Source organism: Enterobacter cloacae complex sp. IR5418 (assembly GCF_049238105.1).
GTDB lineage: Bacteria > Pseudomonadota > Gammaproteobacteria > Enterobacterales > Enterobacteriaceae > Enterobacter > Enterobacter hormaechei.
Genome location: NZ_JBMKHS010000003.1, coordinates 171,895 through 229,565, shown reverse-complemented (window position 1 = coordinate 229,565; position 57,671 = coordinate 171,895). Strand labels below are relative to the sequence as shown.

The 57,671-nt window shown below is 54.6% G+C and carries 51 protein-coding genes and 1 pseudogene; 32 read left to right on the top strand and 20 right to left on the bottom strand.

What is annotated here, in order from left to right; all coding sequences use genetic code 11:
• Positions 1 to 144 precede the first annotated feature (144 nt).
• From dksA to ACOTX7_RS04295, 14 genes and pseudogenes are all read left to right on the top strand, one after another.
• The gene (dksA, locus tag ACOTX7_RS04360) at positions 145 to 600 is read left to right on the top strand and encodes an RNA polymerase-binding protein DksA (protein ID WP_001155232.1); all 456 of its coding nucleotides are present in this window, start codon (positions 145 to 147) and stop codon (positions 598 to 600) included.
• A gap of 59 nt (positions 601 to 659) precedes the next feature.
• Positions 660 to 1,550, top strand: a complete 891-nt coding sequence (gluQRS, locus tag ACOTX7_RS04355) for a tRNA glutamyl-Q(34) synthetase GluQRS (protein WP_221256936.1) — start codon at positions 660 to 662, stop codon at positions 1,548 to 1,550.
• 42 nt (positions 1,551 to 1,592) lie between these two features.
• The gene (gene pcnB, locus ACOTX7_RS04350; protein ID WP_071850070.1) at positions 1,593 to 2,990 is read left to right on the top strand and encodes a polynucleotide adenylyltransferase PcnB; all 1,398 of its coding nucleotides are present in this window, start codon (positions 1,593 to 1,595) and stop codon (positions 2,988 to 2,990) included.
• Entirely contained in the window at positions 2,987 to 3,466 is a 480-nt protein-coding gene (gene folK / locus ACOTX7_RS04345; protein ID WP_221256935.1) for a 2-amino-4-hydroxy-6-hydroxymethyldihydropteridine diphosphokinase, read from the top strand. Before pcnB ends, folK begins: the two co-directional genes overlap by 4 nt.
• A gap of 123 nt (positions 3,467 to 3,589) precedes the next feature.
• Complete coding sequence (gene panB / locus ACOTX7_RS04340; RefSeq protein ID WP_221256934.1) at positions 3,590 to 4,381, top strand: 3-methyl-2-oxobutanoate hydroxymethyltransferase; 792 nt, start codon at positions 3,590 to 3,592, stop codon at positions 4,379 to 4,381.
• Positions 4,382 to 4,392: 11 nt separating this feature from the next.
• Complete coding sequence (panC, locus tag ACOTX7_RS04335; RefSeq protein ID WP_205922243.1) at positions 4,393 to 5,244, top strand: pantoate--beta-alanine ligase; 852 nt, start codon at positions 4,393 to 4,395, stop codon at positions 5,242 to 5,244.
• Between the two features lie 32 nt (positions 5,245 to 5,276).
• On the top strand, positions 5,277 to 5,657 hold the full coding sequence (gene panD, locus ACOTX7_RS04330) for an aspartate 1-decarboxylase (RefSeq protein ID WP_006810068.1): 381 nt from the start codon (positions 5,277 to 5,279) through the stop codon (positions 5,655 to 5,657).
• 481 nt (positions 5,658 to 6,138) lie between these two features.
• On the top strand, positions 6,139 to 6,723 hold the full coding sequence (locus tag ACOTX7_RS04325; protein WP_205924840.1) for a fimbrial protein: 585 nt from the start codon (positions 6,139 to 6,141) through the stop codon (positions 6,721 to 6,723).
• Between the two features lie 61 nt (positions 6,724 to 6,784).
• A complete protein-coding gene (locus ACOTX7_RS04320; RefSeq protein ID WP_221812942.1) occupies positions 6,785 to 7,507 on the top strand; it encodes a fimbrial chaperone in 723 nt (240 codons plus the stop codon).
• 58 nt (positions 7,508 to 7,565) lie between these two features.
• Positions 7,566 to 10,175 (top strand): annotated as a pseudogene (locus ACOTX7_RS04315) (outer membrane usher protein).
• 24 nt (positions 10,176 to 10,199) lie between these two features.
• A complete protein-coding gene (locus ACOTX7_RS04310; RefSeq protein WP_006810072.1) occupies positions 10,200 to 10,769 on the top strand; it encodes a fimbrial protein in 570 nt (189 codons plus the stop codon).
• A gap of 24 nt (positions 10,770 to 10,793) precedes the next feature.
• Positions 10,794 to 11,339: a fimbrial protein gene (locus ACOTX7_RS04305; RefSeq protein ID WP_407045043.1), complete on the top strand. Its 546-nt coding sequence runs from the start codon at positions 10,794 to 10,796 to the stop codon at positions 11,337 to 11,339.
• A gap of 23 nt (positions 11,340 to 11,362) precedes the next feature.
• Complete coding sequence (locus ACOTX7_RS04300; RefSeq protein WP_221812944.1) at positions 11,363 to 11,965, top strand: fimbrial-like protein; 603 nt, start codon at positions 11,363 to 11,365, stop codon at positions 11,963 to 11,965.
• A 21-nt stretch (positions 11,966 to 11,986) separates the two neighbouring features.
• Complete coding sequence (locus tag ACOTX7_RS04295) at positions 11,987 to 13,093, top strand: fimbrial protein (RefSeq protein WP_221812945.1); 1,107 nt, start codon at positions 11,987 to 11,989, stop codon at positions 13,091 to 13,093.
• Between the two features lies 1 nt (position 13,094).
• Here ACOTX7_RS04295 and ACOTX7_RS04290 read toward each other — a convergent pair whose 3' ends face one another.
• From ACOTX7_RS04290 to ACOTX7_RS04275, 4 genes are all read right to left on the bottom strand, one after another.
• Positions 13,095 to 14,342, bottom strand: a complete 1,248-nt coding sequence (locus ACOTX7_RS04290; RefSeq protein WP_221812946.1) for a polysaccharide deacetylase family protein — start codon at positions 14,340 to 14,342, stop codon at positions 13,095 to 13,097.
• A 63-nt stretch (positions 14,343 to 14,405) separates the two neighbouring features.
• A complete protein-coding gene (locus ACOTX7_RS04285) occupies positions 14,406 to 14,846 on the bottom strand; it encodes a PTS sugar transporter subunit IIA (RefSeq protein ID WP_221256932.1) in 441 nt (146 codons plus the stop codon).
• A 105-nt stretch (positions 14,847 to 14,951) separates the two neighbouring features.
• Positions 14,952 to 15,722: an ABC transporter permease gene (locus tag ACOTX7_RS04280; RefSeq protein ID WP_006810078.1), complete on the bottom strand. Its 771-nt coding sequence runs from the start codon at positions 15,720 to 15,722 to the stop codon at positions 14,952 to 14,954.
• Entirely contained in the window at positions 15,719 to 16,645 is a 927-nt protein-coding gene (locus ACOTX7_RS04275; RefSeq protein ID WP_003856300.1) for an ABC transporter ATP-binding protein, read from the bottom strand. The genes ACOTX7_RS04280 and ACOTX7_RS04275 overlap by 4 nt, the downstream gene beginning before the upstream one ends.
• A gap of 107 nt (positions 16,646 to 16,752) precedes the next feature.
• On the opposite strand from ACOTX7_RS04275, the gene can reads away from it, so the two are divergent.
• Positions 16,753 to 17,415 (top strand): carbonate dehydratase, encoded by a 663-nt coding sequence (gene can, locus ACOTX7_RS04270; RefSeq protein WP_221256931.1) that lies wholly within the window; start codon positions 16,753 to 16,755, stop codon positions 17,413 to 17,415.
• A 64-nt stretch (positions 17,416 to 17,479) separates the two neighbouring features.
• Here can and hpt read toward each other — a convergent pair whose 3' ends face one another.
• Entirely contained in the window at positions 17,480 to 18,016 is a 537-nt protein-coding gene (hpt, locus tag ACOTX7_RS04265; RefSeq protein WP_003856303.1) for a hypoxanthine phosphoribosyltransferase, read from the bottom strand.
• Positions 18,017 to 18,221: 205 nt separating this feature from the next.
• Here hpt and ACOTX7_RS04260 point away from each other — a divergent pair, with 205 nt between their 5' ends.
• A complete protein-coding gene (locus ACOTX7_RS04260; RefSeq protein WP_006810080.1) occupies positions 18,222 to 20,612 on the top strand; it encodes a glucose/quinate/shikimate family membrane-bound PQQ-dependent dehydrogenase in 2,391 nt (796 codons plus the stop codon).
• Between the two features lie 85 nt (positions 20,613 to 20,697).
• On the opposite strand, the gene cueO is transcribed toward ACOTX7_RS04260, so the two are convergent.
• A complete protein-coding gene (gene cueO / locus ACOTX7_RS04255; protein WP_221256930.1) occupies positions 20,698 to 22,257 on the bottom strand; it encodes a multicopper oxidase CueO in 1,560 nt (519 codons plus the stop codon).
• Between the two features lie 145 nt (positions 22,258 to 22,402).
• On the opposite strand from cueO, the gene ACOTX7_RS04250 reads away from it, so the two are divergent.
• The 3 genes from ACOTX7_RS04250 (at position 22,403) to speD (ending at position 24,516) form a co-directional block, all read left to right on the top strand.
• Positions 22,403 to 22,750: a YacC family pilotin-like protein gene (locus ACOTX7_RS04250; RefSeq protein WP_003856306.1), complete on the top strand. Its 348-nt coding sequence runs from the start codon at positions 22,403 to 22,405 to the stop codon at positions 22,748 to 22,750.
• Between the two features lie 101 nt (positions 22,751 to 22,851).
• The gene (speE, locus tag ACOTX7_RS04245) at positions 22,852 to 23,721 is read left to right on the top strand and encodes a polyamine aminopropyltransferase (RefSeq protein ID WP_221256929.1); all 870 of its coding nucleotides are present in this window, start codon (positions 22,852 to 22,854) and stop codon (positions 23,719 to 23,721) included.
• Positions 23,722 to 24,516, top strand: coding sequence for an adenosylmethionine decarboxylase (gene speD / locus ACOTX7_RS04240; protein ID WP_006810084.1), 795 nt, complete (start codon positions 23,722 to 23,724; stop codon positions 24,514 to 24,516).
• 30 nt (positions 24,517 to 24,546) lie between these two features.
• On the opposite strand, the gene yacL is transcribed toward speD, so the two are convergent.
• Both yacL and acnB read right to left on the bottom strand, forming a co-directional pair.
• Entirely contained in the window at positions 24,547 to 24,909 is a 363-nt protein-coding gene (gene yacL, locus ACOTX7_RS04235; protein ID WP_003856309.1) for a protein YacL, read from the bottom strand.
• A 185-nt stretch (positions 24,910 to 25,094) separates the two neighbouring features.
• Positions 25,095 to 27,692 carry a bifunctional aconitate hydratase 2/2-methylisocitrate dehydratase gene (gene acnB, locus ACOTX7_RS04230; RefSeq protein ID WP_048339481.1) on the bottom strand — a complete coding sequence of 866 codons (2,598 nt, stop codon included), beginning with the start codon at positions 27,690 to 27,692 and terminating at the stop codon, positions 25,095 to 25,097.
• Positions 27,693 to 28,261: 569 nt separating this feature from the next.
• Between acnB and ACOTX7_RS04225 the strand changes: the two genes are divergently transcribed.
• From ACOTX7_RS04225 to ACOTX7_RS04215, 3 genes are all read left to right on the top strand, one after another.
• A complete protein-coding gene (locus ACOTX7_RS04225; RefSeq protein ID WP_213826302.1) occupies positions 28,262 to 28,441 on the top strand; it encodes a hypothetical protein in 180 nt (59 codons plus the stop codon).
• Positions 28,442 to 28,583: 142 nt separating this feature from the next.
• Complete coding sequence (locus ACOTX7_RS04220; RefSeq protein WP_421626050.1) at positions 28,584 to 30,101, top strand: DUF3300 domain-containing protein; 1,518 nt, start codon at positions 28,584 to 28,586, stop codon at positions 30,099 to 30,101.
• A 10-nt stretch (positions 30,102 to 30,111) separates the two neighbouring features.
• Positions 30,112 to 30,903: a DUF2950 family protein gene (locus ACOTX7_RS04215; RefSeq protein ID WP_221812948.1), complete on the top strand. Its 792-nt coding sequence runs from the start codon at positions 30,112 to 30,114 to the stop codon at positions 30,901 to 30,903.
• A gap of 116 nt (positions 30,904 to 31,019) precedes the next feature.
• Here the strand turns inward: ACOTX7_RS04215 and ACOTX7_RS04210 are convergent, their stop codons facing one another.
• From ACOTX7_RS04210 to pdhR, 5 genes are all read right to left on the bottom strand, one after another.
• Complete coding sequence (locus tag ACOTX7_RS04210; RefSeq protein WP_260630755.1) at positions 31,020 to 32,420, bottom strand: RCC1 domain-containing protein; 1,401 nt, start codon at positions 32,418 to 32,420, stop codon at positions 31,020 to 31,022.
• A gap of 276 nt (positions 32,421 to 32,696) precedes the next feature.
• Positions 32,697 to 34,121 (bottom strand): dihydrolipoyl dehydrogenase, encoded by a 1,425-nt coding sequence (gene lpdA / locus ACOTX7_RS04205; protein WP_032673649.1) that lies wholly within the window; start codon positions 34,119 to 34,121, stop codon positions 32,697 to 32,699.
• A gap of 175 nt (positions 34,122 to 34,296) precedes the next feature.
• Entirely contained in the window at positions 34,297 to 36,198 is a 1,902-nt protein-coding gene (gene aceF / locus ACOTX7_RS04200) for a pyruvate dehydrogenase complex dihydrolipoyllysine-residue acetyltransferase (RefSeq protein WP_006810092.1), read from the bottom strand.
• Between the two features lie 14 nt (positions 36,199 to 36,212).
• Entirely contained in the window at positions 36,213 to 38,876 is a 2,664-nt protein-coding gene (gene aceE / locus ACOTX7_RS04195; protein ID WP_039273112.1) for a pyruvate dehydrogenase (acetyl-transferring), homodimeric type, read from the bottom strand.
• Positions 38,877 to 38,999: 123 nt separating this feature from the next.
• Complete coding sequence (gene pdhR / locus ACOTX7_RS04190) at positions 39,000 to 39,764, bottom strand: pyruvate dehydrogenase complex transcriptional repressor PdhR (protein WP_006173806.1); 765 nt, start codon at positions 39,762 to 39,764, stop codon at positions 39,000 to 39,002.
• A 537-nt stretch (positions 39,765 to 40,301) separates the two neighbouring features.
• Here pdhR and aroP point away from each other — a divergent pair.
• The 3 genes from aroP (at position 40,302) to ACOTX7_RS04175 (ending at position 44,195) form a co-directional block, all read left to right on the top strand.
• Positions 40,302 to 41,672, top strand: a complete 1,371-nt coding sequence (gene aroP, locus ACOTX7_RS04185; RefSeq protein WP_221256926.1) for an aromatic amino acid transporter AroP — start codon at positions 40,302 to 40,304, stop codon at positions 41,670 to 41,672.
• Between the two features lie 164 nt (positions 41,673 to 41,836).
• The gene (locus ACOTX7_RS04180; protein WP_006810095.1) at positions 41,837 to 43,234 is read left to right on the top strand and encodes a glycoside-pentoside-hexuronide (GPH):cation symporter; all 1,398 of its coding nucleotides are present in this window, start codon (positions 41,837 to 41,839) and stop codon (positions 43,232 to 43,234) included.
• Between the two features lie 10 nt (positions 43,235 to 43,244).
• The gene (locus tag ACOTX7_RS04175; protein ID WP_221256925.1) at positions 43,245 to 44,195 is read left to right on the top strand and encodes a family 43 glycosylhydrolase; all 951 of its coding nucleotides are present in this window, start codon (positions 43,245 to 43,247) and stop codon (positions 44,193 to 44,195) included.
• A gap of 18 nt (positions 44,196 to 44,213) precedes the next feature.
• Here ACOTX7_RS04175 and ampE read toward each other — a convergent pair whose 3' ends face one another.
• Positions 44,214 to 45,068, bottom strand: coding sequence for a beta-lactamase regulator AmpE (ampE, locus tag ACOTX7_RS04170; protein ID WP_221256924.1), 855 nt, complete (start codon positions 45,066 to 45,068; stop codon positions 44,214 to 44,216).
• The gene (ampD, locus tag ACOTX7_RS04165; protein ID WP_006810098.1) at positions 45,065 to 45,628 is read right to left on the bottom strand and encodes a 1,6-anhydro-N-acetylmuramyl-L-alanine amidase AmpD; all 564 of its coding nucleotides are present in this window, start codon (positions 45,626 to 45,628) and stop codon (positions 45,065 to 45,067) included. Before ampD ends, ampE begins: the two co-directional genes overlap by 4 nt.
• 87 nt (positions 45,629 to 45,715) lie before the next feature.
• Between ampD and nadC the strand changes: the two genes are divergently transcribed.
• From nadC to hofC, 4 genes are all read left to right on the top strand, one after another.
• Positions 45,716 to 46,609, top strand: coding sequence for a carboxylating nicotinate-nucleotide diphosphorylase (gene nadC, locus ACOTX7_RS04160; protein ID WP_125358115.1), 894 nt, complete (start codon positions 45,716 to 45,718; stop codon positions 46,607 to 46,609).
• A gap of 174 nt (positions 46,610 to 46,783) precedes the next feature.
• Positions 46,784 to 47,221 carry a prepilin peptidase-dependent pilin gene (gene ppdD, locus ACOTX7_RS04155; RefSeq protein ID WP_221256923.1) on the top strand — a complete coding sequence of 146 codons (438 nt, stop codon included), beginning with the start codon at positions 46,784 to 46,786 and terminating at the stop codon, positions 47,219 to 47,221.
• Between the two features lie 12 nt (positions 47,222 to 47,233).
• A complete protein-coding gene (gspE, locus tag ACOTX7_RS04150) occupies positions 47,234 to 48,613 on the top strand; it encodes a type II secretion system protein GspE (RefSeq protein ID WP_221256922.1) in 1,380 nt (459 codons plus the stop codon).
• A complete protein-coding gene (gene hofC, locus ACOTX7_RS04145) occupies positions 48,603 to 49,787 on the top strand; it encodes a protein transport protein HofC (protein ID WP_221256921.1) in 1,185 nt (394 codons plus the stop codon). Before gspE ends, hofC begins: the two co-directional genes overlap by 11 nt.
• A gap of 33 nt (positions 49,788 to 49,820) precedes the next feature.
• Here the strand turns inward: hofC and ACOTX7_RS04140 are convergent, their stop codons facing one another.
• On the bottom strand, positions 49,821 to 50,864 hold the full coding sequence (locus tag ACOTX7_RS04140; RefSeq protein WP_006810103.1) for a GMP reductase: 1,044 nt from the start codon (positions 50,862 to 50,864) through the stop codon (positions 49,821 to 49,823).
• A gap of 228 nt (positions 50,865 to 51,092) precedes the next feature.
• Here ACOTX7_RS04140 and coaE point away from each other — a divergent pair, with 228 nt between their 5' ends.
• From coaE to yacG, 3 genes are read left to right on the top strand one after another with little or no spacing between them, the layout of a single operon-like run.
• Entirely contained in the window at positions 51,093 to 51,713 is a 621-nt protein-coding gene (coaE, locus tag ACOTX7_RS04135) for a dephospho-CoA kinase (protein WP_006810104.1), read from the top strand.
• Positions 51,713 to 52,456, top strand: a complete 744-nt coding sequence (gene zapD, locus ACOTX7_RS04130; protein ID WP_047353505.1) for a cell division protein ZapD — start codon at positions 51,713 to 51,715, stop codon at positions 52,454 to 52,456. Before coaE ends, zapD begins: the two co-directional genes overlap by 1 nt.
• Positions 52,457 to 52,465: 9 nt before the next feature.
• Positions 52,466 to 52,660, top strand: a complete 195-nt coding sequence (gene yacG / locus ACOTX7_RS04125) for a DNA gyrase inhibitor YacG (RefSeq protein WP_221256920.1) — start codon at positions 52,466 to 52,468, stop codon at positions 52,658 to 52,660.
• Between the two features lie 34 nt (positions 52,661 to 52,694).
• Here the strand turns inward: yacG and mutT are convergent, their stop codons facing one another.
• The 4 genes from mutT to lpxC form a co-directional block, all read right to left on the bottom strand.
• Entirely contained in the window at positions 52,695 to 53,087 is a 393-nt protein-coding gene (gene mutT, locus ACOTX7_RS04120) for an 8-oxo-dGTP diphosphatase MutT (RefSeq protein ID WP_006810107.1), read from the bottom strand.
• Positions 53,088 to 53,144: 57 nt separating this feature from the next.
• On the bottom strand, positions 53,145 to 55,850 hold the full coding sequence (gene secA, locus ACOTX7_RS04115) for a preprotein translocase subunit SecA (RefSeq protein ID WP_006810108.1): 2,706 nt from the start codon (positions 55,848 to 55,850) through the stop codon (positions 53,145 to 53,147).
• 58 nt (positions 55,851 to 55,908) lie between these two features.
• Complete coding sequence (gene secM / locus ACOTX7_RS04110) at positions 55,909 to 56,412, bottom strand: secA translation cis-regulator SecM (protein WP_006810109.1); 504 nt, start codon at positions 56,410 to 56,412, stop codon at positions 55,909 to 55,911.
• 279 nt (positions 56,413 to 56,691) lie between these two features.
• The gene (gene lpxC, locus ACOTX7_RS04105) at positions 56,692 to 57,609 is read right to left on the bottom strand and encodes a UDP-3-O-acyl-N-acetylglucosamine deacetylase (protein WP_006810110.1); all 918 of its coding nucleotides are present in this window, start codon (positions 57,607 to 57,609) and stop codon (positions 56,692 to 56,694) included.
• Positions 57,610 to 57,671: the final 62 nt, after the last annotated feature.

The following is a 57,671-nucleotide window of genomic DNA, read 5'->3' as shown; positions in this document are numbered from 1 at the left end:
CCGCGTGCGCAAATACGCTTTTCCTCACAGGGTTGTCAAGTGTTACGTTTAGATAATTGCCATACGGAAAAGCATCTGCTATTTATAGCGACCTGATTTTTCCCCCAACACGGGGATCGATAGTGCGTGTTAAGGAGAAGCAACATGCAAGAAGGGCAAAACCGTAAAACATCGTCCCTGAGTATTCTCGCCATCGCTGGGGTGGAGCCGTATCAAGAGAAGCCGGGCGAAGAGTATATGAACGAAGCCCAGCTGTCGCACTTCAAGCGTATTCTTGAAGCATGGCGTAATCAACTCAGGGATGAAGTCGATCGCACCGTTACACATATGCAGGATGAAGCTGCTAACTTCCCGGACCCGGTCGACCGTGCCGCTCAGGAAGAAGAGTTCAGCCTCGAACTGCGTAACCGTGACCGCGAGCGCAAACTGATCAAAAAGATCGAAAAAACGCTGAAGAAGGTCGAGGACGAAGATTTTGGCTACTGCGAATCCTGCGGTGTTGAAATCGGCATTCGTCGCCTGGAAGCGCGTCCAACAGCCGATCTGTGCATCGACTGTAAAACGCTGGCAGAAATCCGCGAAAAACAGATGGCTGGCTAACGCCTGCCCTCTCACTACTCTGCTAAGGCGGGAGTCTCTCCCGCCTTGTTACCGTTGATATGTCTGAATCTCACTATATTGGGCGCTTTGCGCCATCCCCCTCCGGTGAATTACACTTCGGCTCATTAATTGCCGCGCTCGGCAGCTACCTACAGGCTCGCGCCCGTCAGGGTAAATGGCTGGTCCGCATTGAAGATATCGATCCTCCGCGTGAAGTTCCCGGTGCAGCAGAAACTATTCTGCGTCAGCTGGAACATTACGGTCTTCACTGGGACGGCGAGGTACTCTGGCAGTCTCAGCGCCATGATGCCTACCGTGAACGTCTGGCGTGGCTTGCTGAACAGGGCCTTTCCTATAACTGTACCTGCACGCGCGCGCGTATTCAGAGCGTAGGTGGCGTTTATGACGGCCACTGCCGTACGCGGCACAACGGCCCTGAAAATGCCGCCGTACGGCTGATACAGCGTTCTCCGGTAATGCAGTTTACCGACGCACTCTCAGGCACCATTCAGGCGGATGAGCGCCTGGCGCGTGAAGATTTTATTATTCACCGTCGTGATGGTTTGTTTGCCTATAACCTGGCGGTGGTGGTTGATGACCATTTCCAGGGCGTCACGGAAATCGTGCGTGGGGCAGATCTGGTTGAGCCTACCGTGCGGCAAATATCGCTTTATCAGCAGTTTGGCTGGACGGTGCCGGGTTACATCCATCTGCCACTGGCGGTCAATGAACAGGGAAATAAGCTGTCAAAACAGAATCATGCCCCGGCGCTGCCTGACGGCGATCCGCGCCCGGTTTTGATCGACGCGCTGCGATTTCTCAACCAGAATGTAACGCAGGAATGGCAGGATCTGAGTCTGGAGGAATTGCTGAAAAGGGCGATTGCTGACTGGTCGCTTATGACCGTGCCAAAAATCCAGCATTCTCAAATGCGTTGCGCTGAGCTATGATTAGCCGCTTTTTTGATAACAAAACACACTACGAGGTGTACTATTTTTACCCGAGTCGCTAATTTTTGCCGTAAAGTGCTGAGCCGCGAAGAGAGCATGGCGAACGACGCTATTGCACAGCCACACATGTCGGTCATTCCGCGTGAGCAGCACAATATTTCCCGCAAAGATATCAGTGAAAATGCCCTCAAGGTGCTCTATCGTCTGAATAAAGCAGGCTACGAGGCCTATCTCGTCGGCGGCGGGGTTCGCGATTTACTGCTGGGCAAAAAACCAAAAGATTTCGACGTGACGACCAGCGCCACGCCTGAACAGGTGCGTAAATTATTCCGCAACTGCCGTCTGGTTGGCCGCCGTTTCCGTCTGGCGCACGTGATGTTTGGGCCGGAAATTATTGAAGTGGCGACCTTCCGCGGTCATCACGAAGCGGGCGTCAACGATCGCACGACTTCCCAGCGCGGCCAAAACGGCATGCTACTGCGCGACAACATCTTCGGCTCTATTGAAGAAGATGCCCAGCGTCGCGATTTCACCATCAACAGCCTTTACTACAGCGTGGCGGACTTTACCGTACGCGATTACGTTGGCGGCATGCAGGATCTGAAAGACGGCCTGATTCGCCTGATCGGCACGCCGGAAACGCGTTATCGCGAAGATCCGGTCCGGATGCTGCGCGCCGTGCGTTTCGCCGCCAAGCTGAACATGCGCATCAGCCCGGAAACCGCAGAGCCGATCCCGCGCCTGGCGACGCTGATTAACGACGTGCCCCCTGCCCGTCTGTTTGAGGAGTCGTTAAAGCTGCTCCAGGCAGGCTACGGGTTTGAAACCTACAATCTGCTGCGTGAATACAACCTGTTCCAGCCGCTGTTCCCGACCATTACCCGCTACTTCACCGAAAACGGTGACAGCGCAATGGAGCGGATAATTGCGCAGGTGCTGAAGAACACGGATACCCGTATTCATAACGATATGCGCGTGAATCCGGCGTTCCTGTTCGCGGCCATGTTCTGGTATCCGCTGCTGGAAACGGCGCAGCGCATCACCCAGGAGAGCGGTCTCGCCTATTATGATGCGTTCGCGCTGGCGGCAAACGACGTGCTGGACGAAGGCTGTCGCACGCTGGCGATCCCGAAACGGATCACCACGCTGGTGCGTGATATCTGGCAGCTTCAGCTGCGTATGTCCCGCCGTCAGGGTAAACGCGCCTGGAAGCTGATGGAGCATCCGAAGTTCCGCGCCGCGTTCGATCTCCTCTCTCTGCGTGCTGAAGTTGAAAGGAATCAGGAGCTACAGCGTCTGGCGCAGTGGTGGGGCGAGTTTCAGGTTTCTGCGCCACCGGAGCAGAAAGATATGCTTACGGATCTGGATGATGAGCCAGCACCGCGCCGTCGTCACCGTCGCCCGCGCAAGCGCGCACCGCGTCGTGAAGGCACGGCATGACCCTTGCTTATATCGCCATCGGCAGCAATCTGGCCTCTCCGCTGGAGCAGGTTAACGCTGCCGTGCAGGCCCTGGGGGAGATCCCCCACAGCCGCATTGTTGCGCTCTCCTCATTTTACCGTACGCCACCGCTCGGCCCGCAAGATCAGCCTGATTATCTGAACGCCGCCGTGGTGCTGAAAACGACCCTTGACGCAGAAACGCTGCTGGATAATACCCAGCGTATTGAGCTACAGCAGGGTCGCGTTCGCAAAGCCGAACGCTGGGGACCGCGCACGCTCGATCTCGATATTATGCTTTTCGGTCACGAGGTGATTAACACCGAACGCCTCACCGTTCCGCACTACGACATGAAAAATCGGGGGTTTATGCTCTGGCCGCTGTTTGAAGTCGCGCCCGATCTCACCTTCCCTGACGGCACCTCGCTGCAAGCCGTTCTGCAACATCTCAACGCGGATAAACCGGCCCGCTGGTAATCCCGTCTCCGCATCGATTAGCCATTCATTATTTGTGGTTAATCGATTGCCTAAAATCATTGTTCCCTCGAATGTTACTGTTAGAATGCGCAAAGATTCGCTTTTGGGTCATCAGGAAACAGTATGAAACCAACCACCATCTCCTTATTGCAGAAATGCAAACAGGAAAAAAAACGCTTCGCCACTATCACCGCGTATGACTACAGCTTCGCAAAACTGTTTGCCGAAGAAGGGATCAACGTCATGCTGGTCGGAGATTCGTTAGGGATGACGGTACAAGGACATGATTCCACTCTGCCGGTCACGGTCGAGGATATTGCTTACCACACCCGCGCCGTGCGCCGGGGTGCCCCCGCCTGCCTGCTGCTTTCCGATCTGCCGTTTATGGCCTACGCCACCCCGGAACAGGCCTTCGAAAATGCGGCGACAGTGATGCGCGCCGGTGCCAATATGGTCAAAATCGAAGGCGGCGCCTGGCTGGTCGATACGGTGAAAATGCTCACCGAGCGCGCCGTGCCGGTTTGTGGCCATTTGGGCCTGACGCCGCAGTCTGTCAACATCTTTGGCGGCTACAAGGTTCAGGGACGCGGCGATGCGGCGCAGGCCCTGTTTGATGATGCCGTGGCGCTGGAAGCCGCAGGCGCGCAGCTGCTGGTGCTGGAGTGCGTGCCGGTTGAACTGGCCAGGCGTATCACGGAGGCGCTGTCGATTCCGGTGATCGGCATCGGCGCAGGCAACGTCACCGATGGCCAGATCCTGGTCATGCACGACGCCTTCGGGATCACCGGCGGGCACATTCCAAAATTCGCCAAAAATTTCCTGACAGAAGCAGGCGACATGCGTGCTGCTGTGCGGCAGTATATTGCCGAGGTTGAGTCCGGCGTCTATCCGGGCGAAGAACACAGTTTCCATTAAGGAGTCTCGTTGTGCTAATCATTGAAACCCTGCCGCTGCTCCGCCAGCATATTCGTCGCGCGCGTCAGGAAGGTAAACGTATCGCCCTGGTCCCAACCATGGGCAATCTGCATGACGGCCATATGAAGCTGGTCGATGAGGCGCGTGCGCGGGCAGATATCGTGGTGGTGAGTATCTTCGTTAACCCAATGCAGTTTGACCGCGCCGACGATCTGGCACGCTATCCGCGCACCCTCCAGGAAGATTGCGAGAAGCTCAAAAAACGTCATGCGGATATCGTCTTCGCACCTGCCCCGGCGGATATCTACCCGCAGGGCACCGACGAAGCCACCTTCGTTGACGTTCCGGGCATTTCCACCATGCTGGAAGGAGCAAGTCGTCCAGGCCATTTCCGCGGCGTTTCCACCATCGTCAGCAAGTTGTTTAACCTGGTGCAACCGGACATCGCCTGCTTTGGCGAGAAAGATTTCCAGCAGCTGGCGCTGATCCGCAAAATGGTTGCCGACATGGGCTACGACATTGAGATCGTCGGCGTGCCGATTGTACGTGCGAAAGACGGTCTGGCGCTTAGCTCCCGAAACGGCTATCTCACCGCCGAGCAGCGTAAGATCGCGCCGGGCTTAAGCAAGGTGATGAACGCCATGGCCGAACAGCTTCTGGCGAAAGCGTTAAGCGCCGAAGAGATCGTCGCTCTGGCGGAACAGTCGCTGAACGACAACGGCTTGCGCGCTGATGATATTCAAATTCGTGATGCGGATACGCTGCTTGAACTCACGGAGTCCAGCAAACGCGCGGTGATTCTGGTGGCGGCATGGCTCGGTCAGGCACGCCTTATTGATAATAAAGTCGTTGAGCTGGTGTAGTTCTTCACTCTTGAAAATTGAAGGTAAACGTAATGATTCGCAAAATGCTGCAAGGTAAGCTTCACCGTGTGAAAGTCACCCAGGCCGACCTGCACTATGAAGGCTCCTGCGCGATAGATCAGGATTTTCTCGACGCGGCGGGTATTCTTGAAAACGAAGCCATTGATATCTGGAATGTAAACAACGGCAAACGCTTCTCAACGTATGCGATCGCCGCCGAGCGCGGATCGAAAATCATCTCTGTCAATGGCGCTGCGGCGCACTGCGCAGATGTAGGTGATATCGTGATTATTGCCAGCTTTGTCATGATGTCTGATGAGGAAGCGCGCCGCTGGCAGCCGAAAGTCGCCTACTTCGAAGGTGATAACGACATGAAACGCACCGCGAAAGCCATTCCGGTTCAGGTAGCCTGATCCTCACCTTTCAGGGCTGTAAACCTTACAGCCCTTTCCCCTTCTCTCTCATATTCCATACATATAAATTATATCTCACAGAAATATTTCATTATCAATTTTACACCATTGAAATAATTTCGCTTGCAATAAAGGGACATTGCCCTGACAATTTTCACCCCTTAATTTCACCCCCCAAAGAGAAACCTTTATCACGCCCATAATATATTCACCGCAAAACTGAAATATAATTATACATTCTCAAGCATTATTAAACGCAAATCTTATTCAGTGTCTTAACCATCTGATTTCACTTACATAAAATATAATATTATTCAAAAGATATAGTTTTGCTTAATGACAACCTAATAAAAACTAAATATTAAACGCCGATAAAATAATATTATCATTAGTCTGTTCTATGAATTCACAGAACAAATATTTAGCGGCAAATCAAATATTTTTTTATAAATGGATGTTTAACATGTTTAACATGTTTAACATGTTTAACAAAACGATTTTAGCTACTGCTGTGGCGGTTATGGCAATGGGTTCTGTTTCGGCCATGGCTGCTGACGTTGGCGTGATTACTTTTGATGGTGCGGTCACCGATACCACCTGCGTAATCACCACCAACAACGGCGTTGATGCCAACAACGTCACCGTAACCCTGCCAGTTGTTAAAAAAGCTGACGTGGAAAAAACCACCGTTGACGCAGGCGTGGGTTCTAAGGAGTTTGAACTGCACCTGAGCAAATGCCCGGATACCGTGAAAAAGGCCTCCGCCGTATTTACCTCCCAGCAGTTCGCAGACCTGTCAAACGGTACGCTGAAAACTGACCCAACCGTGGCTGGCGCGGCTAACAACGTCAGCCTGGCGCTGTTCAACAACACCGCAGCCCTGACCGACCGTATCAAAGTGGGCCAGCCGGGCACAGCAACACAGACTGTGGACATTACCGCAGGCGAAGGCACCCTGGCTTACCGCGTTGCGTACGTACCGAGCGCAGACTGGAAGTCAGGCACCAATGACATCACTTCCGGTAAAGTCAGCAGCAACGCAACCTTCACCATGGTCTACCCGTAATCGTTTGATTAATACATGCGCTCACGGATGAGGTGGGCGCATTTTTTGTTTAAGGATAAATATGATGCGCCCCATTAAAACGTGTTTCACCGCGCTTATGTTAAGTGCGGCTTTTTGCGTTTCCCATTCAGCCTTTGCCGATATTGTTATCTCCGGCACCCGCGTTATTTACCCGCAGTCGGCAAAAGACGTGACGGTAAAAATGGAAAACCGCGGTAATAAACCCTTATTAGTTCAGACATGGCTGGATGATGGCCGTGACACCGCTAACCCGCAGGAAATAAAGCTGCCGTTTATCGTCACGCCGCCGGTTTCCCGCGTTGACGCGGCAAAAGGCCAGACGGTACGTATTACCTATCTTGGTCAGCCTTTGCCCGCCGACAGAGAAACAATGTACTGGTTTAACGTGCTGGAAGTACCACCAAAAAGCAAAGACGTTGATGCGCAGAATATGCTGCAACTGGCATTCCGCACGCGTATCAAAATGTTTCATCGCCCTGACGGCCTGAAAGGCGAACCGGCAGTCGCGGCTGGCCAGCTGAAATGGTCCCAGCAAGGCAGCACCCTGACGGCGCGTAACGACTCTCCGTTCTATGTCTCGATAGCGAGAATGGACGCCACGATCGGCGGCAAGAAAGTTGAGATTGAGCCGCACTACGTTTCGCCGTTTGCCACCCAGAGCTACAGCGTAAAAGAAGCTGCATCAGCGCGAATTTCCAAAGTCACCTACATCTCAATCAATGATTATGGTGGCTCTGAAAACCACGACGCAAACGTGAATTGATCGCCATACCAACAAAAATTGACGTTCAACTTTTAGCCGCTAACGGATTAGTGATTGTATGTTATTTCGCCGCTCATTACTTTGTCTTGCCATCTGCACGGCCCTACAGACTACAGCTTATGCCGCTGAAGCCCCGGCTGCGCCATCTTCAGAGAGCGAAGAGGTCGAATTCAACGATCAGTTTTTGTTCAATACCGGAACAAGCATTGATGTTAGCCGCTTTTCCCGGGGCAACCCGGTGGTGCCCGGCACGTTTAAAACGCAGGTCACCCTTAACGGACAGAAAAAGCTGCTGACCGATTTCACCTTTAAAGATAACGGTACGCCGCGCGCTACCCCGTGTTTTACGGCGAAACTGTTGCTACAGGCAGGCGTAAAAGAAGCGCGTCTGAAAGAGGTGACAAGCGAGGAGAGTTTCGACGATCGCGCACAGGAGAGCTGCCTTACGCTCGACAAGGCTCTGCCGGGGTCGTCCTAGGACTACGATCCGGGCACCCAGGAGCTTAGCCTCAGCGTGCCGCAAATTTATATCGATCGCCGCCCCGGCGGTTATGTCGATCCTTCCCTTTGGGATGATGGCATAACCGCGGGCATGCTCTCTTACGATCTTAACGCCTGGCACAGCGTAGGTTCCAGCGGCTCAGAAGACACCGTCTACGCGGGGCTGAAGTATGGTCTGAATCTGGGCCCCTGGCGTTTGCGCTCGCGCGGAATGCTCGACTGGGATCAGGACGACGGTACCGACTATTCCAGCCAGGAAGTTTACCTACAGCGAGACATCACGGCGCTTCGCGCACAGATGCTGGTTGGCGACTCTTACACCCGCGGTGAGACCTTTAACTCGTTCAGCCTGCGTGGTCTGCGCATGTATAACGACGACCGTATGCTGCCGGGCGGGATTTCTACCTACGCGCCAACCATACGCGGCGTGGCAAACAGCAACGCCAAGGTCACCGTCACCCAGGGCGGAAACAAAATCTATGAAAGCACGGTACCACCGGGCGCGTTTGAGATCGACGATCTCAGCACCACCGGCTACGGCAGCGATCTGATCGTTACCATTGAAGAGTCTGATGGTAGCAAGCGCACCTTCTCGGTGCCCTACTCGTCCGTCAGCCAGATGCTGCGCCCGGGCTATAGCCGCTGGGATATCGGTGTGGGCGAACTGCACGATACCGGCATGCGGGATAAACCGCGCGTCGGCTACCTGACGGGCTACTACGGCCTGAGCAGCCTGTTTACCGGCTATGCGGGTATGCAATATATGGACACCGGCTACTGGTCTGGCTTGCTCGGTCTGGCGATGAATACCCGTATCGGTGCCTTTGCGCTGGATGTCACCCACTCCGATGCGGATGTGGATGGCATTGGCAAGCTGAAAGGCCAGAGCTACCGTCTCTCCTGGAGTAAGTTGCTGGAAGATACCAACACCTCGTTTAACGTCGCGGCCTACCGCTTCTCAACGGAAGACTTCCTGACGCTGAACGACGCCGCATCGCTGGCGGAAGATGTGAAGTATCGCGATACCGAACGTAACCCGGGCGACACCGGCGAAGATGTGTATAACCACTTCCAGCGTATGAAGAACCAGGTCCAGCTCAACGTCAGCCAGCCGGTTCGCGTTGGAGAGGAGGATTACGGCTCGCTGTACGCCACCGGAAGCTGGCAGGACTACTGGACAGAGTCCAGCTCCTCTTCACAGTTCTCCGTCGGCTACAACAACAGCTTCTGGCTGGGCAGCTACAGCGTTTCCCTTCAGCGAACCTACGATGAGTACGGTGAAAAGAATGACAGCATCTATCTCAGCCTGACGATCCCGCTGGAAAATCTGCTGGGCCATAACAAACGTCCGGGTGGATTCTCGACGGTGTCGGCCAACATGAACTCGGACTTCAAAGACAGTACTTCTTTTAACACCAGCGCGAATGGTAACACCGACGATTACCGCTTCAGCTACAGCGTCAACACCAGCACCAGCCGGGCAAACAGCGGCGATCTTAACCAGATCGGCGGTTACGGTAACTATAACAGCCCGTATGGCCCGCTCAGCCTGTCGGCCTCCGCCTCTGACGACAACAGCCGTCAGTACTCCCTGAGCTACAGCGGCGGCATGCTGGTGCATTCCGGCGGTATTACGCTGGCACCGGGAAGCATTGGCGATACCGACACGCTGGCGCTGGTCAGCGCACCGGGCGCCAAAGGCGCTCACCTGACCGTGGGTGACGGCGTCATTGGTAGCTCCGGCTACGCCATCATGCCGTATCTCTCCGCCTACCGTGAAAACACGGTCGGGATTGATATCTCTCAGCTTGAGTCCGACGTCGAGGTGAAAAGCACCAGTACAGTGGCGGTGCCGCGCAGCGGCGCGGTTCTGCGCGTGGATTTCGAAACCTATCAGGGGCGTTCGTTGCTGCTCGATCTGCATCGTTCCGACAACAGTTTTATTCCGCTCGGAGCGGACGTGCTTAATGAACAGGGTCAGTCGGTGGGTTCCGTCGGACAGGCGGGCCAGGCCTACGTGCGCGGCGTTGAAGACAGCGGCACGTTACGCGTGGTGTGGGGCAACGAGGTGAACAACGCCTGCACCGTCACCTACCGGATTACGGCATCGGCACAGAAAGTGGGGCTGACAACCATGCTCACCAACCAGACATGTCAGATGCAATGATTTTTTAACAGGGAGTTAATTTGAATGAAGAAAATGATGTTACTGACGCCGCTCAGCACCCTGCTGGTGCTGGCGCTGAGCTCACAGGCGATGGCCGCAAGCCTTGACGTCACGTTCACGGCAACGCTGCGTGAAACCACCTGCGACATGAAAATCGAGGGCGGCACCGGTGATGGAAACAATAATACCATTCCCATTGGTACTGGCGGTAAAACCAGTCTGGCAGATATCGTCAGCGGCTCGGATGCGGCAAGTACCACGTTCAAGCTGAAGATTGTTAATTGCCCGGCCAGCCTGGCGAAGCTGAAAACCACGGTAACAGGCTCAGCATCCGGGTATGTTAAAGCAGGCATTGTCAATGCGGCCACCACTTCCCCTGCGGATTACATGGCAGTGACCGTTGCGCGTGTTTCCGCGCCAGATGCGCCGTTTGAAGTTAACTCTACCGATGACAGCAAACGTCTGGTCTGGACGACGGCAGAAATCAGCAGCAAAGAAGTACCGCTGGTGGCGCGTCTGGTTGAGACCCAGGCTGGGAAAGCCACGACCGGTAACTTTAGCGCCATCGCTACTTTTAACTTTACTTACGAATAAGCGGAAGGATACGCAATGATGAAAATGAAACCGTCCACCCTGATTGCGCTGGCCGTTTCCGCGGGGTTGTTCTCTGGTGTTGCCAGCGCCATTACCGGTACCAGCAGCGTGAAGGCGACATTTACCTCTACCATTGAGGCCGGTACCTGTACCGCGCAAATTCAGGACGCAAGCAGTAAGGCCATTTCCACGCTGCCCTTTGGTGATGTCTTCAAATCAGACCTGGTTGCACAAAGCCGCAGCGAGCCCTTCAAGATCGCGTTTTCCGGTTGCGCAGGCGTGAAAACGGCCACCGTGACGGTACAAAAAAAATCCTGTTCCGGTGCGAATGCTGACGGTGACTCCTTCGCAGCGGGTAATGCCACGGCATTCGAAGTATGGAAAGGGACAGCGGGCAGCGGCACCCTTTTAAGCTGTAACACGCCGACGAACCAAAAGGTGACCATCAGCAGCGGAGCGGCGAAGCTCGATTTAGCGGCGCGCATTGTGTTAGCCAAAGGTCAAACGATTGATAAAGTCACGACGGGTAACGTCAGCGTGCCGGTCACTTTCGTTGTGACCTACCAGTAACACAATACAGGGGCAGAACAGCCATGTTGCACAACCATCAAAAGGTGCTAAGAAGATTCACCGTCCTGGCCGCACTGCTAACCTGGTATTGGTCTGCCCCATGCCTGTCCGCTGAGACAGGCATGGATATTACACTCAATGCCAACATTGTCGAAAACACCTGCCAGGTGTCGATCCCTGACGACGGTCAGGTGCATTTACCGACGGTGAGTAAATCCTGGTTTTATAACCCGGACGGCAGCAACCGCCTGATGCCGACAGACGCCGCCTCCGGCACGCTTTTTAAGGTCCGGGTGGAAAGCTGCGGGGATGACGGCGCGAGCGTGCAAAAACTGAATTTCAGCTTCCAGCCGCAAAGCAAACAGTGGCCGACCACAAGCCGCCAGGTGTTTATCAATGAAACGCCCGTCGCCGAAGGGGGCGCGGAGAATACCGGCGTGGTGATTTTTTCGAAAGCTTTAAATACCAACGTCCTCAATGCCGACGGCACCTCCAGCGTGGTGCTGGATGCCGGAACGGACAGCTGGGCGAAAGACTATCAGTTCTACGCGCGCTTGCAGAACACCGGCACGGTTAAGGCCGGGAAAGTCACCAGCCGCGTCGTTGTCGATGCGACGTACAACTAGAGTAAAAGGGAAAAGATACTCATGAAACAAAAAGGACAAATAGATGTAATTGCCCTGACAAAGCTCCTCGTTGGGGCGTTGTGCCTGGTGCAAAGCTATGCCTATGCCAATGAATGCCATTTTGGCGCAGAAGGTGAAGGCGGCACCTCCACCATTATCAACGGCACCTCAAGCACGCCGGTCTATTTCATAGAGCAGCTACAGTTTGACCACCCCAATGTTATAGAAATTGGCGGGCCTTACGAGGCAAAGCTGACTCCTCCTCTCTGGTCTGAGTGTGACCCAGGTGGTGATGGCAAAGGGATGGAGAATATTACCTATGACTCTTTCGGTGAGGATGTGGCGAAATGGCCCACCAACATACCAGGGATTTATTATGCCGTTCGCGTCTATAGCAATAATAACCCCGGAGCCTGGTTTAAGACGACCAACGGTAAATGGGCATCGCTGGGCGTTCAGGCGCCAAACGAAAGTAAAGACTGGAAGATCCAGATCAAGCTTTATCAGACCCAGGAATTTAGCGGTAACCTGAACTACAGCACAAAAATCACCCCGCAGGCATCGAAGCGGATCGGCGGTATGTCGATTGGCAATCACACTGACAGCGACAACCTGCCCTGGTGGTTTGAGGTCACGACGGCCAGCTTCAGCATTCCCGTTTCGGCATCAACCTGCCAAACGGCAATGGTGAATAACGGCTCTAATACCGTCGATTTTGGCGAAGTGATGGCCTCCGATATCAGGGATACGTCCTTTTTCCCACGAAAGTATTTCAGCCTTCAACTCAGGGGCTGTAATAACGTGACGGCTATTCAGTATAAGGTGACGTCCAAAACGGCTGACGGGACCGGCGCGTACATCCCCAATTCGCTGACATCGTCAGATGCGGCGACAGGCGTCGTCGCCGGGTTTTCGAAGATATTCATTACTAACCCTCCGAATGGTGGAGACATCAATGACCCGGCGTTTGTGTACGTGCCCTTATACGGCGAAGGTGGCAGTTACGTTTCAGGGACCAACTCAAGCATCGATCTGCCGTTCGAGGCATGGATGGGCAGGGACTGGGCTACTCCCGTTAAGCCAGGCAATTACCGGGGCATCGCCACCTTCACCATAAACTATTTATGATTCACCCCTGCGGCTGATTGCTGATCAGCCGCGACATGGTCTCCAGCGAATCCGTTCTTAAGATATACAGACGTTTCAGTAAGAACGGATTATCCCCCGGCTTCACCTTCCCTTTCACCGTTGTCACCGCCAGATGAAAACCGGCATCATTGGCCGCCTTTATCGCTTTATTGTCATACCCGCCGAACGGGTACGAAACATAGAGCACGCGCGGATTAAACTGCGCCAGCGCCCGGCGTGAGCGTTCAAAATCGAACAGGATCACGTGATAGCTGCGGCTCAATAAGATAGGGTGTTTATACCCATCCACACGATGCAGGAAGTGGGTGTGAGACTGAATGTCGAACACATCCTGAATGGCCTTGATTTCCTGAACGCTCATAAACTGTAGCGATTTCGGGTCCCACTTCTGAGGGTGGCCTTTGATTCGTGACGAAATGATAAACGCCGTCGCATTGAAGCCATACTCTTTCAGCACCGGATACGCGTAGCGGCTCACCGACTTCAGGCCGTCGTCAAAGGTAATCACCACCGCCTTCGCGGGCAGGTTCATTTTATTACGCACGTAGCCTTCCAGCTGGTACATCGTCAGCGTGGTGTAACCCTGATCGCGAAGCCAGGTCATCTGGTTGCTGAACGCGCGCACGCTGGTGGTCGTGGAGGTATGACGAAAACGGGTGTTCTCTTCATCACGCAGGATATGGTGGTAGGTCAGCACCGGGATGCCGTTATCTTCCTGGGCATCCAGGCTGCTGATCCACGCCAGGCGGTTACCGATGCGGATCTGATACCAGGTCTGGTTCAGGCGGTCTTTCAGCTTATTCAGAATCGGATAACGCAGGTTGGCGCTCAGGGTGCCAAACGGCGCACTTCCGCTGCTGGGGGCGTTATACACCGGGGTATCTTTCCAGGTGATGAGGTTTTGATTACTGAGCGGCTTGTTCAGATCGCCCAGGCTATCCTCTACGCGCTGCTTACCCTGCACTTTCTCAAGGTGGTCTTTATCAATAAAACCGGTCCCGAACCCGAAGCGAAATTCATAGTAATCCGCCGCGGCCGGAAAGACGGCAAGGATCTGCCCGGCGCGGACATTGCCCACGTTCACGACGGCATTTCCCACCTGCGCCCAGATGGCCGCATCTTCAGTGGTTTGCATATATTGGGCAGGAAGGCCTTGCTCACTGGTCAGGCTGGCAGACGCTCCACCGGAAACCAGTAGCAGAAGGATAAAGATAAGGCGCATGAGCATGGGATATAAATCGACACGGAAAATCAGTCGCCATTGTAGCAAAAGCGACATCAATACCAATGTTTAATGCTTATACAGATCGTGAAGCAGGACGAAAGGCGGGTTCTTCTGCTGCTGGTGCCACAGGCTGCTCACGCCCGGCGCACCCTGCGCCACAATGGCGTGACGAAACTCAGCGCTGCTTAACGTTGTCCGCAGCGGATACATCGCTTCAAGTAATGGCAGGCTGATACCGGAGATCACTTCGCAGTTATCGTGCTTATGGCTCATTAACGCCGCTGAACGGTAAGGCGCCGCGCCCGATCTGTCGGTAAGAAAAATCACGCCGTCGCCGGTGTCGATTTCATGCAGCGCGTCGCACATCATCCGGCTGAGCATATTGGTACTCAGTCCTCGCCAGTAATTTACCGCACGACATTGCGCCAGAGGGCCAAACTTGGCCTCCAGCTTCAGGAACATTTCCTGTGCCTCTTCATCGTGGCAGGTGATAACCCATCCCAGCATAACGTCTCTCCTTAGCAGGCGAGTAGTTTACCCGGGTGAAGGTTAGTTTACGGTGATAACTGTCAAAGAAAGTGCCCGGCAGACAGAACGTCGCCGGGCTGAAGTTTAGCTACGCAGCCCACGTCCACGCTGGATCAGATACCAGCACAGCAGATAGAACGCCACGATAAATACCGCCAGCACCACAACGGTGGTGAACAGCGGGACATCGGTAATGCCGAGGAAACCAAAGCGGAAACCGCTGATCATATAGACAATGGGGTTCAGGTGCGACAGCGCCTGCCAGAACGGCGGCAGCAGCGTCAGGGAGTAAAACACCCCGCCCAGATAGGTCAGCGGCGTCAGCACGAAGGTCGGGATCAGGCTGATGTCATCGAACGTTTTGGCGAACACCGCATTCAGCAGACCGGCCAGTGAGAACAGGATCGCCGTCAGCAATAATGTAAGCGCCACGAACAGCCACGAATGCACCTGGAACGGGACGAAGAACAGCGAAATCGCCGTCACCAGGATCCCCACGCAGAGACCGCGCGCCACGCCGCCGCCCACGTAACCGGCGATGATGACGTGCGTCGGCACTGGCGCCACCAGCAGCTCTTCAATGTTGCGCTGGAACTTGGCGCTGAAGAACGACGAGGCCACGTTAGCATAGGCATTGGTGATCACCGCCATCATGATCAGGCCCGGCACGATAAACTGCATATAGGTGAAACCGTGCATCTCACCGATGCGGGAACCAATCAGATTACCGAAAATGATGAAATAGAGCGTCATGGTGATCACCGGCGGCACCAGGGTTTGCACCCAGATGCGCATAAAGCGGTTAATCTCTTTCGCCCAGATGCTTTTCAGCGCGACCCAGTAAAGATGCGTCATGCCTTGTCTCCTTGTTTATCGTGCACCAGAGAGACAAACAGCTCTTCCAGTCGGTTCGCTTTGTTACGCATACTTAATACCTGAATGCCCTGCGCGCTCAGCTGAGAAAACACGCTGTTGATCCCCTGCTCGCGCAGCACTTCCACTTCCAGCGTCGAGGTATCGACCAGGCGATAGTTATACCCCTCCAGCTTCGGCAGGGCGCTTTTCGCCGCCAGATCGAGGATAAAGGTCTCTGATTTCAGCTTCGAGAGCAGATTTTTCATCGAGGTGTTTTCCACCAGCTCACCATGCTGAATGATGCCGATATTGCGGCACAGCATTTCCGCCTCTTCCAGGTAGTGCGTGGTCAGAATGATTGTCGTCCCTTTATCATTCAGATCCTTCAGGAAGCCCCACATGGAACGACGCAGTTCAATATCCACGCCCGCGGTCGGTTCATCGAGGATGAGCAGCTTTGGCTCATGCATCAGCGCACGGGCAATCATCAGGCGGCGTTTCATCCCCCCGGATAACATCCGCGCACGCTCGTTACGTTTTTCCCACAGGTCGAGCTGTTTCAGGTACTTTTCGCTGCGCTCAAGCGCCTCTTTGCGCTCAACGCCATAGTAACCCGCCTGGTTAACAACAATCTGCTGCACCGTCTCGAACGGGTTGAAGTTGAACTCCTGCGGCACCAGCCCCAGCTGGCGCTTGGCGTTCACCACATCTTTTTGCAGATCGTAGCCAAACACGCTGACGCGGCCCGAGGTTTTGTTGACCAGCGAGCTAATGATCCCGATGGTGGTGGATTTCCCCGCCCCGTTCGGCCCCAGAAGCGCGTAGAAATCTCCCGCTTCGACTTTAAGATCTATCCCGCGCAGCGCCTGAACGCCCCCCGGGTAGGTTTTTTTGAGCTGTTCAAGCTCCAGTGCAATCGCCATGAATTCAACTTACCTTAAGTTCTGACACACGTTGTGTAGTTTCATTAAAAGTCGGGTTACCCTATAGTAGCGCAACGCAATCACTTGGTTACAGGTCGCTAACCTCCATGAACGACATAGATACACTCATCAGCAACAATGCACTATGGTCAAAAATGCTGGTGGAGGAAGACCCCGGATTTTTTGGAAAACTCGCACAGGCGCAGAATCCGCGCTTTCTCTGGATTGGATGTTCCGACAGCCGCGTCCCCGCCGAACGTCTGACCGGTCTTGAACCGGGCGAACTGTTTGTTCACCGCAATGTGGCTAACCTGGTTATTCATACCGATCTCAACTGCCTTTCGGTTGTTCAGTATGCCGTTGACGTTCTGGAGGTTGAGCACATCATTATTTGTGGCCACTACGGCTGCGGCGGCGTACAGGCGGCGGTCGAAAATACAGAGCTGGGGTTAATCGATAACTGGCTGCTGCACATCCGTGATATCTGGTTCAAACATAGCTCACTGCTGGGCGAAATGCCGCAGGAGCGCCGTCTCGACACGCTGTGTGAGCTGAATGTGATGGAGCAGGTGTATAACCTGGGCCACTCTACCATTATGCAGTCGGCATGGAAACGCGGGCAAAAGGTCTCTATCCACGGCTGGGCGTACGGTATTCACGACGGCCTGCTGCGCAATCTGGAAGTGACTGCCACCAACCGCGAAACGCTGGAACAGCGTTACCGCTCGGGAATTGCCAACCTCAAGCTTAAACACGTTAACCATAGATAACAAAGCCGGGGGTTTTCACCCTCTCCCAGTGGGAGAGGGCTGGGGTGAGGGCATCAGCCCGCAATTATTCGTCCAGAATCACTACTTTCCCAACATACGGCAAATGACGATAACGTTGCGCGTAATCAATGCCGTAACCCACCACGAATTCGTCCGGGATGGAGAAACCCACGAACTCCACCGGCACCTGCACTTCACGGCGCTCAGGCTTATCCAGCAGGGTACAAATCGCCAGTGATTTTGGTTCACGCAGGCTCAGGATCTCACGCACTTTTGAGAGAGTGTTGCCGGAGTCGATGATGTCCTCAACGATCAACACATCTTTGCCACGAATATCTTCATCCAGATCTTTCAGGATTTTCACATCACGGGTTGTGGACATGCCGCTGCCGTAGCTGGAGGCGGTCATAAAATCGACCTCGTGTGGCACCTGCACCTCACGGCACAGGTCTGCCATGAACATGAAAGAGCCACGCAACAGACCGACCAGCACCATCTCGCTGCCGCTGTCCTTGTAATGTTCGGTGATTTGACGACCCAGTTCGGCGATACGCGCTTTGATCTCGGCTTCCGGGATCATCACTTCAACAGTATGTTTCATATTACTAACCAAATGATTTTAGTGAAAATCTCTCAATGCGGATGACTCTCGCTCCGGCATCGATACGCAAGCCAGCCATTATACCAGCAAATGGATAACCCTGGCGTATGAGTTATAAAAGCAATATTTGTGATTCCGATCACAGTTGTTAATACCTATAATTAATTGCTAGCAAATAATTAACAAAACTGACGAGTACTTTTCTATGGCTGAAACAAAAACTAAACAGCCGCGTCTACTGGTGACATTAACAGCCGCGTTTGCCGCATTCTGCGCGCTGTATTTGTTAATCGGTGGCGTATGGCTGGTCGCTATTGGCGGCTCCTGGTACTACCCGATTGCGGGTCTGGTTATGGTTGGCGTAACCATCCTGCTCTTACGCAGAAAACAATCTGCTTTGTGGCTGTACGCAGCGTTACTGCTCGCAACCATGATCTGGGGCGTCTGGGAAGTCGGGTTCGACTTCTGGGCATTGACGCCGCGCAGCGACATTCTGGTCTTCTTCGGTATCTGGCTGATCCTGCCGTTTGTCTGGCGTCGTCTGATCGTCCCTTCCAGCGGTGCCGTGGCCGGTCTGCTCGTTGCCCTGCTGATTAGCGGCGGCATCCTGACCTGGGCCGGATTCAACGATCCACAGGAGATCCACGGTACGCTGAACACAGAAGCCACGCCAGCTGCGGCTATCTCGCAGGTGGCTGACGGCGACTGGCCAGCCTATGGTCGTAATCAGGAAGGTCAACGTTACTCGCCGCTGAAGCAGATCAACGCGGACAACGTGAAAAACCTGAAAGAAGCCTGGGTATTCCGTACCGGCGACCTGAAGATGCCAAACGATCCGGGTGAGCTGACCAACGAAGTGACCCCGATTAAAGTGGGCAACATGCTCTACCTGTGTACGGCGCACCAGCGTCTGTTCGCGCTCGACGCGGCCACCGGTAAAGAGAAATGGCACTTTGATCCACAGCTGAACTCTAACCCATCGTTCCAGCACATCACCTGCCGTGGCGTCTCTTACCACGAAGCGCGTGCCGATAATGCCAGCCCGGACGTCATTGCCGACTGCCCTCGCCGCATTATGCTGCCAGTGAACGATGGTCGCCTGTTTGCCATCAACGCGGAGACCGGCAAGCTGTGCGAAACCTTCGCCAACAAAGGCATCCTGAATCTTCAGACCAACATGCCGGACACCACGCCGGGTCTGTATGAGCCGACCTCCCCGCCAATCATCACCGATAAAACCATCGTGATTGCCGGTTCGGTAACGGATAACTTCTCTACCCGTGAAACCTCCGGCGTTATCCGTGGTTTCGACGTGAACACCGGTAAACTGCTGTGGGCCTTCGACCCGGGCGCGAAAGATCCCAACGCGATCCCATCGGATGAACACACCTTTACCTTCAACTCGCCGAACTCCTGGGCACCTGCCGCGTATGACGCGAAGCTGGACCTGGTTTACCTGCCGATGGGCGTGACCACGCCGGATATCTGGGGCGGTAACCGTACGCCAGAGCAGGAACGTTACGCCAGCGCCATCGTGGCGCTGAACGCAACGACCGGTAAACTGGCATGGAGCTACCAGACCGTTCACCACGATCTGTGGGATATGGATATGCCGTCCCAGCCGACGCTGGCGGACATTACCGTCAACGGCAAAACCGTTCCGGTGATTTACGCCCCGGCGAAAACCGGCAACATCTTCGTTCTTGATCGCAGCAACGGTAAGCTGGTTGTTCCAGCGCCGGAAAAACCGGTTCCGCAGGGCGCGGCCAAAGGCGACTACGTCAGCAAAACGCAGCCGTTCTCTGACCTGAGCTTCCGTCCGAAGAAAGATCTCAGCGGCGCAGACATGTGGGGTGCCACCATGTTTGACCAGCTGGTGTGCCGCGTGATGTTCCACCAGCTGCGCTACGAAGGGATTTTCACTCCGCCATCAGAGCAGGGTACGCTGGTCTTCCCGGGTAACCTGGGGATGTTCGAATGGGGTGGGATCTCCGTTGACCCTAACCGTCAGGTCGCCATCGCTAACCCAATGGCGCTGCCGTTCGTGTCCCGTCTGATCCCACGCGGTCCGGGTAACCCAATGGAGCAGCCGAAAGACGCGAAAGGCAGCGGTACCGAAGCCGGTATCCAGCCGCAGTATGGCGTGCCTTACGGCGTGACCCTGAATCCGTTCCTCTCTCCGTTCGGCCTGCCGTGTAAACAGCCTGCCTGGGGTTATATCTCCGGTCTGGATCTGAAGACCAACAAGATCGTCTGGAAGAAACGTATTGGTACGCCACAGGACAGCATGCCGTTCCCGATGCCGGTTCCGGTGCCGTTCAATATGGGTATGCCAATGCTGGGTGGCCCAATCTCCACCGCCGGTAACGTGCTGTTCATCGCGGCAACCGCAGATAACTACCTGCGCGCGTACAACATGACCAACGGTGAGAAGCTGTGGCAAGGCCGTCTGCCTGCCGGTGGACAGGCAACGCCGATGACCTATGAAGTGAATGGCAAGCAGTACGTTGTCATCTCTGCGGGTGGTCACGGTTCGTTTGGCACGAAGATGGGCGACTATATTGTCGCGTATGCGTTACCTGACGAAAACAAGTAACTGAAAAGCCCGGTGGCGCTAACGCTTACCGGGCCTACAGGTGCCCTATGCAGGCCGGGTAAGGCGAAGCCGCCACCCGGCTTTTTTATACGGTAAAGCCCAGCATCATCCCCGTATCTTCGTGCTCCAGCAGATGACAGTGGGCCATATAGGCAAACTCTTTCGGCGCCTCGTGGTCGAACTTCACCAGCACCTCGCTGACGCCGCCTTCCACCCTCACCGTATCTTTCCAGCCTACGCGATGCGCGTCCGGCGCTTTACCGTTTTCAGAAAGAATGCGGAACTGCGTGCCGTGGATATGGAACGGGTGCAGCATCATGTCGCCTTCGCCTGAAATCACCCAGCGCTCGAACTGCCCCTTCGTGGCGGCAAACATCGGGGTAGTCATATCAAACGCTTTACCGTTGATGCGGTTGGCATTGTGGAAATCAAACCCATGACCGCCGTGATCCATGCCGCCCATTTTGCCGTGGTCCATATTCATATGGCCCATCATCTGTCCGTGGTGCATTCCCGCCATGGCCTGATTGCCGTACTTCTTCATCAGTGCCTGCATGCCCATCATGTCGAGCATAGGATCCATGGAGAGCTGAAGTTTACGCTGCGTAAGCCCATCCAGCGACGGGCGTGCTGGCAGCGTGGTGAGGGTGTCCGGCAGCGTACAAGAGGCGGTGATCTGTAGCGGCTGAATGCGCAACACCGGATGCGGTTTATCAAACGGCGCAACGGCCATCCCCATCTGGCTGACCGGCAGGGTCACCAGGTCAAACGCTTTGCCGTCACTGATGTCCACCAGCACCTCGAAGCGCTCGCCCATCAGCATCGGCAGCTCGCTCACTTTTACCGGCTCCGGCAGCAGACCGCCGTCGCTTGCCACCACGTAAAGCGGGCGTTTATCGCTGGTGGCAAAGTTCAGCGAGCGGGCATTACAGCCGTTAAGCAGGCGTAAGCGCAGCCAGCCTTTTGGCGCGGCATGCTGCGGGTAGATCGCGCCGTTGGTCAGTAGCGTATCGCCAAACCAGCCCACCGCCGCGCTCATAACGTCCAGCTGATAGTCAATTTGCCCGTCAGCGCCGAATTTTTTGTCCTGCACAATCACCGGGATATCGTCGATTCCCCACTGTTTCGGCAGGCGCAGCAGGCGGCTTTCATCGTCTTCAATCAGCACCAGACCGGCCAGCCCCATCGCGACCTGATGGCCCGTTTTGCCATGTTGATGCGGGTGGAACCAGCAGGTCGCCGCACGCTGGTCAGGGGTAAAGGTTACGCTGCGTTTACCGCCAGGCTTGATGATGCCCTGAGGCCCCCCATCCACTTCGCCCGGGACTTCCAGACCATGCCAGTGCAGCGTGGTCTCTTCCGCAAGCGTGTTATGAATGTCTACCGTCACCGCCTTCCCTTTGCGTAACTGCAACGCCGGGCCGAGCAGGTTACCGTTATAACCCCACGTTGTCGCAGCGTGCTGACCAAACGTGGTTTTACCGGCCTGCACCACAAGCTGAATGCGGCTGCGGGCATCTGCGGCGAGTAATTCAGGAATGGGTAAAGCCGGTCTGTCGGCGGCAAAAACGGCGCGGCTCCAGAGTGGTAACGCGCTGGCAACCCCCAGCGCGGCAGAATATTTCAAAAAATCACGACGTTGCATGTGCATTTCCTTATTTCCAGCAGGCGATCTTTTGAGCATAAACCCTCCCCTTACCGGAAGGTCAAGCACGGCGGCAATAATAAAGATCGTCGGCCTGGCATCAAGTATGCTAACGTTAATTTTCCGTGATGCAGTGGTAAAGGCAATGAAGACGTTTTTCAGAACAATTTTGTTCGCCAGCCTGATGGCGATGTGTGCGAACAGTTATGCGCTAAGTGAAAACGAAGCGGAAGATATGGCCGATTTAACGGCAGTTTTTGTTTTTCTGAAGAACGATTGTGGTTACCAGAATTTACCCAATGGGCAAATTCGTCGCGCACTGGTCTTTTTTGCCCAGCAGAACCAATGGGACCTCAGCAACTACGACAGCTTCGACATGAAGGCGCTCGGTGAAGACAGCTACCGTGATTTAAGCGGTATTGGAATTCCCACTGCTAAAAAATGCAAAGCGCTGGCTCGCGATTCACTCAGCCTGCTCGCCTACGTGAAGTAACCTTCCCGACGCCCCTTGTTGACCCGCTAACCGCTTCACGGCGGTTTTGTGTTGCGCCCATCTGCCGGATGTAATGGATGTTAATGAAGGAGGTGCTCCCCATGACCGATAAAACGGTATGGCAAGAAACGCTGCATGACCAGTTTGGTCAGTATTTTGCCGTGGATAACGTGCTTTATCATGAAAAAACCGATCATCAGGATTTGATCATCTTCGAAAACGCTGCCTTTGGCCGCGTAATGGCGCTGGACGGCGTGGTGCAAACCACCGAGCGCGACGAGTTTATCTATCATGAAATGATGACCCACGTTCCGCTGCTGGCCCACGGCCACGCGAAGCACGTGCTGATTATCGGTGGCGGCGACGGCGCGATGCTGCGTGAAGTCTCCCGCCATCAGAATGTCGAAACCATCACCATGGTGGAAATCGATGCCGGGGTGGTGTCATTCTGCCGCCAGTATCTGCCCAACCACAATGCCGGCAGCTATGACGATCCGCGTTTTAATCTGGTTATCGACGATGGCGTTAATTTTGTTAACCAGACCACGCAAACGTTTGATGTCATTATCTCTGACTGTACCGACCCTATCGGTCCGGGCGCGTCGCTGTTTACCTCGTCGTTTTACGAAGGCTGCAAGCGCTGCCTAAATCCAGGCGGGATTTTTGTGGCGCAAAACGGTGTCTGCTTCCTGCAACAGGATGAAGCGCTTGATAGCCACCGTAAGCTGAGCACCTATTTTACTGACGTCAGCTTCTATCAGGCGGCGATCCCCACGTACTACGGCGGGATCATGACCTTTGCCTGGGCGACGGATAATGACGTTCTGCGCCATCTCTCCGCCGAAATTATCCAGGCCCGCTTCCATCAGGCCGGGCTTCAGTGCCGGTACTACAATCCGGCGATCCACACCGCAGCCTTCGCGTTGCCTCAATATCTGCAAGACGCGCTGTCCTCAAAGGAGGTGAACTAATTGAAAAAGCTTAAACTGCATGGCTTTAACAATCTGACCAAAAGCCTGAGTTTTTGTATTTACGATATCTGCTACGCCAAAACAGCAGAAGAGCGCGATGGTTACATCGCCTATATCGATGAACTCTACAACGCCAACCGTCTGACCGAGATCCTGTCAGAGACCTGCTCAATTATCGGCGCGAACATCCTGAATATCGCGCGCCAGGATTATGAACCTCAGGGTGCGAGCGTCACCATTCTGGTGAGCGAAGAGCCGGTTGATCCGAAGCTTATCGACAAAACCGAGCACCCCGGCCCGCTGCCGGAAGTGGTTGTCGCCCACCTGGATAAAAGCCATATCTGCGTGCACACCTACCCGGAAAGCCACCCGGAAGGCGGGCTGTGTACTTTCCGCGCGGATATTGAAGTGTCGACCTGCGGCGTGATTTCCCCGCTGAACGCGCTGAACTATTTAATCCACCAGCTGGAATCGGACATAGTCACTATTGATTATCGCGTGCGCGGTTTTACCCGTGATATCAACGGGATGAAGCACTTCATTGATCATGAGATCAACTCCATTCAGAACTTCATGTCTGAGGACATGAAATCGCTGTACGACATGATGGATGTGAACGTCTATCAGGAGAATATCTTCCATACCAAGATGATGCTTAAAGAGTTCGATCTTAAGCACTATATGTTCCACACCAGGCCGGAAGATTTAAGTGAAGAGGAGCGTAAGGTCATTACCGACCTGCTCTGGAAAGAGATGCGCGAAATCTACTACGGCCGCAATATTCCGACCGTGTAAACGTGACCCGGAGCAGGGACGCTTCGGGAGTTACTTCTGTTTCATAAAGTCGCGGTAGGCGTTCACCACGCTCAGGAAGTCTTCCACGCCGCACAGCGACAGGCTCTCTTCGTCGTAGTAGCTCATCCCCTCTTCCATCTCATCACCCGAGAACTCAAGCTGGTTGGCGCGTACCATCACCTCTTCGCCATCCATCCACAGGGTATACTCATGCCCGGCGCGCTGCCAGGATCGTTCACTGCCTTTCACCGTTTCCGCCGCCTGTTCAACTTCATCCAGCAGCGCGAGGTTCTCTTTCACCTCTTCGTTAAACCAGTGTCCAACGGCTTCGTGGCCCATCGACATACGCACTTTCACCACACCGGTGATGTCGCGCAGAAATTCGTAATCCATAGCGTTTTCCTCTGCAAAGCCATTAGGGTAATTATCGCAGCAGAGAGGAAGAAAAAAAGCGGGAGAGGCGGGAGGAATGAAAATAAAAAAAGAATCACCCCTCACCCTGCCCCTCTCCCCAAAGGGGAGAGGGAATATAACCCCCTCTCCCCTTTGGGGAGAGGGTTAGGGTGAGGGGTCGTTTTTTATACCGCGGTCTGGAAGATCACCCCGTCGGCCTTCTCGGTGTACTGAGAGAGCTGGTCGAAGTTCAGATAGCGATAGGTATCCACCGCCGTCTTATCTACCTGAGCCACAAAGGTCTGGTACTCTTCCGGCGTTGGCAGTTTGCCAATCAGCGCCGCAACCGCTGCCAGCTCCGCAGAGGCCAGGTAGACGTTCGCCCCGGTACCTAAACGGTTCGGGAAGTTACGGGTAGAAGTGGACACCACCGTCGCACCGTCGGCCACGCGCGCCTGGTTACCCATGCACAGGGAGCAGCCAGGGATTTCGATACGCGCCCCGCTCTTACCAAACACGCTGTAGTAACCCTCTTCCGTCAGCTGCGCCGCATCCATACGGGTTGGCGGTGCCACCCACAGACGGGTCGGCAGCTGGCCTTTGTGCGTATCCAGCAGCTTACCGGCAGCACGGAAGTGGCCGATGTTGGTCATGCAGGAGCCGATGAACACTTCGTCGATCTTATCGCCCTGCACGTCAGAGAGCAGACGCGCATCGTCCGGATCGTTCGGCGCACACAGGATTGGCTCTTTGATATCCGCCAGATCGATCTCAATTACCGCCGCGTACTCTGCGTCAGCATCGGCTTCCAGCAGCTGCGGATCCGCCAGCCATTTTTCCATGCCCTGGATACGACGCTCCAGCGTACGGCGGTCACCGTAGCCTTCCGCAATCATCCACTTCAGCAGCACGATGTTGGAGGTCAGATACTCAATAATCGGCTCTTTGTTCAGCTTGATGGTACAGCCCGCCGCAGAACGCTCGGCGGAGGCATCGGTCAGCTCGAACGCCTGTTCCACTTTCAGATCCGGCAGACCTTCAATTTCCAGGATACGGCCAGAGAAGATGTTTTTCTTGCCTTTCTTCTCAACGGTCAGCAGACCCTGTTTGATGGCATACAGCGGGATCGCGTGCACCAGATCGCGCAGGGTAATGCCCGGCTGCATTTTGCCTTTGAAGCGCACCAGGACGGATTCCGGCATGTCCAGCGGCATCACGCCAGTCGCCGCAGCAAACGCCACCAGACCGGAGCCCGCCGGGAAGGAGATCCCAATCGGGAAACGGGTATGGGAGTCACCGCCGGTACCTACGGTATCCGGCAGCAGCATGCGGTTCAGCCAGGAGTGGATCACGCCGTCGCCCGGACGCAGGGATACGCCGCCACGGTTCATGATGAAGTCTGGCAGCGTGTGGTGCGTGGTGACGTCAACCGGCTTCGGATACGCCGCGGTGTGGCAGAAGGACTGCATCACCAGGTCAGACGAGAAGCCCAGGCACGCCAGGTCTTTCAGTTCGTCACGGGTCATTGGGCCAGTGGTGTCCTGAGATCCCACGGAGGTCATTTTCGGTTCGCAGTACGCCCCAGGACGGATACCGGCGACGCCGCAGGCGCGACCCACCATTTTCTGTGCCAGCGAGAAGCCGCGATTGCTTTCCGCCACATCTTTCGCCTGACGGAACACGTCACTGTGTGGCAGGCCCAGCGCTTCACGCGCTTTGGTGGTCAGGCCACGGCCGATGATCAACGGGATACGGCCACCGGCACGCACTTCGTCGATCAGCACGTCGGTTTTCAGCTCGAAGCTTGCCAGCAGTTCGTTGGTTTCGTGGTTGCGCACTTCGCCTTTATACGGGTAGACGTCAATCACGTCGCCCATGTTCAGGTTGCTCACGTCCACTTCGATCGGCAGCGCGCCCGCATCTTCCATGGTGTTGAAGAAGATTGGCGCAATTTTACCGCCGAGGCACAGACCGCCGCCGCGCTTGTTCGGCACGTGTGGAATGTCGTCGCCCATGAACCACAGCACGGAGTTGGTGGCAGACTTACGGGAAGAGCCAGTACCGACAACGTCACCTACGTAAGCCAGCGGGAAGCCTTTTTGTTGCAGGGCTTCGATCTGTTTGATCGGGCCAACGCTGCCCGGCTGATCCGGCTCAATGCCTTCACGGGCGTTTTTCAGCATCGCCAGGGCGTGCAGAGGGATATCCGGGCGAGACCACGCATCCGGTGCCGGAGAGAGGTCGTCGGTGTTGGTTTCACCGGTCACCTTAAAGACGGTCACGGTGATTTTTTCCGCCAGCGCCGGGCGGTTCAGGAACCATTCAGCATCAGCCCAGGACTGCATCACCTGCTTCGCGTATACGTTGCCCGCTTTGGCTTTTTCTTCTACATCATAGAAGTTATCGAACATCAGCAGCGTGGAAGAGAGCGCTTTAGCGGCAATCGGTGCCAGCTTGTCGTTATCCAGCGCGTCAATCAGCGGATGAATGTTGTAACCACCCTGCATGGTGCCGAGCAGTTCAATGGCTTTTTCAGGAGTAACCAGTGGGGAGGTGGCTTCGCCTTTGGCGATAGCAGCAAGGAATCCGGCTTTTACGTAGGCAGCTTCATCTACGCCAGGCGGTACGCGGTTGATCAACAGATCTAACAGGAATTCTTCTTCGCCCTCAGGCGGGTTCTTCAGCAGCTCGACGAGCGCGGCCATTTGGGTTGCATCTAAAGGTTTGGGTACAATTCCCTCGGCGGCACGTTCTGCTACGTGCTTACGGTATTCTTCTAGCACGACGGTTCTCCTCGCTCTCATTGTCATATGCGGCGGGCGTTCTCTTCACGCTCCTGTGAGACAGCAGTTTGTAGGGTAAATGCCCGATACCGCGTCGGGCAGCATAGCAGGATTTCTGCACAGTGTTAATCTGTTTACAAAAAAGCAACATTAAAAAATTTGCTGAATCGTTAAGCATGGTGTAGCGGGGAAACGAGACGAATTTCAGGGACAAAAAAACCGCCTGATAGCGGTTTATTTGTTGCCTTGCGGTGGTAGCACACCGGGTTGGCAGATTTGCGGCAACACCAACGTGAAATATTGTGCATCACCGCCAGTTAGCTTGCAAGCCACTATCACGCTTTTGCGTAGCGCCTTCCCATTCCGTATGAAAGCCCATGTAATTGCATTTTTTGCCTTCTTCAGAACCATTGAATTGACTATTCTTCTCCGCGGCCTGCTTCGCTGGTGTAGCAACCAGTCACCGGGCCCGGGAGCAGTTCCGTAACCTACGCGGCAACACCAACTTGCCTGGTTCTGCCTTTCCCGGTGAAGAATGAACCCGCGTAGCCTGTACAGGAACGCACGCAATGGAGATGCGAATCACTGCGCTGATCGTTGTGACCGGTTTACTGCTAACCGCGCTGCACGGTGGCTGGAACATATCCGACATCACGGTGCTGTTTGTTGTTAACCTCGGCAACTCGCTGCTGGCCGCTCGCAAGAGCGGCCTTCTGAATCCCCAGCGGTTTTTACCGCATCGCATATAATTGTGTAATAAATGCACACACTCTTTATCCGGACGTACCAGACGCTTCCCAATAAAAGTCAAAACAGTAAAAGACGGGTGATTGATACTCACGCCAACCGTAACGCCTCACGGCACAGCGCTTGTCTCGTTGGAGTCATTTTATGAAGTTGCCCTTTAAGCCACATTTGCTTGTCCTTCTGTGCAGTGCCGGGCTGTTTGCCGCCTCTGGCGTGATGTTTGTCAAAAGCCGTGCAACGGAGCCCGTTGCACCGGCCCCTATTGCACAACAACCGGCTACGCCTTCTGCGGCACAGCCCGCCCCAGTCGTCACGCCAACTTATACTGCGGCGCAAATCGATCAGTGGGTTGCTCCCATCACGCTCTACCCGGATGCCCTGCTGTCGCAGATCTTAATGGCGTCCACCTATCCGTCTAACGTTATCCAGGCAGCACAGTGGTCCAAAGACAACCCTAAAATGGAAGGAGACGCTGCGATTCAGACCGTTGCCAGCCAGCCCTGGGATCCCAGCGTAAAATCGCTGGTCGCGTTCCCTCAGCTGATGTCGCTGATGGGTGAAAACCCGCCGTGGGTACAAAATCTGGGCGATGCGTTTCTCGCACAGCCGAAGGACGTGATGGATTCGGTGCAACGCTTGCGCCTGCTGGCACAACAAACCGGTGCGCTGCAATCCACCCCGCAGCAGACGGTGACCACCGTAACGAAGCCCGCACCGGCAAAAACAACATCAACAACGGCATCGGAAACTACCAGCAATCCGACGGTCATTAAGATTGAATCCGCCGATCCGCAGGTGGTTTACGTTCCCACCTATAACCCGAATACGGTTTACGGTACATGGCCCAACACCACTTACCCCCCAGTGTATCTGCCGCCCTCCCCCGGCGAGCAATTCACCGACAGCCTGGTCAAAGGTTTAGGTTTCAGCCTCGGGGTCGCAACAACCTACGCCATCTTCAGCAATATCGACTGGGATGATGACGATGACTGGGATCATCACCATGATGACTGGGATAATCGCGGCGGCTATAACCACAACGGTGACAACAACATCAATATTAACGTTGATAACTTCAACAGAATCAGCGGGCAGCATCTCACCGATATCAATCGCACCTGGCAGCACAATCCGGCCTATCGTGAGGGCGTTCCATACCCGAATAACCAGCTGGCTAACCGTTTCCACTCCACAAATACCGCCACCGGCCTGAGCGCAACGCAGCAAAAGCCGGTTAATCGCGACAGCCAGCGCCAGGCCGCGCTCAGCCAGATGGAGAAATCAACGGGGAAAACTCTCCCGCACACAGGCTCGCGGGATGCTCAGCGTCTGGCCTCAACGCAACAGCTGAAGCAGATTTCGCAGCGCAATAATTACCGTGGGTATGACACCAGGCCGCAGACCGTAAAACGCGCGAGTACGCCGCAGCGTGAACATCAACAGACTGCCGTACACAGACAGGAGAAGCGGGTTTCACAGACGGTACAGCAGCCAGCCAGGCTGCATCGGGCCAATGCCCTGAGCGGCAACGACAGCCGCTCCGCGAACTGGCAGGCGCAGCAGCAGCGCGGGGCGCAAAGCCGGCAGCTCGCTACTCGTCAACATCAGCCGCGCCAGCTCACTGGCGAACGCGCTGAACGCCATGAATTCCGTCATCGTTAAGGGAGCCGACATGAAACGTCAATTACTCAGTGGAATGGTGTTGTTCATGGTCTCGGCGACCGTCATGGCACAGCAATCGTTCAGTTCGCCAGAACAGGCGACCAGTGCGCTGGCAAGCGCCATCAGCGAGCAAAACGAAAGTGCCATGAACAACCTGCTCGGTGAAAACTGGCGCGATTTTATGCCGCCCGAAGGCGTTGATCCTGATGCGGTCGATCGCTTCCTGCGCGACTGGAAAGTGCGTCATAACACCGTCGTCGAAGGGGATACGGCGCATCTTGTGGTCGGAGACAGCGGCTGGCAGCTTCCCATTCCGGTAATCAAAACCGCCTCCGGCTGGCAGTTTGACATCAAAGAAGGGGCCGAGGAGATCCTCACCCGCGAAATTGGGCGTAACGAACTCGCCGCCATTGAAGCCCTGCATGCCTACATGGTTGCTCAGCAGAGCTACTTTGCGATGAACCAGACATACGCGCAGAAGATAGTCAGTTCTGAAGGGAAAAAGGACGGGCTGTACTGGCCCGTTTCGCCTGGCGAAGCGCCAAGTCCGCTTGGCCCGGCGTTCAGTCCGAAAGAGCCAGGTGCGGGATACCACGGCTATCGCTTCCGCATCCTGCCGGATAATAACGGCTTTGCGATGGTGGCCTGGCCGGTTAGTTACGGCCTGTCAGGAGTGATGAGTTTTATGATCAATCAGGATGACAAAGTGTACCAGAGCAATCTCGGCGGTGAGTCAGCCAGGAAAGCCCAGGCATTGACCATGTACAGACCCGATACATCCTGGCAACCCGTTGCGCCTTGATAGTATGATTGCACTTCGCCAGCAGGGGCGAGAGTGTGAGGAAAACGCCTCCAAAGAGGCGTTTACAGAGCTGAAGAGTCTTATTTCGTCTATGCTTTCAGGCAAGTACAGATGAATTATTTAACAAAGCTATAGGTAACATTCCCCTGCAAATCTGCTGGCATCTTTGTGATATCTGTTCTGGCCTCTTCGCCCCATTCAAAGAGACGATCATCGTTGCGCAGAGCGCAAAAACGATAGCCGCAGGCATAGATAGCACGAATATCATAAAGCTCGTTTGCAACAGGCGTGGTGTCACCGCCCTCCCCAGGATGCCCCCAAGCCACTACGGAACCATCACGGCGAAGCGCGGCAAAAGCCCCCCATCCAGCGGACAGAGAAACCACATCGGACAAATCCGCAGGCATCTTTTTTTCATAATGTGTAGCAGATCCCCAGCAGTACACTTTTCCTTCAGAAGTTAAAAAAGCATAACTACTATTAGCTGCCCCCTGGACATCTATAATATTCGTCAGACTGGCAATCTCCTCCGGAAGCTCGACCAGAGAATAATCCTGCCCCCAAAACACGACGCTGCCGTTCTGTCTCAAGGCAATAAAAGTCGAACTGGTACAATGTACGGAAACAATATCCGTCAGACTGGCGATGTTATCCGGAATGACAGCACCATACCGGATACTTCCCCATGAAAAAATACTGCCTGAAGCTCTGAGTGCGACAAATGCACCAACGTTGCTATAAAGGGTGATCACATCATTCACTTCTTTTAGATGTACCGGCAACTCACCACCATAGGCTGCATCCCCCCAGGTAATAACATGGCCATTTTGGGTAATTCCCGCAAAGGCATATTCTGTAGTCTGGATGGCAATGAAGTCTTTACGCTCGGCAATGTCTGCTGGAAAATCATTATGCGAAGCACCATCTGTCCACTGCACTACCTGGTTATTAGCCCGCAATACCAGATAGGTATAATTACCCTGATCTGTAAAATATTGGGCCACTTTAATATCTACAATATCATCCAACGCCGCCACGTTATCCGGTAAAGGGTTATCATCATCGACGGACCAGGTAAATACCTGACCATTGGCATTAACCGCAGCAGACACATCCCAGCCACCGTAAACGGCTCTGACGTTATGATTTCGATCGCTTGTTGGTGATGTACCACCATTTTGGGGCATTCCCCACGCTTCAACAGTACCGTCATTTTTAATGACCGCTAATGCGGAACCCGAACCACCAAAATTACTGATATTAATGACGTCACCCAGTCGATAAACATCGGAATTTGCCAGCAAGCGTACATCTGGACGAGTGTCAGTAAAAACGGGGCCGGTAAAGCGAGATGTGGTCTCATCTTCATACCACCAGTCAACGCTCACCGGTTGCAGCGTTTCTTTATCCAGGGCAACGAGTTTATGCGTCGCACTTGCCCAGCAACTTCCTGATTGAGTTCTGGCCCCCATTACTTTTAAATCACGAATATCAGATGTTAATTCATTACTTTTCATAATAATACCCTTTCTGGAGTAAAGTAATCATCCGAACAGTAATACACCCTTTATAATTTAAGTCAAATTAACTAACCCACTATCAAAAACAATAAAAATATTGGAAACATATAATCGCTTTTAAAAAAGAATTGGAATAATTTGAACTATAAATACACTCGCCAATTAGCATATAAATAATTGATTGGTTTTCTTATTAACATTAACAGTTAGCAATTTGGAATTACAGCCAAAAAAAACGCCTCCATCGGAGGCGTTTCGCAATCAAGAAGAAACTTACTTCTTCTTCGCTTTCGCGTTTGGCAGGTCGGTGATGCTACCTTCAAACACTTCTGCCGCCAGGCCAACGGACTCGTGCAGAGTCGGGTGAGCGTGGATGGTCAGCGCGATGTCTTCCGCGTCACAGCCCATTTCGATAGCCAGACCGATTTCACCCAGCAGCTCGCCGCCGTTGGTACCGACAATCGCACCACCGATCACACGGTGAGTCTCTTTGTCGAAGATCAGTTTGGTCATACCGTCTGCGCAGTCGGACGCGATAGCACGGCCAGAAGCAGCCCACGGGAAGGTGGCGGTTTCGTAGCTGATGCCTTTCTCTTTCGCTTCTTTCTCGGTCAGACCGACCCATGCCACTTCTGGCTCGGTGTAGGCGATAGATGGGATCACTTTCGGATCGAAGTAATGCTTCATGCCAGCGATAACTTCAGCGGCAACGTGACCTTCGTGAACACCTTTGTGCGCCAGCATTGGCTGACCGACGATATCGCCGATAGCAAAGATGTGCGGCACGTTGGTGCGCAGCTGCTTGTCAACGCGGATGAAGCCACGGTCGTCCACTTCCACGCCAGCTTTGCCCGCGTCGAGGTTTTTACCGTTCGGCACACGGCCGATAGCCACCAGCACGGCGTCGTAACGCTGTGGTTCAGATGGAGCTTTTTTGCCTTCCATGGAAACGTAAATACCGTCTTCTTTCGCTTCAACGGCAGTCACTTTGGTTTCCAGCATCAGGTTGAATTTCTTGCTGATACGTTTGGTGAAGACTTTAACGATGTCTTTGTCGGCAGCCGGGATAACCTGGTCGAACATTTCAACCACGTCGATCTTTGAACCCAGCGCATGGTACACGGTCCCCATTTCCAGACCGATGATGCCGCCGCCCATAACCAGCAGACGCTCAGGAACGGTTTTCAGCTCCAGCGCATCGGTGGAATCCCACACGCGTGGATCTTCATGCGGAATGAATGGCAGTTCGATTGGGCGAGAGCCTGCCGCGATGATCGCGTTGTCGAAGTTGATCACGGTTTTGCCGTTTTCGCCTTCCACTTCCAGGGTGTTCGCACCGGTGAATTTACCCAGACCGTTTACCACTTTCACTTTACGGCCTTTGGCCATACCCGCCAGACCGCCGGTCAGTTGAGTGATAACTTTCTCTTTCCAGGTACGAATTTTGTCGATATCGGTTTTCGGCTCGCCGAAGACGATACCGTGTTCAGCCAGCGCTTTGGCTTCTTCGATAACTTTCGCTACGTGCAGCAGCGCTTTAGAAGGGATACAGCCGACGTTCAGACAAACACCGCCGAGGGTGTTGTAACGTTCTACGATGACGGTTTCCAGACCTAAATCCGCGGCGCGAAATGCTGCGGAGTAACCTGCCGGGCCTGCCCCAAGTACTACGACCTGAGTTTTGATTTCTGTGCTCATCATGACCTCTTAATGTATACCCGTCGTCCACCGGGTCGTTCTATCCGCCCGTATTTTACAAAATTGTTAACAATTTTGAAACAACAAACGGCTCACGAATTATCGCTTTCACCAATAACCTCAAAAACCCCATGAGATTATCAGAAAAAAGCCGGCCGACTGGCCGGCTTTTCGATTACATCACCAGGCGGCGAATGTCGCTCAGCATGTTGTTGATGATGGTGATGAAACGCGCACCATCAGCCCCGTCGATCACGCGGTGGTCGAAGGACAGAGAGATTGGCATCATCAGACGCGGCACGAACTCTTTGCCATTCCACACCGGCTCCATCGCGGACTTGGACACACCGAGGATAGCCACTTCCGGCGCGTTCACAATCGGCGCGAAGTGGGTGGTACCCAGGCCGCCGATGCTGGAGATAGTGAAGCAGCCGCCCTGCATTTCGCCGGCAGTCAGCTTACCATCACGCGCTTTTTTGGAGATGGTGGTCAGTTCACGGGACAGCTCGGTAATGCTCTTCTTGTTCACGTCTTTGAAGACCGGAACAACCAGACCATTTGGCGTATCAACCGCAACACCGATGTTGATGTATTTCTTCAGCGTCAGCTTCTGGCCATCTTCGGACAGGGAGCTGTTGAAGCGTGGCATCTGCTCAAGGGCAGCGGCAACCGCTTTCATGATGAAGACCACTGGGGTGAATTTCACGTCCAGCTTACGCTTCTCAGCTTCGGCGTTCTGCTGCTTACGGAACGCTTCCAGATCAGTGATATCGGTTTTGTCGAAGTGGGTAACGTGCGGGATCATCACCCAGTTACGGCTCAGGTTCGCACCAGAGATTTTCTGGATACGGCCCAGCTCCACTTCTTCGATTTCACCGAACTTGCTGAAGTCCACTTTCGGCCATGGCAGCATGCCCGGGATACCGCCGCCAGCGGCTGCCGCAGGTGCAGCTTCGGCGCGTTTCACCGCGTCTTTCACGTAAGCCTGAACGTCTTCACGCAGGATGCGACCTTTACGGCCTGTACCCTTCACTTTCGCCAGGTTCACACCGAATTCGCGCGCCAGGCGGCGAATCAGCGGGGTAGCGTGGACGTAAGCGTCGTTTTCAGCGAACTCTGATTTTTCTGCTTTCGCAGCAGGGGCAGCCGCTGGTTTAGCAGCCTGAGCCGGTGCAGCAGCCGGTGCCGGAGCAGCCGCGGCAGCTGGAGCGGCGGCAGGTGCCGCGCCTTCCACTTCGAAGACCATGATCAGAGAGCCGGTAGACACTTTGTCGCCGGTGCTGATTTTGATCTCTTTAACAGTACCCGCGAACGGCGCTGGCACTTCCATAGAAGCTTTGTCGCCTTCTACGGTGATCAGTGACTGTTCAGCGGCAACTTTGTCGCCCACTTTCACCATCACTTCGGTCACTTCAACTTCGTCACCGCCGATGTCCGGTACGTTAACGTCTTTCGCGCCGCCAGCCGCTGCTGGTGCAGCAGCCTGTGCCGGAGCAGCTTCCGCTTTCGCTGGAGCCGCAGCGCCTTCAGCGCCCGCCACTTCGAAGATCATGATAAGCGACCCGGTGGACACTTTGTCACCGGTGTTGATTTTGATCTCTTTAACGGTACCCGCGAACGGCGCTGGCACTTCCATAGAAGCTTTGTCGCCTTCTACGGTGATCAGTGACTGCTCAGCCGCAACGGTGTCGCCCACTTTCACCAGGATTTCAGTGACTTCTACTTCGTCACCGCCGATGTCAGGCACGTTCACTTCTTTCGCTGCCGCGGCAGCGGCTGGAGCAGCGGCGGCCGGAGCGGCTTCTTTCTTCTCTTCCTGCGCAGGTGCAGCAGCTGCTGCACCGTCGGCGGAATCGAAAATCATGATCAGTTTGCCAGTCTCGGTTTTATCGCCAACAGAGACTTTGATCTCTTTAACGATGCCAGCCTGAGGAGACGGGACTTCCATAGAGGCTTTGTCGCCTTCTACGGTGATCAGCGACTGTTCAGCTTCAACTTTGTCGCCCACTTTGACCAGGATCTCGGTGATTTCAACTTCATCAGCCCCGATGTCCGGTACATTGATTTCGATAGCCATTATTCTTTTACCTCTTACGCCAGACGCGGGTTAACTTTATCTGCATCGATGTTGAATTTGGTAATTGCGTCCGCAACCACTTTCTTATCGATTTCGCCACGTTTAGCCAGTTCGCCCAGTGCTGCTACAACCACGTAGGAAGCATCAACTTCGAAGTGGTGACGCAGGTTTTCGCGGCTGTCAGAACGACCGAAGCCGTCAGTACCCAGTACGCGATAATCATCAGCTGGAACGTAAGTACGAACCTGCTCTGCGAACAGTTTCATATAGTCAGTAGACGCCACCGCTGGCGCGTCGTTCATCACCTGAGCGATGTACGGAACGCGTGGGGTTTCCATTGGGTGCAGCATGTTCCAGCGCTCACAATCCTGGCCATCACGCGCCAGTTCAGTGAAGGAAGTCACAGAGTACACGTCGGAACCCACACCGTAGTCTTTCGCCAGGATCTGCGCTGCTTCACGAACGTGACGCAGGATAGAACCGGAGCCCAGCAGCTGAACTTTACCTTTGCTACCTTCAATGGTTTCGAGTTTGTAGATACCTTTACGGATACCTTCCTCGGCACCTGCTGGCATTGCCGGCATGTGGTAGTTTTCGTTCAGTGTGGTGATGTAATAGTAAATGTTCTCTTGCGCTTCACCGTACATGCGCTGCAAGCCGTCATGCATGATGACTGCCACTTCGTACGCGTAAGACGGGTCGTAAGAGATACAGTTCGGGATAGTCAGAGACTGAATGTGGCTGTGGCCATCTTCGTGCTGGAGACCTTCACCGTTCAGGGTCGTACGACCAGAAGTACCACCGATCAGGAAGCCGCGAGCCTGCTGGTCGCCTGCCTGCCAGCACAGGTCACCGATACGCTGGAACCCGAACATGGAGTAGTAAATGTAGAACGGGATCATCGGCAGGTTGTTGGTGCTGTAAGAGGTCGCAGCAGCCAGCCAGGATGCGCCTGCACCCAGTTCGTTGATACCTTCCTGAAGGATCTGACCTTTCTCGTCTTCTTTGTAGTATGCAACCTGCTCACGGTCCTGCGGGGTGTACTGCTGGCCGTTCGGGCTGTAGATACCGATCTGACGGAACAGACCTTCCATACCGAAAGTACGCGCTTCGTCGGCAATGATTGGAACCAGACGATCTTTGATCGACTTGTTCTTCAGCATCACGTTCAGGGCACGAACGAAAGCGATGGTGGTAGAGATCTCTTTGTTCTGCTCTTCCAGCAGCTGAGAGAAGTCTTCCAGCGCTGGCAGTTCCAGCTTCTCGGTGAAGTTAGGCTGACGAGCAGGCAGGTAGCCTTTCAGTGCCTGACGACGTTCGTGCAGGTACTTGTGCTCTTCAGACCCTTCCGGGAAGGTGATGTAAGACAGGTTTTCGACCTGCTCATCGGTCACTGGAACGTTGAAACGGTCGCGGATATAACGCACGCCGTCCATGTTCATTTTCTTAACCTGGTGAGCGATGTTTTTACCTTCTGCGGTATCACCCATGCCGTAACCTTTGATGGTGTGGGCCAGGATCACAGTCGCTTTACCTTTGGTTTCACGCGCTTTTTTCAGTGCAGCGTAAACTTTCTTCGGATCGTGACCACCGCGGTTCAGCGCCCAGATCTGCTCATCAGTCCAGTCTGCAACCAGGGCTGCGGTTTCAGGATATTTGCCGAAGAAGTGCTCACGTACGTAGGCACCGTCTTTGGATTTGAAGGTCTGGTAGTCGCCGTCAACGGTTTCGTTCATCAGCTGGATCAGTTTACCGCTGGTGTCTTTACGCAGCAGCTCATCCCAACGACCGCCCCACATCACTTTGATCACGTTCCAGCCTGCACCTGCGAAGATGCCTTCCAGCTCGTTGATGATCTTGCCGTTACCGGTTACCGGACCATCCAGACGTTGCAGGTTACAGTTGATGACGAAGCACAGGTTGTCCAGCTTCTCACGGGTCGCGATGGTGATCGCGCCTTTAGATTCTGGCTCATCCATCTCACCGTCGCCCAGGAAGGCGTAAACGGTCTGCTCAGAGGTGTCTTTCAGACCACGGTGTTCCAGGTACTTCAGGAATTTAGCCTGGTAGATCGCACCGATTGGACCCAGACCCATAGATACGGTCGGGAACTGCCAGAACTCAGGCATCAGTTTAGGGTGCGGGTAAGAAGACAGGCCCTTACCGTGAACTTCCTGACGGAAGTTGTTCATCTGCTCTTCAGTCAGACGACCTTCCAGGAAGGCGCGTGCATAGATGCCCGGAGAGATGTGGCCCTGGAAGTACACCAGATCGCCGCCATCTTTCTCGTTCGCTGCACGGAAGAAGTGGTTGAAGCACACTTCGTAAATGGTCGCAGAAGACTGGAAGGACGCCATGTGGCCACCCAGCTCCAGGTCTTTCTTGGATGCGCGCAGAACGGTCATGATGGCGTTCCAGCGGATTGCAGAACGGATACGGCGTTCCAGATCCAGATTGCCCGGGTATTCCGGTTCGTCTTCGACGGCAATCGTGTTTACGTAGTTGCTAGCCCCTGCACCTGAAGCCACTTTCACGCCGCCTTTGCGTGCTTCTGAAAGCAGCTGATCAATCAGATACTGAGCGCGCTCAACACCTTCTTCACGGATGACCGATTCGATCGCCTGTAGCCAGTCGCGAGTTTCGATCGGATCCACGTCATTTTGGAGACGTTCTGACATGGGGGTATTCCTTATCTATCTAATACGTTGATTTGTCTGGAACCTGTCCCATTGTATTTTCGCCAGAAAACACAATAAGACAGGTTCTGCGTTTAGTTGCCGCGCTCTAAAAGTACCTGGCGCTTAATCCTTTCGTTGCTGTATGCGGCGTAATGAACGTTCGCGACGCGATTGTTCACGGCTGCGGTCCAGCAAGATTTCCTCAATGAAAGCCAGATGGCGGTGCGACGCTTCGCGCGCCTGCTCCGGTTCCCCGGCCATTATCGCCTCGAATACTCGGGTGCGATGGTTGCTTACCAGCGGGAGCATCTCCCGACGGGCATACAACAATTCAAAATTCTGACGAACGTTCTGGGCCAGCATCGGCTCCATGCAGCGTAGCAGATGGAGGAGCACCACGTTGTGTGCTGCTTCGGTGACGGCGATTTGATACTGGACAACGGCGCTGGACTCGGCGTCTAAATCGCCGGACTGCTGTGCCCGTTCAATGGCCTGATGCAGCTCGCGAATACGCACGCGGTCTTCATCAGTGCTGCGAAGTGCGGCGTAATAGGCCGCGATACCTTCCAGCGCGTGACGGGTCTCAAGCAGATCAAACTGGGATTCTGGGTGGTCAGAGAGAAGTTCTACCAGCGGGTCGCTGAAGCTCTGCCACAGGCTGTTTTGCACAAAGGTTCCGCCACCCTGGCGACGGAGCAACAGGCCCTTTGCTTCGAGACGTTGAATCGCCTCACGCAGAGAGGGACGTGAAACGTCGAACTGTTTTGCCAGCTCGCGTTCTGGCGGGAGTTTCTCGCCCGGGCGCAGTGTCCCTTCGAGAATTAAAAACTCCAGCTGCTGCTCAATCACATCGGAAAGTTTTGGTTGGCGAATTTTGCTGTAGGCCATATTCCCTGTCTTACGCCTTTTTGCCCGGAGTCAATTGGTCTTACCAATTTCATGTTCGTATCGCTAAAGTAACAAAGTATTCACCTTCTGTCCATATTGGTTTTGATTGAAATCAGTAAACCCGGCACATTTTAACAACCTTACAGAACTAACGTTTCAGGAATGTAACTTTGCACAAATGAAATGGTTACTACCAAAGAGGCAGTTTTAACCATAATGAAACGAGGGTTTTTGCAATCTGAAGCGATTCAACAGGGCAAAAAATGAAAATTCACCCTCTTCTGACGCATTTCTATTCTATAGGTTGTGGTATGAGGGGTTAACGTACCGATTTACAATTGGTTTCTTTTTATTCAACTCGTCATCATCCCTTCATAAAGCAGGTGCATTCGCTGGCACTTATCACTATTCTGGCGCTAACGGAAGCCATCTCCGCTTTTTTCGGTATCGTTAACCGTAAAGAAATAAATACAGAATATGGACTTTCATAATTACACACGCACAGCGTGAACATAACAACCACACACGAGGTTTCAAATGGAAGCTCAACAGCATGGCGATCAGCTAAAGCGCGGCCTTAAAAACCGCCATATTCAGCTCATCGCCCTGGGCGGTGCTATTGGTACTGGCCTGTTTCTGGGCAGTGCATCGGTTATCCAGTCGGCCGGTCCGGGCATTATTCTGGGTTACGCGATTGCGGGTTTCATTGCGTTTCTGATCATGCGCCAGCTTGGTGAAATGGTCGTTGAGGAGCCGGTCGCAGGCTCCTTCAGCCACTTCGCCTATAAATACTGGGGCAGCTTCGCGGGCTTCGCCTCCGGCTGGAACTACTGGGTGCTGTACGTCCTGGTTGCCATGGCTGAACTGACCGCCGTCGGGAAATACATCCAGTTCTGGTATCCCGAGCTCCCCACCTGGGCGTCGGCGGCGGCCTTCTTCGTTATTATCAACGCCATTAACCTGACCAACGTAAAAGTGTTTGGTGAGATGGAATTCTGGTTTGCCATCATCAAAGTGATTGCCGTTGTGGCGATGATCATCTTCGGCGGCTGGCTGCTGTTCAGCGGAAACGGCGGCCCGCAGGCAACCGTACGCAACCTCTGGGAACAGGGCGGCTTCCTGCCGCACGGCATGACCGGCCTGGTGATGATGATGGCGATCATCATGTTCTCATTCGGCGGTCTGGAGCTGGTGGGCATCACCGCCGCAGAAGCCGATAACCCGGAGCAGAGCATCCCGAAAGCCACTAACCAGGTTATCTACCGTATTCTGATCTTCTATGTAGGCTCCCTGGCAGTCCTGCTCTCCCTGCTGCCATGGACGCGCGTCACGGCGGATACCAGCCCGTTTGTGCTCATCTTCCACGAGCTGGGCGATACCTTCGTGGCGAACGCGCTCAACGTCGTGGTGCTGACCGCCGCGCTCTCCGTTTATAACAGCTGCGTTTACTGCAACAGCCGTATGCTGTTCGGCCTGGCGCAGCAGGGCAACGCACCGAAAGCGCTGCTTACCGTTGATAAACGTGGCGTACCGGTTAATACCATCATCGTGTCGGCAGTCGTGACGGCGCTGTGTGTACTGATTAACTATCTGGCGCCTGAATCTGCCTTCGGCCTGCTGATGGCGCTGGTGGTTTCCGCGCTGGTGATCAACTGGGCGATGATTAGCCTCGCGCACATCAAGTTCCGCCGCGCCAAGCACCAGCAGGGCGTAACCACCCGCTTCCCTGCCCTGCTCTATCCGCTGGGGAACTGGATTTGCCTGCTGTTCATGGCAGCTGTGCTGGTCATCATGCTCATCACCCCGGGCATGGCGATTTCCGTATACCTGATCCCGGTCTGGATTGCGATCCTCGGCGTGGGCTATATGGTGAAACAGAAAAATGCCAAAACGGTGAAAGCGCACTAAGTGTTTTCTCGCTGTACTCGCGGTTGCGGGTACAGCATCTTGTTACCTTCCTCACAAATTCGTGCCGACAGCAAAATCCTCCATATCACCGCCTTTATATTGCAACGCATATATTCGTTTGCCAGCGAATAATTCTCTCCATACCGAAACCCGGAGAGCTGTCGATGAATAACAACAAACTGTCAGTAAAAGAAAAGATCGGCTATGGCATGGGTGACGCCGGATGCAACATTATCTTTGGCGCCATCATGTTATTTGTTAACTATTTTTATACGGATATTTTTGGTCTGGCTCCTGCACTGGTTGGCGTTTTGCTCCTGTCCGTACGCGTCATTGATGCCGTAACGGACCCAATCATGGGCGCGATTGCCGACCGGACCCGCAGCAAATATGGCCGGTTTCGTCCATGGCTGCTGTGGATTGCCTTCCCCTATGCGCTGTTCAGCATTCTGATGTTCACCACGCCGGAGTGGAGCTATAACAGCAAAGTTATCTATGCGTTTGTCACCTACTTCCTGCTGTCGCTCACCTATACTGCCATCAACATTCCGTACTGCTCGCTCGGCGGCGTGATCACCAACGACCCGAAAGAGCGCGTTGCCTGCCAGTCCTATCGGTTTGTTATGGTTGGTATCGCCACGCTGCTGCTGTCGCTAACGCTCCTGCCGATGGCCGACTGGTTCGGTGGGGACAACAAAGCCAAAGGCTACCAGATGGCGATGACCGTGCTGGCACTGATTGGTACCTGCATGTTCCTGTTCTGCTTCGCCACGGTGCGTGAGCGCGTGCGTCCGGCGGTGCAAACCCACGACGAACTGAAAAACGACCTGAAGGACGTGTGGAAGAACGACCAGTGGGTGCGTATTCTGCTGTTAACGCTGTGCAACGTCTGTCCGGGCTTTATCCGCATGGCGGCCACCATGTATTACGTGACCTGGGTAATGGGGCAAAGCACCCATTTCGCCACGCTGTTTATCAGCCTGGGCGTTGTCGGCATGATGTTCGGCAGTATGCTGGCGAAAGTGCTGACCGACCGCTGGTGTAAGCTGAAGGTCTTCTTCTGGACCAACATCGTGCTGGCCATTTTTTCTACCGCTTTTTACTTCTTCGACCCGAAAGCCACCGTCACCATTGTGGTGCTCTATTTCCTGCTTAATATCCTGCACCAGATCCCTTCCCCGCTGCACTGGTCCCTGATGGCCGACGTGGATGACTACGGCGAGTGGAAAACCGGGAAACGCATCACCGGGATCAGCTTCTCCGGCAACATCTTCTTCCTGAAGCTGGGTCTGGCGATTGCCGGGGCGATGGTGGGCTTCCTGCTCTCCTGGTACGGTTATGACGCAGGCGCAAAAGCGCAGAGCGCGGACGCCATCAACGGGATCGTGCTGCTCTTTACCGTCATTCCTGGCATTGGATACTTGATTACCGCGGGCGTAGTACGTCTGCTGAAGGTGGATCGCGAAACCATGAAGATGATCCAGTCCGATCTGGAAAAGCGTCGTACCAACTATCGCGAGCTGAACGATTATCAGGAACTCAAAGCCGTCGAGACAAAATAAGGAAAGCCGAATGCAAACCTGGCCCAACCCGTTTATTGAACAACGCGCCGACCCGTATATCCTGCGCCACGAAGGACAATACTATTTTATTGCCTCCGTGCCGGAGTATGACCGGCTGGCGATCCGCCGCGCGGACTCGCTGGAAGGTTTACGCGACGCTAAAGAGGTGGTTGTCTGGCGCAAGCCCGAGACCGGCCCGATGAGTAAGCTGATTTGGGCGCCGGAGCTGCACCACATTGACGGCAAGTGGTACATCTATTTTGCCGCCACGCATACCCAGGCGCTTGATCAGCTCGGGATGTTCCAGCATCGCATGTTCGCCATTGAATGCGCAGATCGCGATCCGCTCACCGGTACGTGGGTGGAAAAAGGGCAAATCAAAACCCCGTTTGACACCTTCGCGCTGGATGCCACCACCTTTGTTCATCAGGGTAAACGCTGGTATCTTTGGGCGCAAAAAGCCCCGGACATTTCCGGTAACTCCAATCTTTACCTGTGTGAAATGGAAAATCCGTGGACGCTGAAAGGCGAGCCGGTGATGCTCAGTAAACCAGAATATGACTGGGAGTGTCGCGGGTTCTGGGTCAACGAAGGCCCGGCGGTGCTGTTCCATGGCGATAAGCTTTTTATCAGCTACTCCGCCAGCGCCACCGACGAAAACTACTGCATGGGGCTACTGTGGACAGAGATAAGCGCCGATCCGCAAAACCCGGCAAACTGGCATAAATCCCCGCGCCCGGTGTTCGTCACCAGCTACGAAAACCGTCAGTACGGGCCTGGCCATAACAGCTTCACGCAGACGCCGGACGGCGACGATGTGCTGGTCTACCACGCGCGAAACTACTCTGAAATAGAGGGCGATCCGCTTTACGATCCGAATCGCCACACTCGCATGAAGCTCGTCCGCTGGGACGAAAACGGGATGCCTGACTTCGGCATCCCGCCTGCGGATACGCTGTAACGGCTTCGGCGCGCTGGTTCAGACCAGCGTGCCGTAAATCGTCAGTAGCGCCACAATGACCACCACCACAAACGACGTTTTCTTCGCCATCGAGACGGCAGCTTTTGGCGTTTCGACTTTGTCCGTGTGCGGCTCACGCGCCAGCGAGAATTGTGCCAGTCGGCTCAACACCTGATACTGCGCGGTATGGCGGTCTGCGAGAGAAGCAAACCACGCGGGCAACGCTTTTTCACCGTGGCCGATAAGAGCATAAACAACGCCTACCAGACGCACCGGAAGCCAGTCGAGCACATGCAGGATGGCATCAATGCCGGACTGTAGACGTTCATGCGGCGTCAGGTAGCGGGCAAGCCATGTCTGCCAGGCGCGGAGGAACGCATAGCCCATCAACAGTACCGGTCCCCACGGGCCGCCCACCACAAACCAGAACAGCGGCGCCAGGTAGTAGCGGAAGTTGATCCACAGCAGCGCGTTTTGCAGCTCGCGCAGGAACTCGCGTTCATCGCAGTCCGGCGGTACGCCGTGGATCATCGTCAGCTCGCTCGCCATCGCGCCGCGCGCGTGGGCATCATCCCGGGAGGCGGCCTTAAGGTAGGCGTGATAGTGCAAACGCACCTTGCCCGCGCCAATACACAACACGCCGAGCAGGATCCACACCACCAGCAGCGGCACGTTGAAAAAGAGGCCATAAAGCGAGCGCAGGAGCAGAAACGTAATCGCCATCACACCGGCCGTCATCAGCAGCGTACGCAGCATGGAAAAATGTCGGATGCGGCGGAATAACACTTCCAGCCGATGATCCAGATGCCAGTGCTCACCGAGCTTAAAGAGGCGTTCAGCGATCATAACCAGCAGCATGGTAAACAACGTCATGTTATCTCCTTATCTGACGACGTGGTAAGCATGGCGTGAAACCGGGACCAGTCGAACGCCGGGCCGGGGTCGGTTTTTCTTTCAGGGGCGATGTCACTGTGCCCTGTAATATTTTCGGCTATTGCGGGATAGCGCGCGATTAACGTTTGCGTCACAGCAACCAGCTTCTGATACTGCGCATCGGTGTAAGGCGTGGTGTCCGTTCCTTCCAGTTCAATCCCGATAGAGAAATCGTTGCAGCGCTCGCGCCCCTGATACAGCGACACGCCAGCATGCCAGGCACGCTTATCAAAGGGAACATACTGCACCACTTCGCCATCACGACGGATCAGACAGTGCGCCGATACGCGCAAATGCGCAATCTCAGCAAAGAAGGGGTGGGCATCGGGATCTATCGTTCCAGTGAATAACGCATCGATCCACGGACCGCCAAACTCACCCGGCGGGAGACTAATATTGTGAACCACCAGCAGTGTGGGCTTTTCATCCTCCGGGCGGCAGTCGTGGTGCGGCGACGGTACATGCCGCGCGTCCACCAGCCATCCGTCTTCTAACAACATGCTGGAACTCCTTATCTATGGTGCTGTTACTCGGTTCAGAGTAGCATGTTTCAATATTATGATTCGTTACCAATTTGGAGTTTTATCATGCCGCCTCGCCGCTATAACCCCGACCACCGACGTGACGCGCTTCTGGAACGTATTAATAGTGATATCCCGGCAAGCGTTGCCCATGCCCTGAAAGAAGATCTCGGCGGCGACGTCAGCGCCGATAACGATATTACCGCCCAATTGTTGCCAAAAGAGACGCGCTCGCACGCGGTGATTATCACCCGCGAAGCGGGAGTTTTCTGCGGCAAACGCTGGGTTGAAGAGGTCTTTACCCAGCTGGCGGGCGACGACGTGCAGGTAACATGGCATGTTGAAGACGGTGATGCGGTCACGGTGAATCAGCCACTGTTTGAGCTGGACGGCCCTTCCCGCGTCTTGCTGACCGGCGAACGCACCGCACTCAATTTTGTGCAAACGCTCTCTGGTGTCGCCAGTGAAGTACGCCGCTACGTTGACCTGCTGGCGGGTACCCGCACCCAGCTGCTGGATACCCGTAAAACACTGCCGGGCCTGCGTACCGCGCTGAAATATGCGGTGCTCTGCGGCGGCGGCGCTAACCATCGTCTGGGGCTATCCGATGCCTTCCTGATCAAAGAGAACCACATTATTGCCTCTGGCTCGGTGCGTCAGGCGGTGGAAAAAGCCTTCTGGCTGCATCCGGATGTGCCGGTCGAAGTGGAAGTGGAAACGCTGGAGGAGCTGGACGAGGCCATTAAAGCGGGGGCTGACATCATCATGCTCGATAACTTCGACACGGAGCAGATGCGTGAAGCGGTCAAACGCACAAACGGCCAGGCGCAGCTTGAGGTGTCCGGCAACGTGACGTTCGACACCATCCGCGAATTTGCTGAAACCGGCGTCGATTACATCTCCGTTGGCGCTCTGACCAAGCATGTACGCGCCCTCGACCTCTCGATGCGCTTCAAATAATTTGTCCTCCCCTCTCCGCCCGGAGAGGGGAAATACGAAACCGCTCGCAATTACGCTGTCCTTCACTGCAACACTGAATCATTTCCCTGAAAGCCCCTTCACGTTCACGCTTTTGCCCCTCGTTTCTGCGCGCTGGCACTGCCACAGTAGCGCCACTTAACGTAAGGAGCAGACATGAACAGACAACAAGGATTTACCCTGATTGAGCTAATGGTGGTCATTGGCATTATTGCCATCCTGAGCGCGATTGGCGTCCCGGCCTATCAGAACTACCTGCGAAAAGCGGCGCTCACCGATATGCTGCAAACGTTTATCCCCTACCGCACCGCCATAGAACTTTGCGCCCTGGATCATGGTGGCGTGGAGCGCTGCGACGCAGGCACCAATGGCATCCCCTCGCCCGCAACCACACGTTACGTTTCAGCGATGAGCGTGGCAAAGGGGACCGTATCGTTAACAGGGCAGGAAAGCTTTAACGGGCTTGAAGTGCTCATGACACCGATCTGGAGCGACGGTAATGGAATGACGGGCTGGACGCGTGACTGCAAAATTGCGTCCGACACGGCGCTCAAACAAGCCTGTGAAGATGTTTTCCGCTTCGACAACAACTGACAGGAGTGGACAATGAATACCGAACAGCTTATGACGCTCTGTCAGCGCCATCACGCACTGCTACTCGCAAGCGACACCGATATGATCAGCATTGCGGTGGTGGGTAATCCTGCCTCTGAGCTGATGGAGGCGTTACGCTTCGCCACGCAGAAACGTATTGATATTGAGTGCTGGACGGCCGAACGGATGGAAAAACGGCTCCAGTCCGCCTCATCCTCACATCTGCCGGGCATAGCGCCAAACTCAGCCACTGATGTGCTCAATACAACGTTGCAGCAGGCAGTAAACCAGCGGGCGTCTGACATCCATATTGAACCGACGGAGCACGGCTACCAGATCCGTTTGCGAATCGACGGTGTTCTTTACCCGCAACCGCCGATCTCCGCCGCCCTTGGTACGACGCTTACCGCGCGTCTGAAGGTGCTGGGCCAACTGGATATTGCGGAGCGCCGCCTGCCGCAGGACGGTCAGTTTACGGTGGAGCTGGCAAGCGTCCCCGTCTCTTTTCGTATCGCAACCCTTCCCTGTAGCGGTGGAGAAAAAATCGTGCTTCGTCTGCTTCACCAGGTGCAGCAAGCGCTGGAGCTTGAACAGCTGGGGATGAGTGCAGACCAGCAGGCCCGTTTTGCCGGTGCGCTTAACAGCCCTCAGGGGTTAATTCTGGTCACCGGCCCGACCGGTAGCGGGAAAACGGTAACGCTGTACAGCGCGTTGCAGGCGCGAAATACCCCTGACGTCAATATTTGTAGCGTGGAAGATCCCGTTGAAATCCCGCTTGCAGGCTTAAACCAGACGCAGATTAATCCGCGTGCGGGGCTGACCTTCCAGAGCGTGCTGCGCGCCCTGCTCAGGCAGGATCCTGACATCATTATGGTGGGTGAAATTCGTGACGGCGAAACGGCAGAAATTGCCATCAAGGCCGCGCAAACCGGGCATCTGGTGCTGTCCACGCTCCATACTAACTCAACGACTGAAACGCTGGTACGGCTGCAACAGATGGGCGTCGCGCGCTGGATGATCTCCTCGGCACTCTCAATGGTGATTGCCCAGCGGCTGGTGCGCCGGTTATGCCCGTACTGCCGACAGGAAGCCAGCCGCCACACCGAATTACCGCGCACGTTGTGGCCCCGGCCGCTTCCTCGCTGGCAACCTACCGGCTGCGATCGCTGTTACCACGGTTTTTATGGTCGCGTAGCCATTTTTGAAGTGCTCGTCATCGACGACACACTCCGGCAGGCCATTGCCAGCGGAGCAAGCACGGAGGTGATTGGATCCAGCGCACGTCAGGCGGGAATGACCTCTTTGTTCGAGCATGGCTGCATGGCCGTGGAGCAAGGGCTGACTACGCTCGAAGAGCTGTTGCGCGTCCTGGGAATGCCCGATGGCTGCTAATTCGCTCTGGCGCTGGCGTGCCCTGACCTCCGGTGGGGATGTGCAAACTGGCACCCTCTGGGCCATAGACCGTGACGCCGCTTACACAGCACTGGTGCTTAAACAGCTGCACCCGCTGACGCTAAACCGCTGCCAGCAGCGCCACCGATGGCAGGTGCAGCACTGCTACGATATTTTTCGCCAGCTCGCCACGCTGCTACAGGCCGGACTCACGCTGTCCCAAAGCCTGCACATGCTGGCGGAACAGCATCCTTTACAGCAGTGGCAGGCGCTGCTGCACAGTCTTGCTGATGACCTGAGCGAAGGCTGCGCCCTGTCGGAGTCCATGAAGAAATGGCCTGACGTGTTTAGCCCACTTTATGTCTCGATGGTAAAAACGGGTGAGCTGACGGGAAAGCTTGAAGTGTGCTGTCGCCAGCTTGCGCAGCAGCAAAAATCTCAGCAGCAGCTAAATGCTAAGGTGAAGAAAGCCCTGCGCTACCCGCTGTTCATCCTGACGCTGGCCTTTTTCGTGGTGCTGGCGATGGTGACGCTGGTTTTGCCGGAGTTTGCTGCAATCTACAAAACGTTCAACACCCCGCTCCCTTTGCTCACGCAGGCAGTCATGGGGCTGGCGGCCCTGGTTCAGGCGCATATCCTCACCCTTTTGGCTCTGCTTGTGGTGATGGTTCTCATCGCCTGTAAACTGCGGCGGCATCCGCGCTGGCAGTATGTCTTGTTACACGTACCGGTAATGGGCACGCTGTCGCGCGGGCAAAAACTGGGACAAATTTTTACCGTGCTGTCATTAACCCAGCAGGCCGGAATTGCCTTTTTACAAGGCCTGGAGAGTGTGGAAGAGACCGTTGAGCGTGGCTACTGGCAGGACAAAATCCGCGGGATACGCAGCGATATCGAACAGGGTATGTCCATATGGTCCTCCTTCCAGAAGGCCTCCGTTTTTACGCCACTGTGTATTCAGCTTATTCGCACCGGGGAAGTGTCGGGTTCACTGGATGTGATGCTAATGAATCTGGCGCGTCACCATACGGAACAGACATTTCAGCAGGCAGACAATCTGGCGGCACTTCTTGAACCTTTGCTACTGGTCGTGACGGGACTGATTATCGGCACGCTGGTGGTAGCGATGTATCTGCCGATTTTCCATCTGGGGGATGCAATGAGTGCGGGGTAATGCTGGCGCACGAACGCGCGCCAGCCGTAGCCGTCAGAGGCTATTAAATACGCGGTTTTCCTGCTCCTGAACGCGAATAAACGTCGTGCGTTTGGTCAGCTCTTTCAGGCGGGAAGCCCCAACGTAGGTGCAGGCAGACCGCAGGCCGCCGAGGATATCGCGTGCCGTGTTTTCAACCGGACCACGCAGGGGCAGCTTAACGGTTTTGCCTTCCGCCGCACGGTATTTCGCGACACCACCCACGTGACGGGTCATCGCAGATTCAGAGCTCATTCCGTAGAACAGCATGAATTTCTCGCCGTTCTCTTCCACGACGGTACCGCCGCTCTCTTCGTGGCCTGCCAGCATGCCGCCGAGCATCACGAAGTCAGCGCCGCCGCCGAAGGCTTTTGCGACATCGCCTGGCATAGTGCAGCCACCGTCGCTGATGATCTGGCCGCCCAGACCGTGCGCAGCGTCAGCGCATTCAATTACCGCAGACAGCTGCGGATAACCCACACCGGTTTTCACGCGCGTGGTGCATACGGACCCCGGACCAATACCCACTTTTACAATGTCGGCACCGGAGAGGATCAGCTCTTCACACATTTCACCGGTCACCACGTTGCCCGCAATGATGGTTTTGTTTGGCCAGGCTTCACGCGCCTTGCTGACGAACTGGACGAAATGCTCGGAATAACCATTTGCCACGTCAATGCAGACAAAATTCAGCGCCGGATTTGCGTTCAGGATCTGTTTGGTTTTCTCGAAATCTGCATCAGACGTACCGGTCGAGACCATCACATGCTTCACCACGTCTGCCGGGGCGGAGGCGACAAACGCATTCCACTCCTCAGGGCTGTAGTGTTTGTGTACCGCAGTAAGGATGTCGAATTGCGCCAGTGCGGTCGCCATCTCGAAAGTTCCGACGGTGTCCATGTTGGCCGCGATGATCGGCACGCCAGACCACGTCTGACCGGAATGCTTAAAGGTGAATTGACGTTCGAGTTCAACGTCTGAGCGACTTTTCAGTGTAGAGCGTTTAGGGCGGATAAGAACGTCTTTGAAACCTAACTTCAGATCTTCTTCGATACGCATGTGCGGATTCCTGGGGTTAGAGGCAAATATATTAAAAGCACAACTCCAGTGACGCTATCATACGCACTAATACCTGCTCCGCAAGACTGCGAAATTCTCTTTTTTTACGCTACAATCCTATAAATTTACCTGGTAAAAAGCGGGTAAAGAGAACTAAACATTCGCTGTTGTAAGTTTGAATTTTAAGCAACTGATTTTAAAAATGAATAATTCCCAGGATCTGATTTAATGGGGTATATCGTCGCATTAACCGGCGGCATCGGTAGTGGTAAAAGTACCGTTGCGCACGCGTTTGCTCGTCTCGGCATCACGATTATCGACGCCGATATCATTGCCCGTCAGGTGGTAGAACCGAATACACCCGCCTTAAACGCCATCGAAGCGCATTTTGGTCGCCGTGTGATACAGGCTGACGGTACCCTGAACCGTCGCCAGCTGCGTGAATGCATATTTTCTGATTCTTCGGAAAAGGCCTGGCTTAATGCCCTGCTCCACCCCATTATCCATCAGGAAACTCAGCGTCAAATTGCCGCAGCCCGTTCGCCCTATGTGATGTGGGTGGTTCCGCTCCTGGTAGAAAATCAGCTGCATAAGAAAGCCGATCGGGTGCTGGTGATTGATGTTGCACCCGAAACGCAAATCCAGCGAACCATGACCCGCGACCACGTTTCGCGTGAACATGCAGAACAAATTCTTGCCGCACAGGCCACGCGCGAAGCGCGCCTCGCCGTTGCGGATGATGTTATTGATAATAACGGCGCACCAGATGCTATTGCATCGGATGTTGCTCGTCTGCACGCGCAGTATCTGACCTTCGCCGCGCAGGCCGTTGCACAGGAAAAACCATAATGTCGACTCATATCCTTTTTGAGCACCCGCTTAACGAAAAAATGCGTACCTGGCTACGCATAGAATTTCTTATTCAACAGCTTTCACAACATCTGCCTGTCAACGATCACGCCACCGCGTTGCATTTTTTCCGCAACGTGGGCGATCTGCTTGATGTGATTGAACGCGGCGATGTCCGCACTGAGCTGTTGAAAGAGCTGGAGCGTCAGCAGCGTAAGTTACAGGCCTGGGCCGAAGTACCGGGCGTCGATCAAAGTCGAATTGACGCTTTACGCCAGCAGCTGAAAAACAGCAGCACGACGCTGATGGCCGCGCCGCGCGTCGGGCAATTTTTACGTGAGGACCGTCTGATTGCGCTGGTGCGCCAGCGCCTGAGCATACCGGGCGGGTGCTGTAGCTTTGACCTGCCGACGCTGCATATGTGGCTGCACATGCCGCAGGAACAGCGCGATCGCCAGGTGAACGGCTGGCTGAGCAGCCTGGAGCCGATGAATCAGACGTTATCGCTGATCCTCGATCTTGTGCGTAACTCTGCCCCGTTCCGCAAGCAAACCAGTCTCAACGGTTTCTATCAGGATAACGGCGACGACGCCGATCTTCTGCGTCTGAATCTGTCTCTTGGCGAGCAGCTTTACCCGCAAATTTCCGGACATAAAAGCCGTTTCGCGATCCGCTTTATGCCGCTGGACAGTGAACATGGCACCGTGCCGGAACGCCTCGATTTTGAACTGGCCTGTTGTTAAGGAGTGCCAATGTCTGACGTAACTACCGTAAGCTGCCCAACCTGTGGCAAAACTGTCGTCTGGGGTGAAGTGAGTCCATTTCGCCCATTCTGCTGCAAGCGCTGTCAGTTGATTGACCTGGGCGAATGGGCGGCGGAAGAGAAACGCATTCCGAGCGAAGGCAATCTCTCTGATAGTGATGACTGGAGCGAAAACCAGCAATAACGTTCAAAGCCTGCTGGCGCTTCGCTTAGCAGGCCTAAGGTTGGGCAACCAGCCGGAGGATCACAGGCTCATTGGCAGGCGGGAATTTTTCCGCATCGCTGGCCTGAAGTTCAATCCAGCTACCTGGCTGCCCCTCTTTTCCCCAGGGCTCACCTTCCCAGTTTTCCACCAGCCAGAACCACAGCGTAATGTGACGATCCGGAAACTGGTACTCCAGCTTATCGAACAGCGTTGCGCCAAGCGGGGTGATGCCCACCTCTTCCTGAAGCTCACGTACCAGCGCCTGCTCCGGCGTTTCACCTGATTCGATTTTCCCGCCCGGGAATTCCCATTTGTTAGCCATGTGCGCATCGGCGGCACGCTGGGTTATGAAGATCTGGTTTTTCGGGTTGCGAATGATCCCGACAGCAATTTGCAGTGTTTTCATGGTGTCACTTCCATAAAAAAGGCGCAGATATCTGCGCCTTTTCAATTTGTTATGTTCTTAGCTCAGACGGCCGTGGCACGCCTTGTATTTTTTGCCAGAACCGCATGGGCACGGATCGTTACGACCGACCTTACGATCGCCCGTCTGCGCTGCGATTGCCGCTGCGGCTTCACTTTCATCGGTCTGATGGCTCAGCTGCTGCATCTGTGCCAGACGCTCAGCTTCTTCACGGCGCTGCTGCTCCATCGCTTCCACTTCTTCCGGCATACGCACCTGAACCTTGCTCAGGGTGCTGATGACTTCATACTTCAGCGATTCCAGCATGGCAGCAAACATGGAGAAGGATTCACGCTTGTACTCCTGCTTCGGATCTTTCTGCGCATAACCACGCAGGTGGATACCCTGACGCAGGTAGTCCATCGCCGCCAGGTGTTCTTTCCACAGGGAGTCCAGCGTCTGCAACATCACGCCTTTCTCGAAGTGACGCATCATCTCGGCGCCAACCACTTCTTCCTTACGCTTGTAGACGTCCAGCGCGGTTTCGTAAATACGTTCGCGCAGGGTCTCTTCGTGCAGCTCAGGCTCTTTGTCCAGCCACTCTTTGATTGGCAGTTCGAGATCGAAGTCGTTTTTCAGACGTTCCTGCAAGCCTTCGATATCCCACATCTCTTCCAGAGACTGCGGTGGAATGTGCGCGTCGATAGTGGCTTTGAACACATCTTCACGAATGCTGTTGATGGTTTCGCTCACGTCGGACACGTCCAGCAGTTCGTTACGCTGGGTGTAGATCGCACGACGCTGGTCGTTGGCAACGTCATCATATTCCAGCAGCTGCTTACGAATATCGAAGTTGCGGCTTTCCACTTTACGCTGGGCGTTAGCAATCGCTTTGGTGACCCACGGGTGCTCAATGGCTTCGCCTGGCTTCATGCCCAGCTTACGCATCATGCCAGACACACGGTCAGAGGCGAAAATACGCATCAGCGCATCTTCCATAGACAGGTAGAAGCGGGAAGAACCGGCATCACCCTGACGACCCGCACGACCACGCAGCTGGTTATCAATACGACGAGATTCGTGACGCTCGGTACCAATGATGTGCAGACCACCGGATGCCAGCACCGCATCGTGACGCACCTGCCAGTCGGCTTTGATCTGCGCAATTTGCTCTGGGGTTGGGTTTTCCAGTTCCGCCACTTCGGCCTGCCAGCTACCACCGAGCATAATATCGGTACCACGACCCGCCATGTTGGTGGCGATGGTCACGGCGGCCGGATAACCCGCCTGCGCAACGATATCCGCTTCTTTAGCGTGGAACTTGGCGTTCAACACGTTGTGCTTGATACCTGCTTTGGTCAGCTCGTTAGACACCACTTCGGATTTCTCGATGGAGATGGTCCCCACCAGTACCGGCTGGCCATTGGCAGTACGGTCGCGAATATCTTCGATGATCGCCTGAATTTTTTCCGCTTCGGTCATGTACACCAGGTCCGGCATATCCTTACGGATCATCGGACGGTTGGTTGGCACAACCACGGTATCCAGCTTATAGATGGAGCTGAATTCAAACGCTTCGGTATCGGCAGTACCGGTCATCCCCGCCAGCTTCTCATACAGACGGAAGTAGTTCTGGAAGGTGATGGAGGCCAGCGTCTGGTTTTCGTTCTGAATGTCCACACCTTCTTTGGCTTCCACAGCCTGGTGCAGGCCATCGGACCAGCGACGCCCCTGCATGGTACGACCGGTGTGTTCATCGACGATGATGACTTCACCGTCTTTGACGATGTAGTCAACGTCGCGGGTAAACAACGCATGCGCGCGCAGTGCGGCCGTTACGTGGTGCATCAGCATGATGTTGCTCGGGGAGTACAGAGACTCGCCCTCTTCCATAATGCCTTCAGCCACCAGCAGCTCTTCGATTTTCACCAGGCCGCGTTCGGTCAGGTTGACCTGACGTGCTTTTTCATCCACGGAGAAGTGACCTTCACCCTGGAAGGTATCAGAGTCTTCTTTCTCCTGACGCAGCAGGTGAGGAATGATTTTGTCGACTTTACGGTACATCTCGGAGCTGTCTTCAGCCGGGCCGGAGATGATCAGCGGGGTACGCGCTTCATCGATCAGAATGGAGTCAACCTCATCCACCAGCGCATAGTGCAGTTTACGCTGGACGCGCTCTTCCGGGCTGAACGCCATGTTGTCACGCAGGTAGTCGAAGCCGTATTCGTTGTTGGTGCCGTAGGTGATGTCCGCGTTGTACGCTTCACGCTTGGCCGGTGCCGGCAGGCCGGACATGTTAATGCCCACGGTCATGCCGAGGAATTCGAACAGTGGACGGTTGTTTTCGGCGTCACGCTGCGCCAGATAGTCGTTGACGGTAACAACGTGAACGCCCTTACCGGTCAGCGCGTTCAGGTATGCTGGCAGCGTTGCGGTCAGGGTTTTACCTTCACCGGTACGCATTTCCGCAATACAGCGCTCGTTGAGCACCATCCCGCCCAGCAGCTGCACGTCGAAGTGACGCATGCCGAACACGCGTTTACTGGCCTCACGCACTACGGCGAAGGCTTCCGGGATCAGGCTCTCTAAGGTTTCGCCTTTCTCCAGACGCGCGCGGAATTCCGCGGTTTTCGCTTTCAGCTCATCATCAGAGAGCTTCTCCATCGCCGGTTCCATACCGTTGATGACGTTCACAGCTTTGCGCATGCGGCGCAGGGTACGATCGTTACGACTACCAAAAACTTTGGTTAACAATTTGATTAGCATAATAAATTCTCAAACGCCCCAGACGGGCAGATAAATTAAGGTATTGAAAAAGGTTAATTTAGCTGAGGCGTTGAGGCCCGGCACGGATGCCGTGAACCTGGCTAATCCATGTCGAAACAGAGAAGGATGCGGGGGAAACAAAATCCGTTTGCGCCGTCTGAGTCACGGTCACAGGCGGCTGGTTGTCCTGGGTCAGAAGCGCGTTAAGCGTATCGAGCAGGGCAAGATGCTGAGCCTGAACCGGCAGCGTCTCTTCGGCAACAGGCATCGTCTGCGGCGCCATCGCGAACGACAGATGGCGAATAACCGTGCGAATGGCGTGTTGCTGCCAGTAATCAACGGAGAAATTAGGACGACGGCTGGCTTCAAGCCATGCGAGATTAGTAAAATTAACCCGCGTAGTAAGATCGTGTTTGGTGGTGCTGGAACGGGTGGGTGTCGCCGCGTCTGCACTGTTGCTGAGCACAGGCAAGCCGAAACTCGCCGCGACCATCCCTAATAAGAGATGCGGCCAGAAGTAACGTCTGCCAAATTGTCGCCAGCGCGTCAGTATTCCGCTCACTTGCTCCACCACGTTCGCCCGCTAGTGCAGGCTGAGTTCAGTTATTCTTTTTTAGCGCCCAGATATTACCACTAAAGCCAATATACAGCAGCAGGAATGACACCTTGCAGCAGGTAAAAACGGTCAATAATGCAGCGAACACACCGTTATTCGGCACCCGACACAGGCCGAGGGTGAGAGGGACAATTAAAGAAGGGTAGAAATAAAAACGACTGGCTTCCCTGGTCGGAGAGAGTACCAGGTGAACCAGTCGCTTTTCTTACGAAACGGTGTGAACCGTTACGCCAGGACCATAGTTGGTGCTTTGAACGCCAGCGGCAGTTCAGCTTCGTCTTCGAAGGTCACGTATTCCCAGGCTTCCTGTTTTGCCAGGACTGCCTGCAACAGTTTGTTGTTCAGTGCATGACCGGATTTAAACGCGGTAAAGGCACCAATGATATTGTGACCACACATGAAGAGGTCGCCGATCGCGTCCAGCATTTTGTGACGAACAAATTCATCTTCAAAACGCAGGCCGTCTTCGTTCAGTACGCGATAATCGTCAACAACGATGGCACAATCGAAGCTGCCGCCCAGGCACAGGCCGCGGGATTGCAGATATTCGATATCACGCATAAAGCCGAAGGTACGTGCTCGGCTGATCTGACGCATAAACGCATCCGCAGAGAAGTTCATCGCATAGCGCTGGGTGCTGGAGTCAATCGCCGGATGGTTAAAATCGATGGTGAAGTCCAACGAGAAACCATTGTACGGTTTGAATTCAGCCCATTTGTCGCCATCTTCGACGCGAACGGTCTCTTTAATGCGAACAAATTTCTTCGCGCAGTTCAGTTCTTCGATGCCGGCATCCAGCAACAAATAAACGAACGGAGCAGCACTCCCGTCCATGATCGGGATCTCTGGCGCATCGACTTCAACAATAATGTTGTCGATACCCAGACCCGCCAGGGCGGCGTTCAGGTGCTCTACGGTAGAAATCCGCACGTCATGCTCGTTCACCAGACAAGTACAGAGCATAGTATCACGCACAGATTTGGCATCGGCCGGAAAATCTACCGGTGGATTCAAGTCGGTGCGACGATAGATGACCCCGGTATTGGCCGGCGCAGGGCGTAACGTCAGCGTGACTTTCTTGCCGGTATGTAAACCGACACCCGTCGCCTGAACGATACGTTTAAGTGTCCTTTGTTTGATCATCGTATAATCTCGCCAAATTAACTATCCAACCGAGAGTGTATATCACTAACGGTGGGCCAGTT

What these genes read in the sequence shown, in the direction of transcription:
- aceE (WP_039273112.1), bottom strand. Translation starts at nt 38,876, where the DNA reads ATGTCAGAACGTCTCCAAAATGACGTGGATCCGATCGAAACTCGCGAC.
- lpxC (WP_006810110.1), bottom strand. Translation starts at nt 57,609, where the DNA reads ATGATCAAACAAAGGACACTTAAACGTATCGTTCAGGCGACGGGTGTC.
- ACOTX7_RS04215 (WP_221812948.1), top strand. Translation starts at nt 30,112, where the DNA reads ATGAAACGTCAATTACTCAGTGGAATGGTGTTGTTCATGGTCTCGGCG.
- speE (WP_221256929.1), top strand. Translation starts at nt 22,852, where the DNA reads ATGACCGATAAAACGGTATGGCAAGAAACGCTGCATGACCAGTTTGGT.
- ACOTX7_RS04210 (WP_260630755.1), bottom strand. Translation starts at nt 32,420, where the DNA reads ATGAAAAGTAATGAATTAACATCTGATATTCGTGATTTAAAAGTAATG.
- ACOTX7_RS04305 (WP_407045043.1), top strand. Translation starts at nt 10,794, where the DNA reads ATGAAACCGTCCACCCTGATTGCGCTGGCCGTTTCCGCGGGGTTGTTC.
- ACOTX7_RS04325 (WP_205924840.1), top strand. Translation starts at nt 6,139, where the DNA reads ATGTTTAACAAAACGATTTTAGCTACTGCTGTGGCGGTTATGGCAATG.
- ACOTX7_RS04280 (WP_006810078.1), bottom strand. Translation starts at nt 15,722, where the DNA reads ATGACGCATCTTTACTGGGTCGCGCTGAAAAGCATCTGGGCGAAAGAG.
- ACOTX7_RS04225 (WP_213826302.1), top strand. Translation starts at nt 28,262, where the DNA reads ATGGAGATGCGAATCACTGCGCTGATCGTTGTGACCGGTTTACTGCTA.
- ACOTX7_RS04275 (WP_003856300.1), bottom strand. Translation starts at nt 16,645, where the DNA reads ATGGCGATTGCACTGGAGCTTGAACAGCTCAAAAAAACCTACCCGGGG.
- ACOTX7_RS04180 (WP_006810095.1), top strand. Translation starts at nt 41,837, where the DNA reads ATGAATAACAACAAACTGTCAGTAAAAGAAAAGATCGGCTATGGCATG.
- ACOTX7_RS04260 (WP_006810080.1), top strand. Translation starts at nt 18,222, where the DNA reads ATGGCTGAAACAAAAACTAAACAGCCGCGTCTACTGGTGACATTAACA.
- hofC (WP_221256921.1), top strand. Translation starts at nt 48,603, where the DNA reads ATGGCTGCTAATTCGCTCTGGCGCTGGCGTGCCCTGACCTCCGGTGGG.
- nadC (WP_125358115.1), top strand. Translation starts at nt 45,716, where the DNA reads ATGCCGCCTCGCCGCTATAACCCCGACCACCGACGTGACGCGCTTCTG.
- ACOTX7_RS04175 (WP_221256925.1), top strand. Translation starts at nt 43,245, where the DNA reads ATGCAAACCTGGCCCAACCCGTTTATTGAACAACGCGCCGACCCGTAT.
- dksA (WP_001155232.1), top strand. Translation starts at nt 145, where the DNA reads ATGCAAGAAGGGCAAAACCGTAAAACATCGTCCCTGAGTATTCTCGCC.
- can (WP_221256931.1), top strand. Translation starts at nt 16,753, where the DNA reads ATGAACGACATAGATACACTCATCAGCAACAATGCACTATGGTCAAAA.
- ACOTX7_RS04250 (WP_003856306.1), top strand. Translation starts at nt 22,403, where the DNA reads ATGAAGACGTTTTTCAGAACAATTTTGTTCGCCAGCCTGATGGCGATG.
- ACOTX7_RS04290 (WP_221812946.1), bottom strand. Translation starts at nt 14,342, where the DNA reads ATGCTCATGCGCCTTATCTTTATCCTTCTGCTACTGGTTTCCGGTGGA.
- hpt (WP_003856303.1), bottom strand. Translation starts at nt 18,016, where the DNA reads ATGAAACATACTGTTGAAGTGATGATCCCGGAAGCCGAGATCAAAGCG.
- ppdD (WP_221256923.1), top strand. Translation starts at nt 46,784, where the DNA reads ATGAACAGACAACAAGGATTTACCCTGATTGAGCTAATGGTGGTCATT.
- ampE (WP_221256924.1), bottom strand. Translation starts at nt 45,068, where the DNA reads ATGACGTTGTTTACCATGCTGCTGGTTATGATCGCTGAACGCCTCTTT.
- gluQRS (WP_221256936.1), top strand. Translation starts at nt 660, where the DNA reads ATGTCTGAATCTCACTATATTGGGCGCTTTGCGCCATCCCCCTCCGGT.
- ACOTX7_RS04310 (WP_006810072.1), top strand. Translation starts at nt 10,200, where the DNA reads ATGAAGAAAATGATGTTACTGACGCCGCTCAGCACCCTGCTGGTGCTG.
- aroP (WP_221256926.1), top strand. Translation starts at nt 40,302, where the DNA reads ATGGAAGCTCAACAGCATGGCGATCAGCTAAAGCGCGGCCTTAAAAAC.
- ACOTX7_RS04300 (WP_221812944.1), top strand. Translation starts at nt 11,363, where the DNA reads ATGTTGCACAACCATCAAAAGGTGCTAAGAAGATTCACCGTCCTGGCC.
- ACOTX7_RS04295 (WP_221812945.1), top strand. Translation starts at nt 11,987, where the DNA reads ATGAAACAAAAAGGACAAATAGATGTAATTGCCCTGACAAAGCTCCTC.
- cueO (WP_221256930.1), bottom strand. Translation starts at nt 22,257, where the DNA reads ATGCAACGTCGTGATTTTTTGAAATATTCTGCCGCGCTGGGGGTTGCC.
- aceF (WP_006810092.1), bottom strand. Translation starts at nt 36,198, where the DNA reads ATGGCTATCGAAATCAATGTACCGGACATCGGGGCTGATGAAGTTGAA.
- ACOTX7_RS04320 (WP_221812942.1), top strand. Translation starts at nt 6,785, where the DNA reads ATGATGCGCCCCATTAAAACGTGTTTCACCGCGCTTATGTTAAGTGCG.
- coaE (WP_006810104.1), top strand. Translation starts at nt 51,093, where the DNA reads ATGGGGTATATCGTCGCATTAACCGGCGGCATCGGTAGTGGTAAAAGT.
- zapD (WP_047353505.1), top strand. Translation starts at nt 51,713, where the DNA reads ATGTCGACTCATATCCTTTTTGAGCACCCGCTTAACGAAAAAATGCGT.
- lpdA (WP_032673649.1), bottom strand. Translation starts at nt 34,121, where the DNA reads ATGAGCACAGAAATCAAAACTCAGGTCGTAGTACTTGGGGCAGGCCCG.
- ACOTX7_RS04140 (WP_006810103.1), bottom strand. Translation starts at nt 50,864, where the DNA reads ATGCGTATCGAAGAAGATCTGAAGTTAGGTTTCAAAGACGTTCTTATC.
- ACOTX7_RS04285 (WP_221256932.1), bottom strand. Translation starts at nt 14,846, where the DNA reads ATGCTGGGATGGGTTATCACCTGCCACGATGAAGAGGCACAGGAAATG.
- pdhR (WP_006173806.1), bottom strand. Translation starts at nt 39,764, where the DNA reads ATGGCCTACAGCAAAATTCGCCAACCAAAACTTTCCGATGTGATTGAG.
- panD (WP_006810068.1), top strand. Translation starts at nt 5,277, where the DNA reads ATGATTCGCAAAATGCTGCAAGGTAAGCTTCACCGTGTGAAAGTCACC.
- ampD (WP_006810098.1), bottom strand. Translation starts at nt 45,628, where the DNA reads ATGTTGTTAGAAGACGGATGGCTGGTGGACGCGCGGCATGTACCGTCG.
- mutT (WP_006810107.1), bottom strand. Translation starts at nt 53,087, where the DNA reads ATGAAAACACTGCAAATTGCTGTCGGGATCATTCGCAACCCGAAAAAC.
- secA (WP_006810108.1), bottom strand. Translation starts at nt 55,850, where the DNA reads ATGCTAATCAAATTGTTAACCAAAGTTTTTGGTAGTCGTAACGATCGT.
- panB (WP_221256934.1), top strand. Translation starts at nt 3,590, where the DNA reads ATGAAACCAACCACCATCTCCTTATTGCAGAAATGCAAACAGGAAAAA.
- folK (WP_221256935.1), top strand. Translation starts at nt 2,987, where the DNA reads ATGACCCTTGCTTATATCGCCATCGGCAGCAATCTGGCCTCTCCGCTG.
- ACOTX7_RS04220 (WP_421626050.1), top strand. Translation starts at nt 28,584, where the DNA reads ATGAAGTTGCCCTTTAAGCCACATTTGCTTGTCCTTCTGTGCAGTGCC.
- gspE (WP_221256922.1), top strand. Translation starts at nt 47,234, where the DNA reads ATGAATACCGAACAGCTTATGACGCTCTGTCAGCGCCATCACGCACTG.
- yacG (WP_221256920.1), top strand. Translation starts at nt 52,466, where the DNA reads ATGTCTGACGTAACTACCGTAAGCTGCCCAACCTGTGGCAAAACTGTC.
- yacL (WP_003856309.1), bottom strand. Translation starts at nt 24,909, where the DNA reads ATGGATTACGAATTTCTGCGCGACATCACCGGTGTGGTGAAAGTGCGT.